General features: G+C 66.5%; 49 protein-coding genes (2 of these 49 running past the window's edge). 26 read left to right on the forward strand and 23 right to left on the reverse strand.

Annotated elements, in window-relative coordinates; translation table 11 throughout:
• From murC to ligA, 10 genes are all read left to right on the forward strand, one after another.
• Positions 1–472, forward strand: the final stretch of a protein-coding gene (gene murC / locus QX070_RS10270; protein WP_315736782.1) for a UDP-N-acetylmuramate--L-alanine ligase. The gene continues 935 nt to the left of window position 1, outside the view; the window shows 472 of its 1,407 coding nt (coding positions 936–1,407); its start codon lies off the left edge, out of view; its stop codon occupies positions 470–472.
• A 202-nt stretch (positions 473–674) separates the two neighbouring features.
• Entirely contained in the window at positions 675–1,598 is a 924-nt protein-coding gene (gene murB, locus QX070_RS10275; protein WP_315736783.1) for a UDP-N-acetylmuramate dehydrogenase, read from the forward strand.
• A gap of 70 nt (positions 1,599–1,668) precedes the next feature.
• Complete coding sequence (locus QX070_RS10280; protein WP_315736785.1) at positions 1,669–2,670, forward strand: D-alanine--D-alanine ligase; 1,002 nt, start codon at positions 1,669–1,671, stop codon at positions 2,668–2,670.
• 274 nt (positions 2,671–2,944) lie between these two features.
• Positions 2,945–4,000 (forward strand): cell division protein FtsQ/DivIB, encoded by a 1,056-nt coding sequence (locus QX070_RS10285; RefSeq protein WP_315736786.1) that lies wholly within the window; start codon positions 2,945–2,947, stop codon positions 3,998–4,000.
• Positions 3,997–5,316: a cell division protein FtsA gene (gene ftsA / locus QX070_RS10290; RefSeq protein WP_315736788.1), complete on the forward strand. Its 1,320-nt coding sequence runs from the start codon at positions 3,997–3,999 to the stop codon at positions 5,314–5,316. The genes QX070_RS10285 and ftsA overlap by 4 nt, the downstream gene beginning before the upstream one ends.
• A 90-nt stretch (positions 5,317–5,406) precedes the next feature.
• Entirely contained in the window at positions 5,407–7,245 is a 1,839-nt protein-coding gene (gene ftsZ / locus QX070_RS10295; protein ID WP_315736790.1) for a cell division protein FtsZ, read from the forward strand.
• Positions 7,246–7,590: 345 nt separating this feature from the next.
• The gene (gene lpxC / locus QX070_RS10300; RefSeq protein ID WP_315736791.1) at positions 7,591–8,550 is read left to right on the forward strand and encodes a UDP-3-O-acyl-N-acetylglucosamine deacetylase; all 960 of its coding nucleotides are present in this window, start codon (positions 7,591–7,593) and stop codon (positions 8,548–8,550) included.
• A gap of 401 nt (positions 8,551–8,951) precedes the next feature.
• Positions 8,952–9,842, forward strand: a complete 891-nt coding sequence (locus tag QX070_RS10305) for an outer membrane protein assembly factor BamD (protein ID WP_315736792.1) — start codon at positions 8,952–8,954, stop codon at positions 9,840–9,842.
• A 125-nt stretch (positions 9,843–9,967) separates the two neighbouring features.
• Complete coding sequence (gene recN / locus QX070_RS10310; RefSeq protein ID WP_315736793.1) at positions 9,968–11,641, forward strand: DNA repair protein RecN; 1,674 nt, start codon at positions 9,968–9,970, stop codon at positions 11,639–11,641.
• A gap of 109 nt (positions 11,642–11,750) precedes the next feature.
• Complete coding sequence (gene ligA / locus QX070_RS10315) at positions 11,751–13,898, forward strand: NAD-dependent DNA ligase LigA (RefSeq protein ID WP_315736794.1); 2,148 nt, start codon at positions 11,751–11,753, stop codon at positions 13,896–13,898.
• Between the two features lie 192 nt (positions 13,899–14,090).
• Here ligA and QX070_RS10320 read toward each other — a convergent pair whose 3' ends face one another.
• The 3 genes from QX070_RS10320 to QX070_RS10330 form a co-directional block, all read right to left on the reverse strand.
• Complete coding sequence (locus QX070_RS10320; protein WP_315736796.1) at positions 14,091–15,368, reverse strand: multidrug effflux MFS transporter; 1,278 nt, start codon at positions 15,366–15,368, stop codon at positions 14,091–14,093.
• Positions 15,369–15,487: 119 nt separating this feature from the next.
• Positions 15,488–17,311 (reverse strand): aminopeptidase P family protein, encoded by a 1,824-nt coding sequence (locus tag QX070_RS10325; protein WP_315736797.1) that lies wholly within the window; start codon positions 17,309–17,311, stop codon positions 15,488–15,490.
• Between the two features lie 479 nt (positions 17,312–17,790).
• Positions 17,791–18,687, reverse strand: coding sequence for a 50S ribosomal protein L11 methyltransferase (locus tag QX070_RS10330; protein ID WP_315736799.1), 897 nt, complete (start codon positions 18,685–18,687; stop codon positions 17,791–17,793).
• A 268-nt stretch (positions 18,688–18,955) separates the two neighbouring features.
• Here QX070_RS10330 and QX070_RS10335 point away from each other — a divergent pair, with 268 nt between their 5' ends.
• Positions 18,956–19,120: a Flp family type IVb pilin gene (locus QX070_RS10335; RefSeq protein ID WP_315736801.1), complete on the forward strand. Its 165-nt coding sequence runs from the start codon at positions 18,956–18,958 to the stop codon at positions 19,118–19,120.
• A 189-nt stretch (positions 19,121–19,309) separates the two neighbouring features.
• Here the strand turns inward: QX070_RS10335 and QX070_RS10340 are convergent, their stop codons facing one another.
• A complete protein-coding gene (locus tag QX070_RS10340) occupies positions 19,310–20,911 on the reverse strand; it encodes an NAD(P)/FAD-dependent oxidoreductase (protein WP_315736802.1) in 1,602 nt (533 codons plus the stop codon).
• Between the two features lie 200 nt (positions 20,912–21,111).
• Here QX070_RS10340 and QX070_RS10345 point away from each other — a divergent pair, with 200 nt between their 5' ends.
• The 4 genes from QX070_RS10345 (at position 21,112) to QX070_RS10360 (ending at position 27,396) form a co-directional block, all read left to right on the forward strand.
• A complete protein-coding gene (locus tag QX070_RS10345) occupies positions 21,112–23,391 on the forward strand; it encodes a fused MFS/spermidine synthase (protein WP_315736804.1) in 2,280 nt (759 codons plus the stop codon).
• Positions 23,392–23,888: 497 nt separating this feature from the next.
• Positions 23,889–24,842 carry a sugar-binding protein gene (locus tag QX070_RS10350; RefSeq protein ID WP_316178606.1) on the forward strand — a complete coding sequence of 318 codons (954 nt, stop codon included), beginning with the start codon at positions 23,889–23,891 and terminating at the stop codon, positions 24,840–24,842.
• A 13-nt stretch (positions 24,843–24,855) separates the two neighbouring features.
• Complete coding sequence (locus tag QX070_RS10355; protein ID WP_315736805.1) at positions 24,856–26,358, forward strand: sugar ABC transporter ATP-binding protein; 1,503 nt, start codon at positions 24,856–24,858, stop codon at positions 26,356–26,358.
• Positions 26,359–26,370: 12 nt separating this feature from the next.
• Positions 26,371–27,396 (forward strand): ABC transporter permease, encoded by a 1,026-nt coding sequence (locus QX070_RS10360; protein WP_315736806.1) that lies wholly within the window; start codon positions 26,371–26,373, stop codon positions 27,394–27,396.
• Positions 27,397–27,449: 53 nt separating this feature from the next.
• On the opposite strand, the gene QX070_RS10365 is transcribed toward QX070_RS10360, so the two are convergent.
• Entirely contained in the window at positions 27,450–28,235 is a 786-nt protein-coding gene (locus tag QX070_RS10365; protein WP_315736807.1) for a L,D-transpeptidase, read from the reverse strand.
• 319 nt (positions 28,236–28,554) lie between these two features.
• Here QX070_RS10365 and QX070_RS10370 point away from each other — a divergent pair, with 319 nt between their 5' ends.
• Positions 28,555–28,905, forward strand: coding sequence for a hypothetical protein (locus QX070_RS10370; RefSeq protein ID WP_315736808.1), 351 nt, complete (start codon positions 28,555–28,557; stop codon positions 28,903–28,905).
• 26 nt (positions 28,906–28,931) lie between these two features.
• Here QX070_RS10370 and QX070_RS10375 read toward each other — a convergent pair whose 3' ends face one another.
• Both QX070_RS10375 and QX070_RS10380 read right to left on the reverse strand, forming a co-directional pair.
• A complete protein-coding gene (locus QX070_RS10375; protein ID WP_315736810.1) occupies positions 28,932–29,693 on the reverse strand; it encodes an ABC transporter permease in 762 nt (253 codons plus the stop codon).
• Positions 29,690–30,610: an ABC transporter ATP-binding protein gene (locus QX070_RS10380; RefSeq protein WP_315736812.1), complete on the reverse strand. Its 921-nt coding sequence runs from the start codon at positions 30,608–30,610 to the stop codon at positions 29,690–29,692. The genes QX070_RS10375 and QX070_RS10380 overlap by 4 nt, the downstream gene beginning before the upstream one ends.
• Positions 30,611–30,900: 290 nt before the next feature.
• Between QX070_RS10380 and QX070_RS10385 the strand changes: the two genes are divergently transcribed.
• The gene (locus tag QX070_RS10385) at positions 30,901–31,635 is read left to right on the forward strand and encodes a hypothetical protein (protein ID WP_315736813.1); all 735 of its coding nucleotides are present in this window, start codon (positions 30,901–30,903) and stop codon (positions 31,633–31,635) included.
• Positions 31,636–31,755: 120 nt separating this feature from the next.
• Entirely contained in the window at positions 31,756–32,802 is a 1,047-nt protein-coding gene (locus QX070_RS10390) for an alpha/beta fold hydrolase (protein WP_315736815.1), read from the forward strand.
• A gap of 5 nt (positions 32,803–32,807) precedes the next feature.
• On the opposite strand, the gene QX070_RS10395 is transcribed toward QX070_RS10390, so the two are convergent.
• The 6 genes from QX070_RS10395 to QX070_RS10420 all read right to left on the reverse strand — a co-directional run bounded on the left by QX070_RS10395 (position 32,808) and on the right by QX070_RS10420 (position 39,067).
• Positions 32,808–33,431, reverse strand: coding sequence for an isoprenylcysteine carboxylmethyltransferase family protein (locus QX070_RS10395; protein ID WP_315736816.1), 624 nt, complete (start codon positions 33,429–33,431; stop codon positions 32,808–32,810).
• A 41-nt stretch (positions 33,432–33,472) separates the two neighbouring features.
• Complete coding sequence (locus tag QX070_RS10400) at positions 33,473–34,498, reverse strand: NAD-dependent epimerase/dehydratase family protein (protein WP_315736817.1); 1,026 nt, start codon at positions 34,496–34,498, stop codon at positions 33,473–33,475.
• Positions 34,499–35,050: an Mpo1-like protein gene (locus QX070_RS10405; protein WP_315736818.1), complete on the reverse strand. Its 552-nt coding sequence runs from the start codon at positions 35,048–35,050 to the stop codon at positions 34,499–34,501. It lies immediately after the preceding gene.
• Positions 35,051–35,294: 244 nt separating this feature from the next.
• Entirely contained in the window at positions 35,295–35,966 is a 672-nt protein-coding gene (locus QX070_RS10410) for an OmpA family protein (RefSeq protein ID WP_315736819.1), read from the reverse strand.
• Positions 35,966–36,382 carry a hypothetical protein gene (locus QX070_RS10415; RefSeq protein ID WP_315736821.1) on the reverse strand — a complete coding sequence of 139 codons (417 nt, stop codon included), beginning with the start codon at positions 36,380–36,382 and terminating at the stop codon, positions 35,966–35,968. Before QX070_RS10415 ends, QX070_RS10410 begins: the two co-directional genes overlap by 1 nt.
• A 114-nt stretch (positions 36,383–36,496) precedes the next feature.
• Positions 36,497–39,067 (reverse strand): ATP-dependent helicase, encoded by a 2,571-nt coding sequence (locus QX070_RS10420; RefSeq protein WP_315736823.1) that lies wholly within the window; start codon positions 39,065–39,067, stop codon positions 36,497–36,499.
• Between the two features lie 291 nt (positions 39,068–39,358).
• Here QX070_RS10420 and QX070_RS10425 point away from each other — a divergent pair, with 291 nt between their 5' ends.
• Positions 39,359–39,532: a DUF1328 domain-containing protein gene (locus QX070_RS10425; RefSeq protein WP_006614063.1), complete on the forward strand. Its 174-nt coding sequence runs from the start codon at positions 39,359–39,361 to the stop codon at positions 39,530–39,532.
• 83 nt (positions 39,533–39,615) lie between these two features.
• Here QX070_RS10425 and QX070_RS10430 read toward each other — a convergent pair whose 3' ends face one another.
• Genes QX070_RS10430 through QX070_RS10445 form a run of 4 tightly spaced genes read right to left on the reverse strand, consistent with a single transcriptional unit; the run spans position 39,616 to position 42,684 of the window.
• On the reverse strand, positions 39,616–40,260 hold the full coding sequence (locus QX070_RS10430) for a hypothetical protein (protein WP_315736825.1): 645 nt from the start codon (positions 40,258–40,260) through the stop codon (positions 39,616–39,618).
• Positions 40,257–41,021, reverse strand: a complete 765-nt coding sequence (locus QX070_RS10435) for an OmpA family protein (RefSeq protein ID WP_315736826.1) — start codon at positions 41,019–41,021, stop codon at positions 40,257–40,259. The genes QX070_RS10430 and QX070_RS10435 overlap by 4 nt, the downstream gene beginning before the upstream one ends.
• A gap of 1 nt (position 41,022) precedes the next feature.
• Positions 41,023–41,784, reverse strand: a complete 762-nt coding sequence (locus QX070_RS10440) for an MBL fold metallo-hydrolase (protein ID WP_315736828.1) — start codon at positions 41,782–41,784, stop codon at positions 41,023–41,025.
• A 60-nt stretch (positions 41,785–41,844) separates the two neighbouring features.
• Positions 41,845–42,684 (reverse strand): roadblock/LC7 domain-containing protein, encoded by an 840-nt coding sequence (locus tag QX070_RS10445; protein ID WP_315736830.1) that lies wholly within the window; start codon positions 42,682–42,684, stop codon positions 41,845–41,847.
• Positions 42,685–42,945: 261 nt separating this feature from the next.
• Here QX070_RS10445 and QX070_RS10450 point away from each other — a divergent pair, with 261 nt between their 5' ends.
• Positions 42,946–44,445 (forward strand): amidase, encoded by a 1,500-nt coding sequence (locus QX070_RS10450; RefSeq protein WP_315736832.1) that lies wholly within the window; start codon positions 42,946–42,948, stop codon positions 44,443–44,445.
• Between the two features lie 5 nt (positions 44,446–44,450).
• Here the strand turns inward: QX070_RS10450 and QX070_RS10455 are convergent, their stop codons facing one another.
• Positions 44,451–45,290, reverse strand: coding sequence for a class I SAM-dependent methyltransferase (locus QX070_RS10455; RefSeq protein WP_315736834.1), 840 nt, complete (start codon positions 45,288–45,290; stop codon positions 44,451–44,453).
• Between the two features lie 159 nt (positions 45,291–45,449).
• Between QX070_RS10455 and QX070_RS10460 the strand changes: the two genes are divergently transcribed.
• Positions 45,450–46,988 carry a helix-turn-helix domain-containing protein gene (locus QX070_RS10460; protein WP_315736835.1) on the forward strand — a complete coding sequence of 513 codons (1,539 nt, stop codon included), beginning with the start codon at positions 45,450–45,452 and terminating at the stop codon, positions 46,986–46,988.
• Between the two features lie 16 nt (positions 46,989–47,004).
• On the opposite strand, the gene QX070_RS10465 is transcribed toward QX070_RS10460, so the two are convergent.
• Positions 47,005–47,511: a thioesterase family protein gene (locus QX070_RS10465; protein WP_315736836.1), complete on the reverse strand. Its 507-nt coding sequence runs from the start codon at positions 47,509–47,511 to the stop codon at positions 47,005–47,007.
• A gap of 72 nt (positions 47,512–47,583) precedes the next feature.
• Between QX070_RS10465 and QX070_RS10470 the strand changes: the two genes are divergently transcribed.
• Positions 47,584–49,005: an FAD-binding oxidoreductase gene (locus tag QX070_RS10470; RefSeq protein ID WP_315736837.1), complete on the forward strand. Its 1,422-nt coding sequence runs from the start codon at positions 47,584–47,586 to the stop codon at positions 49,003–49,005.
• Positions 49,006–49,165: 160 nt separating this feature from the next.
• Here the strand turns inward: QX070_RS10470 and QX070_RS10475 are convergent, their stop codons facing one another.
• The 4 genes from QX070_RS10475 to QX070_RS10490 form a co-directional block, all read right to left on the reverse strand.
• Positions 49,166–49,438: a GCG_CRPN prefix-to-repeats domain-containing protein gene (locus QX070_RS10475; protein WP_315736838.1), complete on the reverse strand. Its 273-nt coding sequence runs from the start codon at positions 49,436–49,438 to the stop codon at positions 49,166–49,168.
• A gap of 267 nt (positions 49,439–49,705) precedes the next feature.
• Positions 49,706–49,936: a hypothetical protein gene (locus tag QX070_RS10480; RefSeq protein WP_315736839.1), complete on the reverse strand. Its 231-nt coding sequence runs from the start codon at positions 49,934–49,936 to the stop codon at positions 49,706–49,708.
• Positions 49,937–50,135: 199 nt separating this feature from the next.
• Positions 50,136–51,839: a SulP family inorganic anion transporter gene (locus QX070_RS10485; RefSeq protein ID WP_315736840.1), complete on the reverse strand. Its 1,704-nt coding sequence runs from the start codon at positions 51,837–51,839 to the stop codon at positions 50,136–50,138.
• A 42-nt stretch (positions 51,840–51,881) separates the two neighbouring features.
• A complete protein-coding gene (locus QX070_RS10490; protein ID WP_315736841.1) occupies positions 51,882–52,799 on the reverse strand; it encodes a LysR family transcriptional regulator in 918 nt (305 codons plus the stop codon).
• Positions 52,800–53,153: 354 nt separating this feature from the next.
• Here QX070_RS10490 and QX070_RS10495 point away from each other — a divergent pair, with 354 nt between their 5' ends.
• From QX070_RS10495 to QX070_RS10510, 4 genes are all read left to right on the forward strand, one after another.
• Entirely contained in the window at positions 53,154–53,852 is a 699-nt protein-coding gene (locus tag QX070_RS10495; RefSeq protein WP_315736843.1) for an outer membrane protein, read from the forward strand.
• Between the two features lie 232 nt (positions 53,853–54,084).
• Positions 54,085–54,519, forward strand: coding sequence for a DoxX family protein (locus QX070_RS10500; protein ID WP_315736844.1), 435 nt, complete (start codon positions 54,085–54,087; stop codon positions 54,517–54,519).
• Positions 54,520–54,758: 239 nt separating this feature from the next.
• Positions 54,759–55,571: a class III extradiol ring-cleavage dioxygenase gene (locus QX070_RS10505; RefSeq protein WP_315736845.1), complete on the forward strand. Its 813-nt coding sequence runs from the start codon at positions 54,759–54,761 to the stop codon at positions 55,569–55,571.
• Positions 55,572–56,455: 884 nt separating this feature from the next.
• Positions 56,456–57,026, forward strand: the 5' portion of a protein-coding gene (locus QX070_RS10510) for an MFS transporter (RefSeq protein ID WP_315736847.1). The gene runs 731 nt beyond the window's last position; the window shows 571 of its 1,302 coding nt (coding positions 1–571); it begins with the start codon at positions 56,456–56,458; the stop codon falls past the right edge of the window.

Consider the following 57,026-nt stretch of genomic DNA (forward strand, 5'->3'; position numbering starts at 1 on the left):
TGCCGGCTTCGGCGGCGTCAAGCGCCGCTTCACCCGCACCGGCGAATGGAATGGCGTGACCGTGATCGACGATTACGGCCATCACCCGGTCGAGATCGCGGCCGTGCTGAAGGCGGCGCGCGAATCCACCAACGGCAAGATCATCGCCGTGGTGCAGCCGCATCGCTACACAAGGCTGCAGTCCCTGTTCGAGGAGTTCTGCACCTGCTTCAACGACGCCGACGCCGTCGTCGTCGCCGACGTCTATGCGGCAGGCGAAGCCCCGATCGAAGGCGTCGATCGCGACCATTTCGTGCTCGGCCTGCGCGCCCACGGCCATCGCGACGTGGTGCCGCTGCCGAAGGCCGCGGACCTCGCCGGCATCGTCAAGGGCCTCGCCAAGCCGGGTGATCTCGTCGTCTGCCTCGGTGCCGGCAACAACATCACGCAATGGGCCTACGCGCTGCCCGGCGAGTTGAAGGCGCTGGGATGAGGGCGGTATTGTTGGGCGAGCTGGTAGCTCCACGGCATACTCTGCTCTCTCCTCCCTTGTGGGGGAGAGGTGGAGAGGGGGGTACCACGAGCGCCGGCGCCTGGGGCTCACCCCCCTCCCTGACCCTCCTCCACAAGGGGGGAGGGAACGGAGAGTGCGTGCCGACCCTGACGATGTCGGGGCACGATGCGAGAGCGGCCGCATGACCTTCCTCGACATCACCCCCGACCTCAAAGCCGCAATGCCGGAGCTGCGCGGGCGGCTGCTGGCCAATGAGAGCCTGGCGCCGCTCACATGGTTTCGCGTCGGCGGTCCGGCGCAGGTGTTGTTCACGCCGGCCGATGCCAACGACCTCGCTTATTTCCTGGGGCGGCTTCCAGCCGATCTGCCGGTCACCGTCATTGGCGTCGGTTCCAACCTCATCGTGCGCGACGGCGGGGTGCCCGGCATCGTCATCCGCTTGGCGCCGCGCGCGTTCGGTGAGGTCAAGGCGGAAGGCGACATCGTCACGGCCGGGACGGCTGCGCTCGATAAGCGCGTGGCCGAGGTCGCAGCATCCGCCAATCTCGCCGGCCTCGAATTCCTGTTCGGCATCCCCGGCACGATCGGCGGCGCGTTGCGGATGAATGCCGGCGCCAATGGCGGCGAGACCAAGGACATCCTGGTCGAGGCGATTGCGATCGACCGCAGCGGGGAGACCCGTCTCTTCAACAATGCCGAGATGAAGTTCACCTATCGCGCGAGCGGCGCCGATCCGTCGCTGATCTTCACGGCAGCGCGCTTCCGCGGCACGCCGTCGGCGCCGGAGGCGATCCGGGCGCGCATGGCCGAGGTGCAGGCGCATCGTGAGACGGCGCAGCCGATCCGCGAGAAGACCGGCGGCTCGACCTTCAAGAACCCGTCCGGACATTCCGCCTGGAAGCTGGTCGATTCCGCGGGCTGCCGCGGCCTCAAGGTCGGCGGCGCCCAGGTTTCCGAAATGCACTGCAACTTCCTGATCAACACCGGCGATGCCACGGCCGAGGACATCGAGACGCTCGGCGAGACCGTGCGTGCGCGGGTCAAGGCGAGTTCGGGCATCGAGCTGCAGTGGGAGATCAAGCGGATCGGAGTCAAGGCGAGCTGATCGCCCCGCTTGCTCAAGTGACGTCAGCGCAATCGCGACTGCGGTTGTGAGATCAACCGAGAAGACATTGATGCGCACCACGATTTTGTTCGGCGGCTCCAACAAGGAGCGCCTCGTCTCGGTCGCCAGCACCAAGGCGCTGCATGCCGCGCTGCCCGAGGCTGACCTCTGGTTCTGGGAGGCCGACGACACGGTGCATCAGGCGAGTGGCACGGCGCTGGTCGCGCATGCGAAGCCGTTCGAGGAGCCGTTCACCGCCGATGGCCCCCGGATCGGGACGCTCGTCGAGGCTCTCGATCGCGCCAGGGCCGAGGATCGGGTTCTGGTGCTCGGTCTCCACGGTGGCCGGGCGGAGAATGGCGAGCTTCAACTGATGTGCGAGCTTCGCGGCGTGCCGTTCACCGGCTCGAGCTCGGCCGCCTCGCACCTCGCCTTCGACAAGGTCGCGGCGAAGCGCTTCGCCGTGCTCGGCGGGGTGACGGCGGCCGAGGGCGTCGCGCTCGATGACGCCGAAGCGGCGCTGGCGCGCTACGGCAGGCTGATCGCCAAGCCGGTGAAGGATGGATCGAGCTTCGGGCTGATCTTCGTCAACGCCAGCCAGGACCTCGTTGCCGTCAAAGCGGCAGCCGCGACCGAGGAGTATCTGATCGAGCCCTTCGTCACCGGGACGGAGGCGACCTGCGGCGTGCTCGAACAGGCCGATGGATCGCTGATCGCGCTGCCGCCGATCGAGATCCTCCCCGCAGACGGCGCCTTCGACTATTTCGCGAAGTACCTCGCCGCGGCGACGAAGGAGATCTGTCCCGGCCGCTTCAGTCCGGAGGTGACGGCCGCGCTGCAGACGGAGGCGATCAAGGCGCATCGCGCGCTGTCCTGCGGCGGCTATTCGCGGACCGACTTCATCGTCTCGGCCAATGGCCCCGTCTATCTCGAGACCAACACGCTGCCCGGGCTGACCGCGGCCTCGCTCTATCCCAAGGCGCTCGCGGCACAGGGCATCGCCTTCGTCGATTTCCTCAATCAGCAGATCGCCTTGGCCGAGGGGCGCAGTCGCCGATCAAACGTGCGGTAGACGCACCGGAGGTCCCCCGGCCCGGCGTCCCCCGATGGTTCCTGTAACCTGTAAAATGCTTAAGAATTCCAGGCAAGGTCCTCATAAATCGGAGAAAAAATTCGTCTCTCCGGACCGATTTTACTTTTTGTTTACCAGGACGTCCGAAGGTTAACGCTGGCGCCTCAGTGGTGCTCGGCTGCCGGGTCGTGACGTCACCAGTGTCCGGCCGGCCGGGAGCGCAGGCGCGGGTCCGCGAGTATCTGCGGGCGCAACAGTTTGATGAGCTCGTGCAATGGATGGTGCAGGACGCCTCGCTCGATCGCAGAGGCCTCAAGCGAACCTGAAAGCCGCTGCCCTTGGCGCGGCAATCCTGCTGCGCGAGTATGTCTCGGCCCGCCTTCCGCGTGTCCGCTTCGCGCGGGGATACACGAAGCAACCTCTGGGCCGGCGGTCGACCCGAAGAGATCTTGCGCCGATGCAGGCCGCGCTCGCGCCGATGGTCGAGCGTGAGGCGCCGCCGCGCGTGGTCGAGCTCGTCGAGCGCTATTTGCCGCGCCGGCTCGGCACCGTGGCGACCGTGGTGCTCTTGTTCGGCAGCGTCTGGCTCGGCATCGTCAAGGGCGGCCACGCCCAGGACGTCAGCGCGGCGCTGTCCGACACCCGCAATGCGCTGGCCAATGCGGCCGGCTTCCGCATCACGGCCGTGGCGATCAATGGCCGCAAGCAGCTCACCCAGGACGAGATCCTCGCCGTCGGCGGCGTCACCGGCCGCTCCTCGCTGCTGTTCCTCGATGCCGCCGCCGTGCGCGACAGGCTCAAGGCCAACCCCTGGATCGCCGACGCCACGGTGCAGAAGTTCTTTCCGAACCAGCTGCAGATCGACGTCGTCGAGCGCAAGGCGTTCGCGCTCTGGCAGCAGGAGGGCCGCCTCTCGGTCATCGCCGATGACGGCGCCGTGCTCGAGCAATATGTCTCGCGCCGTTTCCTGACGCTGCCGTTGGTGGTCGGCAAGGGGGCCGAGAGCCGCGCGCGCGATTTCCTGGCGCTGCTCGCCCGCTACCCGCAGGTGCGCGCCGTCACCAAGGCCGCCGTGTTCGTCGGCGAGCGGCGCTGGAACCTGCGTACCAAGGACGGCCTCGACATTCGCCTGCCCGAGCACGATGTCGGCAACGCGCTCGCCACCCTGACCCAGCTCGATCAGGACGATCGGCTGTTCTCACGCGACATCGTCGCCATCGACTTGCGGCTGCCGGACCGCCTGACGGTGCAACTGTCCGAGGACGCAGCGAAGGCGCACGACGAGCTGTTCAAGGACAAGAAGTCCAAGAAGAAGGCCGGTGACGCATGACCGGCTTCGATCGCCAGACTCCGAAGACGCGCCCGATGGGCCAGAAGCGCACCGCGCTTGTGGCCTCTCTCGATGTCGGCACCAGCAAGATCGCCTGCATGATCGCGCGGCTGAAGCCGGCGCCGCCGAGCGACGCGCTGCGCGGCCGCACCCACACGGTCGAGCTGATCGGCTACAGCCAGATCCAGTCGCGCGGCGTCAAGGCCGGCGCCGTCGTCGATCCCGTCGAATGCGAGCAGGCCGTGCGGCAGGCGGTCGCGCTGGCCGAGCGCATGGCCAGGGTGCGGGTCGAGTCCGTGCTGCTGCCGGTCGCCGGCGGCCGCGTCATGGGCCATCTGATCGAGGCCACCTCGGACATTCGCGGCGGCGCCGTGACCCAGGCCGATGTCAGCCGCGTGACCTCAACCGGCATGCATCACGCCACCGGCGACGGGCGCGCGGTGCTGCATGCCTTGCCCGTCGGCTACACGCTCGATGGCGTGAAGGGCATCCGCGACCCCCGCGGCATGCTGGCGCGGCAGTTCGGCGTCGACATGAACGTGGTCACGACCGACGCCACCGTGGCCAAGAACCTGATGCTCGTGGTGGAGCGTTGCCATCTCAACGTCGAGGCCATGGCGGCAAGCCCGTATGTTGCCGGGTTGTCGGTGCTGACCGACGACGAGGCCGATCTCGGCGCTGCCGTGGTCGAGATGGGGGCGGGCACCACGACGATCGCGATCTATTCCGGCGGCCGCTTCGTCCATGCCTCCGGTTTTGCGCTCGGCGGGCATCACGTGACCATGGATCTTGCGCGCGGACTATCAGCGTGCATTGCAGATGCCGAGCGAATCAAGACGTTATATGGCACGGTGCTGACTGGCGGGTCCGACGCGCGTGAGTTGATGTCTGTTCCGACGGCCGGTGACAACGAGCGGGATGTTCCGCAGATCGTGTCCCGCGCCACCATCGCGAACATCGTCAGGCACCGCGCAGAGGAGATTTTTGAAATGGTCCGCGACCGGCTGAAGGATTCGCCCTTTGCGGCAGAACCCAAGGCGCGCGTCGTCCTCAGCGGAGGCGCCTCCCAGCTGACGGGGCTGGTCGAGCTTGCGACCCGGATCCTCGACCGCCCGGTGCGTGTCGGCCGCCCGCTTGGCTTCGGCCGTCTTCCCAACGAGGCCAAGAACGCCGCCTTCGCGGTGCCGACGGGGCTGCTGGTCTATCCGCAATACGCGCACCTCGAACATGTCGAACCGCGGCATACGCGGCAGGTCGGGACAGGAACCGACGGCTACTTCGGAAAGGTCGGACGATGGCTACGCGAGGGCTTCTGATGACCGGTTTCCATCCCATGCGATTTCCAACAACACCAACCGCGGCCGGCGGCCGGGGCGAACCCACCCGCGCGTGATCGAGAGGCAATCATGGCACTCACTATTACCCCTCCTGATATCCACGAGCTGAAGCCCCGGATCACCGTGTTCGGGGTCGGCGGCGCGGGCGGCAACGCCGTCAACAACATGATCACGGCTGGCCTTCAGGGCGTCGACTTCGTCGTCGCCAATACTGACGCGCAGGCGCTGACCATGTCCAAGGCGCAGCGCATCATCCAGATGGGCACGCAGGTGACCCAGGGCCTCGGCGCCGGCTCGCAGCCGGATGTCGGCGCCGCCGCCGCACAGGAGGTGATCGACGAGATCCGCGATCACCTCTCGGGCGCCAACATGGTGTTCGTGACCGCCGGCATGGGCGGCGGAACCGGCACCGGTGCAGCTCCGGTCATCGCCAAGACCGCGCGCGAGATGAACATCCTCACCGTGGGCGTCGTCACCAAGCCGTTCCACTTCGAAGGCGCGCGCCGCATGCGCACCGCAGAATCGGGCATCTCGGAGCTGCACAAGGTCGTCGACACGCTGCTGATCATCCCGAACCAGAACCTGTTCCGGGTCGCCAACGAGAAGACCACCTTCGCGGACGCCTTCGCGATGGCCGACCAGGTGCTCTATTCCGGCGTCGCCTGCATCACCGACCTGATGGTCAAGGAAGGCCTGATCAACCTCGACTTCGCCGACGTCCGCGCCGTCATGCGTGAGATGGGTAAGGCGATGATGGGCACCGGCGAGGCCTCCGGGGACAAGCGCGCGCTGACCGCGGCCGAGGCCGCGATCGCGAACCCGCTGATCGACGATTCCTCGATGAAGGGCGCCCGTGGTCTCCTGATCTCGATCACCGGCGGCAAGGACCTCACGCTGTTCGAGGTCGACGAAGCCGCGACCCGCATCCGCGAGGAGGTCGACCAGGACGCCAACATCATCGTCGGCGCCACCTTCGACGAATCGCTGGACGGCCTGATCCGGGTGTCGGTGGTTGCCACCGGCATCGAGCAGGCGCAGTTCAACCGGAACGTTACGACCTCACAGCCGGCGGCGGCTGTCGCTCCGATTGCCGCCGCCCCGACCGCTGTTGCGGGTCTTCCTGAAAGCCGCCTCGCCGATCTGACCGCGCGCCTGCGCGCCGACAATCAGCGCCTGGCTGAACGCGCCGCCAAGCTCGAGCAGCAGGCGTCGCAGGCTCCGGCCGTCGCCGCTCCGGCACCCGCGCCGATGGCGCCTGCGCCGCGTCCGGCGCCGAATCTCGAGCGCGATACGCTGGCCGCCGTCGCGGCCGCGATGGCAAGCGAGCCCGGTCCGTCGGCTGCCCCGGCGCAGGCAGCGTCCTATGGCGATGTGACGGTGCGCCCGATTGCACAGAAGCCGTCGCTGTTCCCGGAGCCCGAGGCGCAGCGCGCGGCTCCGATCGAGCCGGCGGCCTTGCCCGAGACCTTCATTCCGCAGGCCGCCGAGCGGGTTCCGGTTCGCGCGCCGCGCATGCCGAAGTTCGAGGACCTGCCGATGCCGGCCCAGGCCGAGATTCGTCAGGCGAGGGGCGACGAGGGCGACGAGCATCCGCAGAAGACCCGGATGTCGCTGCTGCAGCGTCTCGCAAATGTCGGTCTCGGCCGCCGGGACGAGGACGCCGAACCTCTGCTGCCGGTGCGGACCGCGGGTCCTGCCATGCCGCAGATGCCGCCCCTGCCGGAACGGAAGCCGCAGCGGAACGTTGCTCAGCAGGTTGCGAGCCACGAATCGCCCGTCTCGGAGTATGCCCGCCGTCCCGCACCGCAGGGGCTGGATGTCCATGGCCGTCCCGCGCCTGTGTCCCCGGCGCCACAGGGAGACGACCATTTGGATATCCCGGCTTTCCTCCGCCGGCAGGCAACCTGAGAATTGTTACAGCCCTGACGGTGCTGAACAGGCCCGGCTCGCGAGAGCCGGGCCCTTTTTTTGGTCTCGCGGCGCGCGCTGATCTCCCTTCAACTAACTGATTTTAAATGATTAATTATTCTTTCGGTGTTTGGATCGGGAACCAGGAGGGTTAAGGCCACGTTCCAGTTTGGTTAAGGGTTGGCGCGAATACGGCAGAGATGGGGTAACAATCCGTAAAGAAGCGTGAGTTGGCGCTCTTTGGGGCTCTCGTTAAGTTCTGCCGTGACTTGGGGATGCCTGAAAGTGAGTCGGCTCGCGAGGGGCGACCGATGAAGGGTCAGGCGGGGTCTTGGGCGATCGTCGATGAAATTCAGCCGGCAAACAACGCTTCGTTCGCAAGCCACCGTCACCGGTGTAGGCGTCCACTCCGGTGCGCCTGTCAGCCTGACGATTGGCCCGGCGCCGATCGATGCGGGGATCGTGTTCCTCCGCACCGGCCTCGATGGGGCCGACCGCGAGGTCCAGGCCTCCTTCGGTTCGGTGATCGCGACCGAGCTCGCGACGGTGCTCGGTGACCGCACCGGCCCGTTGGTCTCGACCGCCGAGCATGTTCTCGCCGCGCTGCGCGGCATGGGTGTCGACAACGCCCTGGTCGAGGTCGACGGCCCCGAGGTACCGATCATGGACGGTAGCGCTGCGCCGTTCGTCGCTGCCATCGACCAGGCCGGGATCGTCAATCAGTCGGCTCCACGGCGTTACATTCAGGTGCTCAAGCCGGTCCAGGTGACCATGGGTGCCTCGACGGGCGAGCTGCGTCCCAACAACTCCGGCTTCCGGGTCGAAGCCGAGATCGATTTCACCAATCCCGTGATCGGCCGCCAAGCCTATCATTTCGAACTCAATCCCGAGCGCTTCCGCCGCGAGATCGCCCGCGCCCGTACCTTCGGCTGCATGAGCGACGTGTCGCGGCTGTGGAGCGCCGGTTTCGCGCTCGGCTCCTCCTTCGACAACACGCTGGTGTTCGACGAGGACCGTCTGCTCAATCCCGAAGGTCTGCGCTACGCGGACGAATGCGTCCGCCACAAGGTGCTGGACGCGATCGGTGATCTGGCGCTGGCCGGCCTGCCGATGCTCGGAACCTATCGTTCGGTCCGTGGCGGTCACAAGCTCAACCACGCGGTCCTGACCGCTCTGATGGCCGATCGCACCGCCTGGCGGATCGTCGAAGGCGAGACCGTGCGGCGTCCCCGCGTGGCCGCGGACGCCGTCGGTGGCATGGTCGGTGGCATGGTCGCCCCGGCCTACGGTCCGGACGTGTCCTGAGCGCCTGCTGCGAGGCTCGAGCGAACGGATAGCGTCCCTCGTGGGGCGCGATGGGGCAACACGATTCTGCTGTCGGTATTTGCTCGGTTGCAGATCTTGTACGCTGAATTTTTTGTCATTGATTGTTGCCGACCGCATCCTTCCTCATGGACGGGCTGTCGGCATTTCCAGGTTTTCCCGCGGCTTCTTCAGCGATAACCATGATGCACGGCGGCAGCCTCGATCTTGCCTTAATCTGGGCGGATTGGCTTCCTATGCGGTTGGTTGATGAAGTGTTTTCGGCTAGAGAGGCCGGGGCCGCGTGATGCGTGCCACTGGCGGGGCTCTTCCTTCGCGGTCATGAAGCGACCTTCATGGTGCGCGGCGTAGATCAGATCACAGGCATCGGGTTCCAAAGAAGCATGTCGATACAGCGTCTCACGCGCGACCTCCGTCATCCCGCAGCAAGCATCGGCCGGCTCCGCCTCGCCGCGTCGCTGATCCTGCTGGCGCCGTTGTTGAGCGGCTGCGGCACCGGCGGACTCTGGGACAAATTCCTGGCCAAGGACGACACCTTCGTCGATGAGCCCGCGGACAAGCTCTACAATGAGGGCTTGTTCCTGATGAACGAGAAGAAGGACGTCAAAGGCGCGACCAAGAAGTTCGAGGAGGTCGATCGCCAGCATCCTTATTCCGACTGGGCCCGCAAATCGCTGCTGATGTCGGCCTACGCGTCCTATCAGGCCGGCGACTACGACGGCTGCATCGGCGCTGCCACCCGTTACGTGACGTTGCATCCGGGCAGCCCGGACGCGGCCTATGCGCAATACCTGATCGCCGCGTCGCATTACGACCAGATCCCGGACATCAGCCGCGATCAGGGCCGCACCGAGAAGGCCATTGCCTCACTCGAAGAGGTGGTACGCAAATATCCGACCTCCGAATACGCCACCAATGCCAAGGCCAAGATGGAGGGCGCCCGCGACCAGCTCGCCGGCAAGGAGATGGATGTCGGCCGCTATTACATGCAGAAGCGCGACTACACGGCCGCCATCAACCGCTTCAAGGCGGTGGTGACGCAGTATCAGACCACGCGGCACGTCGAGGAAGCGCTGTATCGCCTGACCGAGGCCTACATGACGATCGGCATCGTCGGCGAAGCCCAGACGGCGGCGGCTGTGCTCGGGCACAATTTCCCCGACAGCAAGTGGTATAAGGACGCCTACAATCTCGTGAAGTCGGGCGGCGTCGAGCCCGAGGAGAACAAGGGCTCCTACATCTCTCGGGCCTTCAAGAAGCTGGGCCTGGGCTGAGCGGTCGGCCAGATCGGCTGGTCGGTCTGGCTTTGTTCTGTATTCTTGTTTTGTTCTCTATTTGCTGCTAGCATCGAGTCGTTCGCTCAGGGGCGTTCCGCCCCGTTACGAAGGACTTCGGTTCCATGCTGGCGCGACTGTCGATCCGTGACATCGTCCTGATCGAACGACTCGATCTCGAATTTTCCCATGGACTTGCGGTGCTGACCGGCGAGACCGGTGCCGGCAAGTCGATCCTGCTCGACGCCTTTGCTCTCGCTCTCGGCGGCCGCGGCGACGCCAGCCTGGTGCGCCACGGCGCCGACCAGGGGCAGGTCACGGCCGTGTTCGAGATCGGCAAGGATCATCCCGCCGCCAGGATCCTCGCCGCCAACGGCCTGGATGCCGATGGCGAGATGATCCTGCGCCGCGTTCAATACGGCGACGGCCGCACCCGCGCCTTCATCAACGACCAGTCGGTCAGCGTGCAGACGCTGAAAGCGATCGGCGCCACCCTGGTCGAGATCCACGGCCAGCATGACGAACGTGCGCTGGTCGATGCCGCCACCCACCGCCGGCTGCTGGATGCCTTTGCGGGCCTGGAGAAGGATGTCGCCGCGGTCGAGGCGCTCTGGGCGGCCCGCCGGACCGCGGTCACGGCGCTCGATGAGCATCGTGCGAGCATGGAGCGCGCGGCCCGCGAGGCCGATTATCTGCGGCATGCCTCGGACGAGCTGAAGAAGCTGGCGCCAAAGGAGGGCGAGGAGACGCAGCTCGCCGCCCGCCGCACCGCCATGATGCAGGGCGAGAAGATCGCAGGCGATCTGCGTGACGCGCAGGATGCCGTCAGCGGCAACCAGTCGCCGATTGCCGCGCTGGCTGCGGCGGTCCGCCGGCTGGAGCGACGCGCGGTCAGCTCGCCCGCGCTGGTCGATCCAGCGGTGAGGGCTATCGATTCGGCGATCAACGCCCTGGAGGAGGCCGATCAGCATCTGACGGTGGCGCTCGCGGCCACCGATTTCGATCCGCTGGAGCTGGAGCGCATCGAGGAGCGGCTGTTCGCGCTGCGCGCGGCCGCGCGCAAATATTCGACGCCGGTGGACGGTCTGGCTGCTTTGGCTGCCAAATATGCCGCCGATGTGATCCTGATCGATGCCGGCGCCGAGCAGTTGAAGAAGCTGGAAGCGGCGGCGGCGGCGGCCGATGCGCGCTATGCCGCGGCGGCGGCCAAGCTGTCGGCGGCGCGGACCAAGTCGGCGGAGAAGCTGAACCGGGCCGTCCATGCCGAACTCGCCCCGCTCAAGCTCGAACGCGCCAAGTTCATGACCCAGGTCGACAGCGACGCCGAGGCGCCGGGGCCGGAGGGCATCGACCGGGTCGAGTTCTGGGTCCAGACCAACCCGGGCACGCGGCCGGGTCCGATGATGAAGGTCGCCTCGGGCGGCGAGCTGTCGCGGTTCCTGCTGGCGCTCAAGGTCGTGCTGTCCGACCGCGGCTCGGCGCCGACCTTGGTGTTCGACGAGATCGACACGGGCGTTGGCGGCGCGGTCGCCGATGCCATCGGCGCCCGGCTGGCGCGGCTCGCGCACGGGGTTCAGGTGATGGCCGTGACCCATGCGCCGCAGGTCGCGGCCAGGGCGGACCAGCATCTCCTGATTTCCAAGGATGCGCTGGATCGCGGCAAGCGTGTCGTCACCCGGGTCAACACGCTCGCCACCCTGCACCGCCGCGAGGAGATCGCCCGCATGCTGGCCGGCGCCGAGGTCACCGCCGAAGCCCGCGCCGCCGCCGACCGGCTGCTGGAGGCTGCGGCGGCATAAGCCGAGGGATCGGGCCGAACGCTTTTGGCTCCGGCGTGCGCATTGTGTAAACCGTCGTTTCGGGGCGGCCTTCGGGCCGTCCCGCCATGACGAGCAGACAGTACGCAGCATGCCCAAGACAGCAAAACCGAAGCAGCCCGTCGACGTTGCCGATCTCACCAAGGCCCAGGCCAAGGTGGAATGGAAGCGGCTGGCGCTGGAGCTCGAGACCCACGACAGGCTCTATTATCAGGATGACGCGCCGAAGATCTCGGACGCCGCCTATGACGAGCTGCGTCGCCGCTTCAATGCGATCGAGAAGCGTTTCCCTGAGCTCGTCAGCAGCGAGTCTCCGTCACAGAAGGTCGGCGCTGCGCCCTCCGGCCGGTTCAAGAAAGTGCGGCATGCGGTGCCGATGCTGTCGCTCGACAACGCCTTCGCCGAGGAGGACGTGCGCGACTTCGTCGGCCGCATCGCGCGCTTCCTCAAGCTTGCCGACGATCGCATCGATTTCTCGGCCGAGCCGAAGATCGACGGGCTGTCGATGTCGCTACGCTATGAAGGCGGCGAGCTGGTCACCGCCGCGACCCGCGGTGACGGCGCCGAGGGCGAGGATGTCACCGCCAACATCCGCACCCTGAAGGACGTGCCGCACAAGCTGCACGGCCGCAACCTGCCCGACATCTGCGAAGTGCGCGGCGAGGTCTACATGACCAAGCAGGCCTTCCTCGCGCTCAACGAGCGCCAGAAGGAAGCGGGCGACACCATCTTCGCCAACCCGCGCAACTCCGCCGCAGGTTCGCTGCGGCAGAAGGATCCGGCCATCACCGCCTCGCGTCCCCTCGGCTTCTTCGCCTATGCCTGGGGCGAAATGAGCGCGATGCCGGCGGAGACGCAGAGCGGCATGATCAAATGGTTCGAGCGCTGCGGCTTCACCACCAATCCGCTCACCAGGCTCTGCCACTCGGTGGAGGAGCTGATCGCGTTCCATCATCACATCGAGGAGCAGCGCGCCGAGCTCGACTACGATATCGACGGCGTCGTCTACAAGGTCGACCGCATCGACTGGCAGGAGCGGCTCGGATTCGTGTCGCGCACGCCGCGCTGGGGCATCGCGCATAAGTTTCCGGCCGAGCGCGCCATGACCGTGCTCAAGGACATCGAGATCCAGGTCGGCCGCACCGGCTCGTTCACGCCGGTCGGCAAGCTTGAGCCGGTCGGTGTCGGCGGCGTCATCGTGCAGAACGTGACGCTGCACAACGAGGACTACATCAAGGGGATCGGCAACAAGGGCGAGGTTCTGCGCGAGGGCCGTGACATCCGGATCGGCGACACCGTCGTGATCCAGCGCGCCGGCGACGTCATCCCACAGGTGGTCGACGTCCTCATCGACAAACGGCCGGAGCACGCCAAGGAATTCCACTTCCCGAAGACGTGCCCTTGTCCGCTGCATACCGACGTCGTGCGTGAGGAGATTGCGACCGGCGAGGAGGGCTCGCGCGCCCGCTGTACCGGTGAGTTCGCCTGTCCATTCCAGAAGATCGAGCACCTCAAGCTGTTCGCCTCGCGCCGCGCTTTCGACATCGATGGTCTCGGCGAGAAGCAGATCCAATTCTTCTTCGACCAGGGCTGGGTCAAGGAGCCCGCCGACATCTTCACGCTGGCCGCACGCAACAGCAAGCTGAAGCTCGAGGAGATCGAGGGCTATGGCGAGACCTCGGTGCGCAATCTCTTCAATGCCATCGACGCGCGGCGCGAGATCGCGCTGGAGCGCTTCATCTTTGCGCTCGGTATGCGCCATGTCGGCGAGACCACGGCGCTGGCGCTGGCGCGGGGCTATGGCTCATGGGAGGCGTTCCATGAGGCCTGTCTCAAGGTCGCCAATGGCGACGAGGAGGCGATCGCGGAGATGGATGCGCTCGACCAGATCGGCGACACCGTGATCAAGAGCGTCGCCGCCTATTTCGGCGAGGACCACAACCGCGGCATCGTCGAGCGGCTGACGAAAGAGGTCAAGATCCTCGACGCGGAGAGGCCGAAGCGCAATTCGCCGATCGCCGCCAAGACTGTCGTGTTCACGGGCACGCTGGAAAAGATGACGCGCGATGAGGCCAAGGCGACTGCCGAGCGGCTCGGTGCGAAAGTGTCGGGATCGGTGTCGAAGAAGACGGACTACGTCGTCGCCGGTCCGGGGGCAGGCTCAAAGCTGAAGGACGCGCAAAAGCACGGCGTGCAGGTGCTCACCGAGGACGAGTGGCTGCAGCTGATCGGGGAGTAGCTGCTCCGCAGTGTTGGTTGCGACAGACGCTGGATGCGACACCAACAGTTGTCATCATCCGCGAAAGCGGATGATCCAGTATTCCAGAGGCATTTGTCATAGGGCCGAGACGCCTTGGCCTGCTGGATACCCGCCTGCGCGGGTATGACGCCGAGAGTGACGCGCGGTCGTGCAGTCGCTCTCGCACCTCCCTCACATTACCCCGGCTTCGTCCTCTTCCGCCGTCTCGATCAGCTCCTTCGTCACCTTCATCTGCGTGCGCGGGACCAGGAAGATCATGCTGCAGGCGCAGGCGAGGGACAGGGTGAGCATCGCTGATGTCAGCGGCAGCGTGCTGCTGAAATGGCCGCCGAGCCAGGCGCCGAGCTGCGACGTCAGCGCGCCCACGCCCATTTGCAGGAATCCCATCGCGCCGGAAGCGGTGCCCGCTGCGCCCGGCCGGACGCTGATGGCACCGGCTGCGGAATTCGCCATCACGGCGGCATTGGCGAACATCAGCAGCATCTGCGTGCCGAACAGCACTGATGGCACCTGGTTGAAACCGAACAGGCTCCAGGTGAAGTTCAGCGCGGCACTGGTGAGCTGCAGTCCCAATCCGAACCAGATCAGTCGATCGAGCGAATGGCGCGGCGCGTAGCGCACGCAGAACAGGTTGCCGACGAAATAGGCGAAGCCCGTGGTCGCAAACCACGCGCCATACTCCGCCGAGGAGCGGCCCATCTGCACCTCGACGATATACGGCCCGCCGCCGGCGAAGGCGAAGATGATCTGCGACGCCAGCACCTGGCACAGCATGTAGCCGAGGAAGGCGCGGCTCCTGACGAGCATGGCGACGTCGCGGCGGAAGCTCGCGCCTTCGATGCGGGCAGGGCGCGTTTCCGGCAGGGTCAAGGTCACGGCGATCGCGATCACGATCGACAGCGCGGCGACGACGTAGAAGATGGCGTGCCAGCCGAACGCGATCTCGATCAGGCCGCCGGTCAGCGGCGACAGCATCTGCGCGATCATCATGACCGCGACGACGAGGCTGATCATCGCGCCGATGCGCTCGCGCGGATAGAGATCGCGGATGATGGCGCGGCTGATCACCATGCCGCTGGCGCCGCCGAGCGCCTGGAAGAAGCGCGCCGCGATCAGCTGGGGCAGGGTGTCGGCGAAGATGCAACTGACGCTCGCGACGATCGACAGCGCGAGCCCTGCAAGCATCACGGGGCGGCGGCCGAAGCGGTCGGAGAGCGGCCCGAGCAGCAGCTGCGAGATCGCGATGCCGGCCATGTAGAACGACACCGTCATCTGCACGACGGAGGCGTCGCGCCCGAACGTGGTCGCGAGCAGCGGCAGGGCCGGCACCAGCAGGTAAAGCGAGATCGGCGCCAGCCCGGTCATGACGACCAGGAGGACCAGCACGGTGCGCGAGGGGACGGCGCGCGGTGGCGCCGCCCCGGGCGGTCTGCTGATCATTCCATGCATGGTGCCGCTCAAATCAGGTGAACGCCCTGACTGTAGCGGCCTTCCGCTTCGCGGAAACGCCTGTTTCGGCATGCGCCCATGCGGGCAGCGGGACAGCTGGTAGCAGGGCGCGCGGATCGCTACAGTGGCGCAGTCGCCTGATCGAGCCAGCGCTGGTCGTTCTCGTCGAGTGCTGCACGGACCGTTTCCCTGACCCGGGCATGATAGGCGTCGAGCCATGCCCGTTCCTCGGCGGTCAGCATGGCGACGTCGATCAGGCGGCGGTCGATCGGCGCCAGGGTCAGCGCCTCGAAGCCGTTCATCGGCTTCTCCGCGCCCGCGACGTCCTTCGCCACCACGAGCTCGAGGTTCTCGATGCGGATGCCGAACGCGTCGGTCTTGTAGTAGCCGGGTTCGTTGGACAGGATCATGCCGCGCTTCAGCGGTGTCGTGCCGAGCTTCGAGATGCGCGCGGGTCCCTCGTGCACCGACAGATAGCTGCCGACGCCGTGACCGGTGCCGTGCTCGAAATCGATGCCGGCCTGCCACAGGAACTGTCGCGCCAGGGTGTCGAGCTGGGCGCCGGTGGTGCCATCGGGGAAGATCGCACGTGCGATCGCGAGGTGGCCGCGCAGCACGCGGGTGAAGCGGTCGCGCATCTCCTCAGTCGGCACGCCCACGGCGATCGTGCGGGTGACGTCGGTGGTGCCGTCCTGATATTGCGCGCCGGAATCGATCAGCAGCAGATCGCCCGGCATGATGCGGCGGTTGCTCTTGCGGGTGACGCGATAATGCACGATCGCGCCGTTGGGACCGGTACCCGAGATGGTCGGGAACGACACGTCCTTGAGCGCGCCGGTGTCGCGGCGAAAGCTCTCCAGCGCCTCGACCGCATCGATCTCCGTCAACGTGCCCTTCGGCGCCTCGCGATCGATGAAGGCCAGAAAGCGCACCAGCGCGACCGCATCGCGCTGATGGGCGCGCCGCGTACCGTCGATCTCCACCGCGTTCTTGGCGGCCTTGAGCAGGCTGACCGGATCGGCGCCGCGCACCGCCTTGCCGCCGGCGCCCTGGATCAGGCGCGTCAGGGCATCGGCTGCCGTGGCGCTGTCGAGCGCGATGGCTGCGCCGGATTCCGCGAGCTCGGTCAGGCGCGGTGTCAGCACGTCCGGCTCCGCCACCTCGGCGCTCTGCTCGAGATGATCGCGTGTCAGGTTCGAGAGCTTGCGGGAATCGATGAAGATGGTCGGACGTCCGGTCTTCGGCACCAGCGCATAGGACAGCGGCAGCGGCGTGTGCGAGACGTCGGCGCCGCGGATGTTGAAGGTCCAGGCGACGTTGTGGGAATCGGACAGCACCAGCGCCTCGACGCCGAGCCGCTCGATCTCCTGGCGGATCCGGCCGAGCTTGTCCGCCTCGCTCTCGCCGGATAATTCGGCGCCGTGGATGGATACGGCGCCGAGCGGCGGCAGCGGGCGTTCGGTCCAGATGCTGTCGACCGGGTTGCTCTCGACCGGCACCAGCTCCGCGCCGGCCTTGGCACAGGCGGCGGCCAGTCGTTCGGCCGCGGCCGTCGTATGCAGCCACGGATCGAAGCCGACGCGGTCACCGCTCTGCAGGTGTCGCGTCAACCAACTCTCGGGCGGCGGCTCGATCAGCGATTCCACGGTCCAGGCCTTGCCGTCGACCTGCTTGCCGGCCTGCAGCGTATAGCGGCCGTCGACGAAGATCGCGGCGGCCTGCGGCAGCACGATCGCAAGGCCGGCCGATCCGGTGAAGCCGGTGAGCCACGCCAGCCTTTCCTCCGACGGTGGCACATACTCGTTCTGCTGCTGGTCGGCCCGCGGCACGATGAAGCCGGTCAGCTTGCGCCGTGCCAGCTCCTCGCGGAGAGCGGCCAGCCGCGCGGTCAGCGCCACGCCGGTTTCGGGTTCTTCGAACGTCTGGAACAGAGCTTCGAACATCGGTCTCATACTTTAGAAGTGGATCTTGCCGCGTCGGCGACGAATACTCCTCCAGCAGACAGTGCAGTGCACGAAGAATCTCCTTGCATTCGCCTGTGCAAAAAGATTTGCTGTCGCATGCCGGTCATCCGAAAGAGATGCGGCGAGGAAACGTATGGACGTGACGACCACGATCGTAAAGATCATCCACGGTCGCATGATCCGGGGAGTGCCTCAACTCAACGGCGAGGGGATGCACGATGCCTGCTTTTACCTTCGAAAAACTATCGGCGCCCGCGCCAAGTGGACCGGCGCCCGCACCGGTCGAGAAGCCGCGCAGCGCGCTGGCGGACCTCGTCAATCGTCTCGTCGCGCCGCGCGTTCGACGTGCCTCTCGTAGTCAGTCCGACTCCACCTCCCAGCAGAGCCAGCCGAAGACGTAATCGCGAGCTTGCCGCACCCAGCGTGCAGGTTCGATCCATGCCATGAGCTGATCCGCCTCACTGCTGCTTTTGCAGCAACAGGCTGCTCCACCCCTCGATTCTCAAATGCCGGACCGGAACCAGGCCGCGGGCACGATAGGCGGCGCAGACGGCGCGTGCCTGCGGGGTCAACAGGCCCGAGAGGATCACGAAGGCTCCGGGCGCGAGGTGGCGCTGCATCGGCGCAGCCAGCTGGCGCAGCGGGTTGGCCAGGATATTCGCCAGCACCAGATCGAACGGGCCGCACCGGGCGAAGTCAGCGGCGGCGAAGCCGGTAGCTCGGATGACCCGGACCAGGGGGCCTGCGCCGTTGAGCCGGGCGTTCTCCCGCGCCACCATGACCGAGGGCGCATCGATGTCGCTCGCCAGCACGGACCGGTGCGTCGCCTTGGCGGCGGCAATCGCGAGCACGCCGGTGCCGGTGCCGAGGTCGAGCACCCGTCGCGGCGCGCGGGTCTTGAGCACGTGATCGAGCAGCAGCAGGCAGCCGCGCGTGGTGCCGTGGTGACCGGTGCCGAAGGCGAGCGCCGCCTCGATCTCGATCCCGAGTTTGTTGCCGGGCACCCGCTGCCGGTCATGGCTGCCATGGACCATGAAGCGGCCAGCCGGCACCGGGACGAGGTCGTCCAGGCTGGCCTTGACCCAGTCCTTGGCCTCGACGACTTCGAATGCCAGGGTCTGGGCTACGTCGGAGCCCGCCGCCCCGCCGACGAGCTCCCGCACCAGCGTCTGATCCGGCGGATCGGCGAAATGAACCGTCACGTCCCAGCGGCCGTCCGGCCGCTCGAAGGCAGCGACCGCGGCATCACCTTCGAAGAACACCTCGGTCAGGACGTCGACGGCCGGGCGCGCGGTCGCTTCATCGGCAACGGTGAAGCTGGCCTTGTGGGTGGCGGGCGTGGTCGTTGAGGTCATCAAGGTGGATCCTGGCGAGATTTGACGGCGTGGTTAAGGGATTTGTCTGCCAACGCAAGCGATAGGACCGGAAATCTGCCAGGTTGGAACATTCAACGGTTGTATCTTGCCGCTGGCGGGGCGGCGTAAAAGTTGTGATTCAATTCCTGCAAAGAATCTCTGCAACTTGAACAGAGCGCCTTATCTCAACTTTAGGTTCTGGCCGCCTAATTTTCTCGTCATGGGAACCGGATGATCCTCGGTTCCTGGGTTGGGAAACGAGGTTCAGATGAAGACCACTCTGCTGAAGTTCTTGCGTGATGAATCTGGCGCCACCGCCATCGAATACGGCCTGATCGCAGCCGGCATCTCGCTGGCCATTATTGCCGCAGTCAACGGCCTGGGCAGCTCGCTCAGCAGCAAGTTCGAGTCGATCAACACGTCGCTGAAGTAATCCGCCTGACACGGCGTTCTCGAAGAACCGGGCCTCAGCGCCCGGTTTTTCTGCTTTTGGGGTGGGGGAATCTCGAAAGCAGGTCCACAGCATACCCACACGGCCGTGCACTGCTTATTGGATCGTTCATCCACTGCGCGTCCACAGCTTGTCCACACGGACGCCCACCCGCCTTTCCACCCCTTATCCTCAGCCGAACAGGGCGCGATGGTCGGCCAGGATCGCCTGGGCCGCATTGTGGCCGGGGGCGCCGGTGACGCCGCCGCCGGGGTGGCTGCCCGAGCCGCAATGGTAGAGCCCTTTCAGCGGCGAGCGATAATCGGCGTGACCGAGCATGGGGCGGGCCGAGAACAACTGGTTCAGGGTCAGCGCGCCGTGGAAGATGTCGCCCCCGATCAGCCCGAACTGGCGCTCGAGGTCGAGCGGTGACAGCACCTGCCGACCGAGCACGCTGGCCGCAAAGCCCGGTGCATAACGGTCCACGGTCGCGATCATGAGGTCAGCGACCTCGTCGCGATGATTGTCCCAGGAACGGCCGTCCGGCAGCTCGGGCGCGACATGCTGGCAGAACAGGCTGGCGACGTGCTGCCCTGCGGGCGCCAGCGTCGGGTCGAGGGTGGAGGGGATCAGCAGCTCGACCACGGGATCGCGGCTCCAGCCATGCGCCCGCGCGTCGAGATAGGCCTGGTCCATGTAGCCGAGGCTCGGGCCGAGGATGATCCCGGCGGACAGATGGTCGCCGTCGCCCGGCAGCGCGCTGAACGAGGGCAGCCGGCCGAGCGCCACGTTCATGCGGAACGTGCCCGAACCGCAGCGCCAGTTCCTGATGCGGCTCAGGAACGGCGCGGGCACGGCGCCGGCCGGCACCAGGCGCGTATAGAGCAGCTTCGGGTTCACGTTGGCGACGACATGGCGGGCGCGGATGGTGCGGCCATCCTCGAGCACGACGCCGACCGCGCGGTCGCGCTCGACGATCACCTCGCGCACGCCGGCCTCGACCTCGATCAGCGTGCCCAGCTCCTTCAGGTACCCGGCCATCGCCTGCGTGATCGCCCCCATGCCGCCGATCGCATGGCCCCAGACGCCCTTCTTGCCGTTCACCTCGCCGAAGGCGTGATGCAGCATCACATAGGCCGAGCCGGCGGCGTAGGGGCTGGCATAGTTGCCGACGATGGCATCGAAGCCGAACAGCGCCTTCACCAGATCGGTTTCGAAGATCTCGTCGAGCATCTCGCCGGCCGAGCGTGTGAACAGGTCGAGCAGATCGCGCTGCTGCTCCAGCGACAGTGCGCGCAGGGTGTTGGCCGTGCCGAGCGCGTTGAAGGCCTCGCGGATCGCCGACAGCCCGAACTGGGCGACCAGGTTCGGTGGCGCCCGCAGCACGATGCTGCGCAGCACGTCCGCGATGGCCTCGAGACGTGCCGAGAACGGGCCGATCGCGTCGGCGTCCCGCTCGCTCAGCCGCGCAACTGAAGCCAGCGTGCGACCCTCGCCCGTCAGCAGATAGCGGCCGTCGGCCGAGGGCAGGAAGTTCTGCGCCCGGCGCTCGACGATCTCCAGCCCGTGCTCGTGCAGCTTCAGGTCGGAGATGACGCGCGAATTGAGCAGGCTCACGGTGTAGGACGCGACGGAGTTGCGGAAGCCCGGATGAAACTCCTCGGTGACCGCGGCGCCGCCGACCACCTTGCGGCGCTCGACCACATGCACGCGCAGGCCCGCCATCGCGAGGTAGGCCGCACAGGTCAGGCCATTATGGCCGGCACCGATGATGATGACCTCGGTTTCATTCATGTCAGCTTCAAAAAGCCCTGTTTAATGACCCGCACCGGGAACCTCGGCTGGTGCTGTCGCGCCGGACGGCTGCGACGTCAAGGGAAACTCCATTCTGCCTCAGCTCCTCGCCATACCGCCCTGCGATCCGCTATGTCTCGTCTGCTCATCGCGGTCCGGTCTTGGCATCTGATGCCGGCCGCGCCGCTGCCGGAGTTGTCATGACCTCAATCGCCTCGCCCGCCGCCGTCGCTCAGCCCTCTGCCGCACGCAACCGGCTGGTGCTCGTCGTCTATACCGCCGCAATTTTCGTCAGCGCGCTGCTGCTGTTCTCGGTGCAGCCACTGTTCACCAAGATGGTGCTGCCGCGGCTCGGCGGCTCGCCGGCGGTGTGGTCGGTGGCAATGGTGTTCTTCCAGACCTTGCTGCTCGCGGGTTATGCCTATGCGCATTTTCTCACCCAGCTGCCCAGCCGGGTGCTCCCGATCGCGATTCATCTGCTGCTGCTCGGTTTCGCCATCCTGACGTTGCCGCTGTCGATCGCGAGCAGCTGGGGCGACCCGCCCAGCTCCGGTTACGGGCTTTGGCTGCTCGGCCTGTTCACCGTGTCGATCGGCCTGCCGTTCTTCGCGCTCGCTGCCAACAATCCGCTGCTGCAGGCGTGGTTCGTGCGCTCAGGTCATCCGGCCGCACCCGACCCGTATTTCCTCTATGCATCGTCGAACATCGGCAGCTTCCTGGCGCTGTTGTCCTATCCTCTGCTGATCGAGCCGATCTTCAGCCTGCGCGTGCAGAACCTGATCTGGACCGGCGGCTATGGCCTCCTGATCGCGCTGATCGCCGGCTGCGGCGTCCTGCTGCTGCGGTCGCCGGTGATCGTCACGAGCCTGCTGCACACCGGGGACAGCAATGCCCCGGCGCCACGCTGGCTGCTGCGTCTGCGCTGGATCTTCCTGGCCGCGGTGCCCTCCGGCCTGCTGATTGCGGTGACGGCGCATATCTCCACCGATGTCGCGGCCGCGCCCTTGCTATGGGTGCTGCCGCTGTCGCTCTATCTGTTGACCTGGGTGCTGGTGTTCCAGTCGCGGCCGCTGCTGCCGCACAAATGGATGCTGGCGCTGCAGCCGCTTGCGATCGCCGGCGTCGTCGTCCTGCTCGCTTTTGGCGGCGAGCAGAATCTCGCGCTCACGCTCGGCGGCCATCAGCTCTGCTTCTTCATCATCGCCATGGCCTGCCATGGCGAGCTCGCGCGCACGCGCCCGCCGGCCAAGTATCTCACCGGCTTCTATGTCGCGCTGTCGTTCGGCGGCATGGTCGGCGGCCTGTTCGCCGGCCTGATCGCCCCCTTCACCTTCTCATGGGTTGCCGAATATCCGATCCTGCTGGCGCTCGCGGCGCTGTGCCGGCCGGCGGCCAATGAGCGCTTGCCACGGATCACGCGCTGGTACTGGCTCCTGCTCGCGGTCATTGCCCTCGCGCTGCTGGTGCCCGCCGGAATGACCGGCAAGCTCACGACCTATCTCGAGGACCACCGCGTCTATGTCGCGGGCGCCGTGGGCGTGCTCGCCGTGCTGCTCGCTCTGCTGCTGAACGGTGGCCGCTGGAAGGTGTTCGCGACGGCCGCGCTCGCGCTCGTCCTGATCCGCGCCTATCCGGCCGATGACGGCCGCGTCGAGACGGTGCGCAGCTTCTTCGGCGTGCACAAGATCGTGGTGACCTCCGACGGGCACTATCACGTGCTGATGCATGGCACGACCATCCACGGCGCGCAGAAATATCTCAACGCCGACGGCTCCAAGGTGACGGGGCGGCCCGAGCCGATCACCTACTATCACAAGGACGGCGGCATCGGCCGCGCCATCACCGCGATCCGGGAGCGCAAGGGCGCGCCGCTCAAGGTCGCCGTGATCGGCGTTGGCGCCGGCACGCTCACTTGCGCAGCCGAGCCCGGCGAGATCTGGAAATTCTTCGAGATCGACCAGACCATGATCGATACCGCCAGCGATCCGAAATATTTCAGCTACATCAGGAACTGCGCGCCGGACTTCAAGCCTGTCATCGGCGATGCCAGGCTGACCTTCGCCAAGGAGCCGGACGGCGCCTACGATCTCATCATCGTCGATGCCTATTCCTCGGATGCGATTCCGATCCATCTGGCGACGGAGGAGGCGATGGCGATCTACAAGGCGAAGCTGGCGCCGCAGGGCGCCGTCGTGATGCATGTCTCCAATCGGCATCTGGAGCTGGAGAGCGTCGTCGTCGGCATCGCCGACGCCAACGACCTGAAGAGCTGGGTCTACAACGAGGACTCCGGGCGCGACGACGAGTACATCTTCTCCACCGACGTCGTCATCAGCGCGCGCGAGGACGCCGACGTCGGCACGCTGGCCTCCTCGGACAAGTGGACCGAAACCGAGCCGACCGACGGCGAGCGGGTCTGGACCGACGATTATTCGAACATTCTCGGCGCCGTGTATCGGCGGCTGCGCGACGGCGAGTAACAGGGCACTGCCGCCGTTCGACGTCGCCGGGCCCGGATCGCCGCGATGATGGCGTCTGCGCCCAAAGAGGTGCGCGCCTCGTCAGTGGCGGGCCTCGGTTGCATTGCCGCATTGATTTCTCGAGCGTCTGATCGCTGACTTTGCTGTACCGCATCGCAAAACGCAGTGGTTACGCGCTTTCTGCGTGGGCCTCTGTTGCGTGCCCGTCATGACCATGCTACCTTGAGGTGCGCCCCTCATTTGAAGTCGGTACTTTGCGCGTCTTCGAATGGGTGGGTTGGGGCACGCACGCGCAGTCGAGCTGGATCGCAAACTGAGCGGTGAGGGACCGGTCTGGTCGTCTCGCCCTGAGCGAACGATCGCGCGGACGCTGTCCAGATCGAGGTGCTGTTCGTCCGGGCGGAGCCAGCGGTTCGGACGAGTTCGCGACTAGATATCGTTCGACTACAAAATGCCGGCCGCATCAAAGCAGGCCGGCTTCACATGGGAGGGGTTCAATGAAGCGTCTTTGGATTGCCGGTGCGTCTGCCTTGTTGTCGATGGCGCTCGGTCTCGGCTCCGCGGGAGCCGCGGACAAGAAGGTCCTCGCCTTCGTCGTCAACGGCGCGTCCGACTTCTGGAAGATCGCCGAAGCTGGCGTCAAGAAGGCGCAAGGCGAGCTGCCCAACTACAACCTGCAGCTCAAATATCCCGAGCAGGCGGCAGCCGCCGTGCAGCAGCGGATGCTGGATGACCTCGTCGCGGCCGGGGCTGCCGGAATCATGGTGAGCGCCGTCGATCCGAAGAACCAGACTGAGCACCTCAACAAGATTGCCGCACAGACGGTGCTCTTCACCACCGACAGCGACGCTCCGCAATCGAAGCGCATCGCCTATATCGGCTCCTCCAATACCGAGCTCGGCAAGGATGCCGGCAAGCTGATGCTGAAGGCGCTGCCGAATGGCGGCAAGTGCGTCGGTTTCGTCGGCCTGCTCGGGGCTGACAACGCCCGCGAGCGCATCGAAGGCGTGAAGGCGACCATCAAGGGATCGAAGGTCGAACTGGTCGACGTACGCGGCGACGAGATCGACCAGACCCGGGCCAAGCGCAATGTCGAGGACATCCTGGCGGCGATGCCGGACGTCAGTTGTCTGGTCGGCTTCTATTCCTACAACACGCCGCGCATCTACGAGGTGCTGAAGGAGGCCGGCAAGCTCGGCAAGATCAAGGTCATCGGCTTCGACGAGGATCCGATCACGCTCGGCGGCGTGAAGGACGGCGCGATCGAGGGCACGGTGGTGCAGCAGCCGTTCGAGTGGGGCTATCAGGGCATGAAGCTGATGGCGAAGGTCGTGCAGGGCGACAAGTCCGGCGTTCCGGCCAACGGCATCATCATCGTGCCCGGCAAGGTGATCGAGAAGTCCAACGTCGACGACTTCATGGCGCAGATGAAGCAGATGCTGAAGAAGTGACGCGACGGCCGGCGTGCGCGAGCCCTTCCTTGAGCTGATCGACATCGGCAAGACCTATCCTGGCGTGGTCGCGCTCGACCACGCCAGCCTGTCGGTCGCGCCCGGCGAGGTGATCGCCCTGGTCGGCGAGAACGGCGCCGGCAAGTCGACCTTGATGCGCGTGCTCGGCGGCGTGGTGGAGCCGAGCAGCGGCACGATCCGGATCGATGGCGTGGCGCGGACCAGCTACACGGTGGCGGACGCGATCGCGTCCGGCATCGCCTTCGTCCACCAGGAGCTGAACCTGTTCGACAATCTCGATGTCGCAGGCAACGTCTTCATCGGCCGCGAGCCGGTCTATGGCGGCCCGCTGCGGCTGATCGACCGCAAGACGCTGCGGGCCAAGGTGCGTCCGCTGATCGCGCGCCTCGCCGCTGATTTCGAGCCGGATACGCCGCTCGCCGAGCTGTCCTTGGCGCAGCGCCAGCTGGTCGAGATCATCAAGGCTTTGTCGCTCGACGCGCGCTGCGTCATCATGGACGAGCCGACCTCCAGCCTGACGCTGTCGGAAACCGAGCGGCTGATGCAGGTCATCGCCGGCCTGAAGGCGGACGGGGTCAGCGTCATCTTCATCACGCATCGCCTGAACGAAGTCATGCAATGCGCCGATCGCGCCATCGTGCTGCGCGACGGCCGCATGGTCGGCGCGCTGACGCGAGACGAGCTCAGTCCTGCCGCGATGATCCGGCTGATGATCGGCCGGGACCTGCGGTCGCTCTACGTGCCGCCGGCCGCGCCGCCCGGCGAAGCCGTGCTCGACGTGGTGGAGGCCGTGACCGCGACCTATCCCAACCAGGCCGTCAGCCTGCAGCTCCGGCGCGGCGAGATCCTCGGGCTTGCAGGTCTCGTCGGCTCCGGCCGCACCGAGCTCGCGCGCGGCATCTTCGGCGTCGAGCCGCTGCTGGCCGGGGGCATCAGCCTGGAGGGCGAGCCGATCCGCATCTCGACGCCGCGCGCGGCGATCGATCGCGGCATCTATCTCATTCCGGAAGACCGCAAGGCTTGCGGCCTGCTGCTCGACCTGTCGATCGCCGAGAACATCTCGCTGCCGGATCTCGCCTCCTATCTCAGCTTTGGACTTGTCGACATCAGGCGTGAGACCGAGAATGCCGATCGGCAGCGCGAACGGCTCAAGATCCGGGCGTCCGACGTCAAGGTCTCGGTCGGCACCTTGTCCGGCGGCAACCAGCAGAAGGTCGTGCTCGCCAAATGGCTGTCGATGCGGCCAAAGGTCCTGATCTTCGACGAGCCGACCCGGGGCATCGATGTCGGCGCCAAGCAGGAGATCTACGACATGCTGCGGCGGCTGGCGGATTCCGGAGTCGCGATCCTGATGATCTCGAGCGACATGGAGGAGGTGATCGGGGTGAGCGACCGGATCGCCGTAATGCATGAAGGCATGATTTCGGGCTTCCTGGCCCGCAACGAGTTCAGCGAGCACAACGTGCTTCAGCTCGCCGTCGGCCATACCGTCTGAGCGAGGGCGCCCGTGCAGAAGAAAGATCTCAGCCTGCTGATCCTGATCCTGGTGGTCGGCGCCGTCGTGGCCTTCATCAACCCGCGCTTCCTGCTGGTCGGCAACCTCTCCAATACCGCCAACCAGGTCGGCATGTTCGGCATTTTCTCGATCGCGGAGGCCTTCGTCATCATCGTCGGCGGCATCGAGCTCGCCGTCGGCTCGGTGATCGCGTTGCTCGGCGTGCTGTTCATCGACCTCATCGTCAACCGGGACGTCGACTGGATCGCTGCCTTGTTCCTCATCCTCGCCGGCGGCATCGCCATCGGCTTGGTCCATGGCACGCTGGTCACCAAGATGCGCATCCAGCCCTTCGTGGTGACCTTGTGCGGGCTGCTGATCTATCGCGGCGCGGCGCGCTACTACACCGAGGATGCCACCGCCGGCTTCGGCTATGGCGCAAGCTTCCCGGCGCTGGAATGGCTGGCCGCCGGCCGCACCGATGTCCTCGGCTTTCCACTGCCGCATAGCGTCGTGGCGCTCGTCATCGTGGCCGGCATCGCCTGGCTGGTGCTGCACCGCTCGGTGTACGGCCGTTATTTCTACGCGGTCGGCAAGAACGAGGAGGCGGCGCGCTACTCCGGCATCCGGTCCGATCGGGTCACGATCGCGGCCTATGTGATCTGCGGCGGGCTGACAGCGCTGGCAGCGGTCCTGCTCGCGATGTACACCCGCTCGATCTCGCCGGCGGTGCACGGCTCGTTCTACGAGCTCTATGCGATCGCGGCGGCGGTGCTCGGGGGCTGTTCGCTGCGCGGCGGCGAGGGCTCGGTCATCGGCGTCGTGCTCGGCACGATCCTGCTGCAGATGCTGCAGAACCTGGTCAATCTGCTGGGCATCCCGAGCTCGCTCAATTTCGCCGTGATGGGCACGGTGATCCTGATCGGCGTGCTGGCCGATCAGTATTTCGTGCAGCGGCGCACGCGCATGCCGACGGCCCGCGGGCAGGCCAGCGCCGATCGCGCGTCCGCCTCGCTCGGGCGGGTCAACGCCGAGTGAGGAGGCGCCGATGCGCTGCGTAACAGCGCCCGGCCGCGAGGATCAATGCGCGATCAGTCCTGATAGGTGTAGTAGCCGCGCGGCTGATAATAAGAGCGCGGCTGGTAATAGCGCGGCTGCGCGTAGCTCGGATTGCCGTTTTGGTAATCGTACTGCTGCTGCGGATAGGCCTGCGCGTCGTAGACGCGCCGGGCCGTGCCGCGCGGCGCCGGATAGCGCACGCCGTTGTCGCTGCCGTCGGCGGGATAGATGTAGCCGTCATCGGGCCGCTGCTGCGGAACGACCTGGCGTCCCGGCAGCATCTGTGGCTGCGGCGTCAGCACGACCGGCTCGCCACTGTCGTCATACTGCTGCGGCACGTCGCGGCGGGCAACAGCGGTGCCGCGGCGTGGATTGCGCGCCAGCGCCACCTCGGCCGAGCCGGTCAGGGTCACCGTGGTGTTGAGCACGCCGTCCTTTTGCACCAGGTCGTAGAGCGTCGTGGCATTCGCCTTCGACAGCCGGACGCAGCCGTGAGACGCGGGGGTGCCGAGCCGGCCCTCCGAATCGGTGCCGTGAATGGCGTGGCCGACCTTGGTGAAGAAGATCGAGTGCGGCATCGGCGCGTCGTCGAACTCCTTGGAAAAATGATCAGCTTCCATGCGGAAGGCGCGGAACGAGCCATTGGGCGTTTCGCGCGAGGGAATGCCGGTCGAGACCGGCCACCGGTAGCGCTCGACGCCATCGACGGCGACCGTCATGATCTGGTTGTTCTTGTCGACGGTGATGTCGATCTTGGCCAGAGCTGGCGTGGCCGACAGAAAGGCGAAGCCGGCAACTGCAAAAAGGATGGTACGCATCTAACCTCTGGCCTCCAGGGCCCTCGACTGTGGAGAGACCTCAAACGGGACTTCGACAACGCCCAGGTCATCGCCTCGGTCTGCACTATGTCGGAATTGCGGGCTTTGTTCCAGCCGAGGGCACCCTCAACCTTAATGGCGGGCAGGGACCGGACAAAGGCTCCCCGCGTTCATCGGCGCTGACATTTTCGCGACCCGCGGATGGCCTTTCATTCCGGCGCTTAGGACCTCTCTAATCGGTCCAATTCGTCACGACCGCGCAACTTTTTGGCCGCATCCGCGTTTCAAGGATTCCTCCATGCGGTTTCCAGGATTCAAAATGCTGACGATGAAGGCCAAGACGGCGGTGCTCGACGATCGCGCGCCGCAGAAGCTGACATATCTGCTCGCCGCGCTCGCGCTGGTCATCCTGGCGCTGGCCTGGCTGGCGCTGCCGCAATTCGCCCATGCCCAGGGCATCATCCGTGGCGCCCATGAAGGGGCCCACGAAGGCAACCGCATCGCCGGCCCGGTCGGCGGCGTCGTCGGAGGCGCGGTCGGTGCGGGTGTCGGCGGAGCCGTGGGCGCCGTCGAGGGCGTGCTCGGCATTCCACACCGCTCCTATTACCACCGGCACTATCACTGCCGGGGATACCGCGATGGCTACGGCCGCTTCCACTGCTACCGCTGAGCTGGAACGCCGCCCCCGATGCCGGCTCAATGCTTGAGCCGGTATCCGGTCTTGAAGATCCACCAGATGATCGCCATGCAGATCGCCAGGAACAGCAGCGTCACGCCGACGCTGATTTCCACCCTGACGTCGGCGATCTCGTAGAAGCTCCAGCGAAAGCCAGAGATCAGGTAGACCACCGGGTTGAGCAGCGCGATCGAATGCCATGTCGGCGGCAGCATGTTCACCGAGTAGAAGCTGCCGCCGAGGAAGGTCAGCGGCGTCACCACCAGCATCGGGACCATCTGCAGCTTCTCGAAGCCGTCGGCCCAGATGCCGATGATGAACCCGAACAGGCTGAAGGTCACGGCCGTCAGCACCAGGAACGCCAGCATCCACACCGGGTGCTGGATGTGCAGCGGCACGAACAGGCCGGCGGTGGCGAGGATGATCAGCCCGAGAATGATGGATTTCGTCGCGGCCGCGCCGACATAGCCGAGCACGATCTCGAAATGCGAGATTGGCGCCGAAAGGATCTCGTAGATCGTGCCGATGAATTTCGGGAAGTAGATTCCGAACGAGGCGTTGGAGATGCTCTGGGTCAGCACCGACAGCATCACGAGGCCGGGCACGATGAAGGTGCCGTAGCTGACGCCCTCGACCTGGCTGATGCGCGAGCCGATCGCGGCGCCGAACACGACGAAGTAGAGCGAGGTCGACACGACGGGCGACACGATGCTCTGCAGCAGCGTGCGCCAGGTGCGTGCCATTTCGAACTTGTAGATTGCGGCGACCGCGCGAAAATTCATTGCCGCACCAGGCTCACGAAGATGTCTTCCAGGGATGATTGCTTGGTCTCGAGATCGACGAAGCGGATGCCGGCGGTCCTGAGATCGCCGAGCAGGCTGGTGATGCCGGTGCGCTCGCCCTTGGTATCGTAGTCATAGGCGAGCCGCCAGCCGTCGTCCGACAGCGCGAGATGATAGGGCGCGAGCGCCTCGGGGACGGCTTCGATCCGGTGCTGCAGATGCAGGCTCAGCCGCTTCCGGCCGAGCTTTGCCATCAGCTTGGCCTTGTCCTCGACCAGGACGATCTCGCCCTTGTTGATGACGCCGACGCGATCGGCCATTTCCTCGGCTTCCTCGATGTAGTGCGTGGTGAGAATGATGGTGACGCCGGCGGCCTTGAGCTCGCGCACGACGTCCCACATGCCCTTGCGCAGCTCGACGTCGACGCCGGCGGTCGGCTCGTCCAGGAACAGCACCTGCGGCTCATGCGACAGCGCTTTGGCGATCATCACGCGGCGCTTCATGCCGCCGGACAGCGTGATGATCTTGGCGTCCTTCTTGTCCCAGAGCGACAGGTCCTTGAGAATCTTCTCGATCAGGGCGGGGTTGTTGGGCTTGCCGAACAGTCCCCGGCTGAAGCTGACCGTGGCCCATACGGTCTCGAACGAATCGGTGTGCAGCTCCTGCGGCACCAGCCCGATCAGCGCCCGCGCGGCGCGATAGTCGCGGTTGATGTCGTGGCCGCCGACCGCGACCTTGCCCGTAGACGCATTGACGATGCCGCAGATGATGCTGATCAGCGTCGTCTTGCCGGCGCCGTTGGGCCCGAGCAGCGCGAAGATCTCGCCCCGCTCGATCGCGAGATCGACATTGTTGAGTGAGGTGAAGCCCGAGGAATAGGTCTTCGACAGGCCGGTAACGGAAATGACGGGAGGCATCACGAGGGAATTCGATCCGAGGGATTCGAAAAGGGCAGGGAGCTGCGCGAAGGAGGGGGCGCAGGCGCGGGCGAAGCGCTCAGATAGGAACGGCGGTGCGTTACCGCAATCGCGCGCGCCGCTCTCGATCGTGTCGCTTGTTGGGTTTTTCCGTGGCTGGCGCCGGTGAGTGTTGCTGCGCAGCCACGTCCGGGGGAGGAACGCGCCCCGCAATGTCCGACGATGTTGCGTCCGCGAGCATCTTGGGTACGGTCGCGCCGTCTCGACATTTCCGCCGCGGAGAAGGACCGATGACGCCACGCGCCAGCACCGTTCGACCCACCTGCAAGCGCAGCCTCTCGGCGCGCTGCTTTGGCATGGTGGCGCTGGCCGTTGCGCTGGCTCTGCCGCTCGGTACCGGATCGGTGCGGGCGGCGCCGAGCCCGGCGGCTGCGAGTGCCGCCAGCACCACGCATGTCTATCTGCTGCGCGGCGTGCTCAACATCTTCTCGCTCGGGCTGGACGACATCGCCGCCAAGCTGGATTCGCAGGGCATTCCGAACACGGTCGCCAATTTTGTGTCGTGGTCGTCGCTCGCCGACGAGGCGGCGGCCGCCTATCGCGCCGGCCGGATCAAGACCATCATCCTCGTGGGCCATTCCTCGGGCGCGACGGCGCTGCCTGACATGATCAACAAGCTCGGCCAACTCGGCGTGCCCGTGAAGCTCGCGATCGGGCTCGACTCGGTGTTCAAGACCAAGCTCGTCGGCGGCAACGCCGAGCGCTACATCAATTTCTACATCGCCAGCGGCGCCGGTGAGCCGGTCCGCCGCGACGACGGCTTCCGCGGCAAGCTCGAGAATGTCGACGTTCAGTCGGTTCCCGGTGTCGGCCACGTCACGATCGAAAAGAACCAGATCATGCAGCAGAAGGTGATCGGTGCCATCGACGGCGTGGTGTTCGGCGGTCGGGGCCGCCCGGCGGCGGCGCCGCCGACCCGCATGGCCGCCCCGCAGCGGGCTGCCAACGTCACCGGTTACCGGTAATAGGCGGCCGCGCCACCGGGCGCGCGCCCCAAAATGCTCCCATTCGGCGGCGACAAGCGGTATGGCAGGGGGGAGACGACCCTGCTTGATCTGAGCTTGAGAGCTTTCCCGGGAGCGCGAATGACCAGCGTGGCGCGAATCGCGAGGCGGTGGCTCGGCCCAGCCAAGGCGGCTGCCGGCAGGAGATTGCTCGCGATCCTCGTTACCGCACCTCTCCTCGCCGGACTTGCCGCCTCGAGCATCTCGCAGGCCGCCCAGCCCGGTGCTGCTTCCGCCCCCGCGCCGACCAGATCAGCCAAGGCATCCCCGGCAGCAACCCCCGCGGCGATCCGCGCGGTACCCCCCGCGCCGCCCGAGATCAGCCAGCCGCTGCCGCCGCCGCGGGTGTACCTGTTCCGCGGCGCGCTCGGGCCGCTGTTCTCGACCGGGATGGACCGTCTGGCCGAAAAGATCGAGCAGGCCGGCTACCGGGCCAGTGTCTATGAATTCACGCTGTGCGACCTGATCGCGCTCCAGGTGGCCAAGAACTACCGCCAGGAGCCGGGCCCGATCGTGCTGATCGGCCATTCGATGGGCGGGCTGTGCAGCGTCCGCATCGCGATCACACTGCAGGAGCAGAACATCCCGGTTGCCCTCGTCGTCACCGTCGATCCGGCGCATGCGACCAAGAGCGTGCCGCCCAACGTGCAGCGCTTCATCAACCTGTTCCTGTCCGACAACATTCTCGGCGGCGGCGACGTCAAGCCCGAGCCCGGCTTTCGCGGTCATTACGCGAGCTTCGACATGAAGGATCATGACGAGGTTACGCACATCAACATCGACAAGATGGAGGATGTGCACGCCCAATTGGTCACCATGATCAGCCAATTGTCGCAGACCTCGGCCACTGCCGAGGCCGACCCGGTGCCGCTGCGCTACTTGGTGCCGCCGAAAGCCTCCGTGGAGTTGTGGGACAGCGGCACTGCACTGGCAGTGCGGCCGGGCGAGACCCTGGACCAGATCGCCACCAATTATCGCGTTCCGCTCTGGGCTCTGCAGCAGTCCAATCGCGGCCTCGCCGCCCAGCCGCTGGTCCCCGGCCAGCGCATCATCCTGCCGCGCCATCTGCTGCCGCAGGTGGCAAGCCAGCCGCCGCAGCTGCCGTCGGAAGCCCAGGTCAGGCGCTGAGCGCTTCAGCCCGGCGGCAGGAACGGAATGATCATCGGCACGCGCTGCCGGTAGGTGACGTAATCCGGCCCGAGCTCCTGAGCGAGGAAGACCTCTTCCATCTTTGCCTTCCAGGCCATCCCGAGCGAGATCAGGACGGCGCCGAGCACGGCGGTCACCGTGCCCACCGCGATGCCGGTGGCGATCATGCCGAGGATCAGCCCGGTATAGATGGGGTGACGGACCATGCCGTAGGGGCCGGTATCGATCACCTTGTGGCCTTCCTTGTGGGTGATCGCGTTGGACCAGAAGCGGCCGAGATGGATGCGCGCCCACCAGGTGAAGGCGATGCCGGCCAGGGTCACGATGGTCAGCAGGTAGACGCCGGTCTCGCCGGGATTCCAGAACGGCTTCTCGCCGAGCAGGCGCGAGGTCCACGGCGTGAACAGGATGCCGCCGAGCACGATCAGCGCGTGATAGCGGCTGGTCTTGATCACCGTCACATGCTTTCGGGTCTGCCCCGACCAGAACGAGGCGCCGACCCAGCTCGCGAGCCAGATCAGCCAGATGATGGCAAGCAGCGAGGTGGGCCAAGTGGTGGTCCATCCGCTGAACGCAAACGACGAGATGGGGCTGGCATCGCCGGACATGTCTTGGAACCGTTGTGAGACCTGGGACCGGCTGCTCTTAGCTATTCGGCCGCGGTGCGAAAAGGGTGTTGTTTGTCGTCGGGCCGCCTTCGCGGCTCGGAATCGAGCAGAAAGGCGATCGTCTCGCGCAAGCTCGGCTCGATCGGGCGCGGGGCGTAGCCGAGCTCGCGCTTGGCCCTGTCGATCGACAGATCCGAGGCCGCGCGGGCGATCCGCACCCCCTCGGCGGTGCCGGACGGGCAGCGCTTGGTGAGGTGATCGGAAACGAACTCGAGCATGCCCGCCGACAGCTCGGCCAGCCGGCCGGGCACGGCGACCGCGACATGCTTGCGGCCGCTGATCGCCGCCATCAGATCGAGGATGCGGCTGAGGCGCAGGCTCTCGCCGCCGAACACGTAGCGGCCGCCGACCCTGCCGCGCTCCATCGCCAGGATCAGGCCCGCCGCGACGTCGCGGACGTCGACCAGGTTGACGATGAAGTCGAGGTAGAGCTGGAGCCGGCTGTCCAGGAAGAGGCGCAGCATCTGCGACGGCGGTGTCAGGTTGCTGTCATGCGGGCCGATCGGCATCGTCGGCGTGCCCACGACGACGGGGAAGCCGTCCGCGGCGGCTGCCATGGCGCGAGCCTCGGCGAGCGCCTTCGAGCGCGTATAGGCGCCCGGCATCGCGTCGGCCGGAGGTGCGGTCGGCGCCGAGGCGGCGCCGGTCGAGCCCGGATAGTCGAACAGGATCGATTCCGTCGAGCAGTGCAGGAACCGGCGCACCCGGCCGGCACGCGCCGCCGCCAGCACGGTCTCGGTGCCGACGCAGTTGACGCGAAAGAAGTCCTCGCGGTCCGGCATCCACATGCCGGGCAGTCCGGCCAGATGATAGACCTGATCCGCGCCGGCGACCGCCTGCTTCACCAGGCCCGCATCGAGCACCGAGCCTTCGATGTACTCGACGTCAGCGATCATGTGGCTGGGGCAGCGAATGTCGAGCACACGCACCTCGGCGCCCCGCGTCGTCAGCGCAGAGACGAGGTGATGGCCGATGAAACCGCTGCCGCCGGTGACGAGGACTTTCATTTAGGGACGCGAGTGCTGATCGCCTTGAAGCCGGTCCGATGCGAGCCGATCCGGCGACCAGTTCGGCGCGATGAGGTCGGCCACCGAAGGCCGCAGACCCAACGCCATGTACAATTTCGCCATCACGAACATCGGACCGAGAAAGAGATGCGCCGGATGATCCAGCAGAGATGGATTGTTGCGCTCGAACATCTTGTGGCCCACGGCCTGCGAGACGAAACCGAAGATGATGAGCGCGGCAAACAGCGCCCAGAAGGCGACACCATGGACGTGATCGGCGATCATCATGGCCGCAGCAAGGAACAGCACGGCGAAGGCGAGGATGCCGGCCCCGAGTGCGGCATCGAGCAGCAGCCAGTAGAGCAGGACGGGCAGCGCCAGCACGGCGCCGAGGCCGATCCGGATGCCGAGCGCGTCGAAATGCCACAAGCTCAGGGGCAGCACGGCGCCCAGGAACAACAGGATGATCCCGAACACATGCATTAGGCCGTTGCGCGGATCGCGATGATATTCGACGTAGTCGACCATCTGGCGTCGGAACATGGCGTTCATGGCTGGCTCGCTCGTCAATGAGATCGACCGCCGCTCAATCGACGGCCGCAAAGAGGGGGCTATACCATCAAGCGGCTGCATCGACAAACCCGGCAATCGCGGCCCGGCCGCATCGCCGGGCAGAGCGCCGACTTGAAAACGGGTTCCATTCGCGCCGGCCGGAGAGCGCACCGGCAACCTGCTGAAACAACAGTCGCACCGGCAGCGCTCCGGGTTCATGGCTTCCGCGCAGATCCCAATTGCATCAATTGCGATGCTTGCGGGGGCCCTGCTTGCTGGGCGTCGCCGGAGCAGTGGGCGGAGGCGGCGCTGCGGCCTCTTCGACGGTTTTTGCGATCGGAATGACCTGGATCTGCTGATTGACGGCGGCGGTCGGCTTGGACGGGTCAAGCAACTGCTCCTCGCCAAGTCCGATCGATTGCAGCCGTTTGACCGAGATCTTGAAGGTGTTCGCCAGGATGTCGCGGATCGCGTCGGCGCGGCGCTGGCTCAGGATGACATTCGACTCGCGCTTGCCGTTGGCTTCGACGTGGCCGACGATCAGGAACGTGTAGGGCAGGAGGTCGGAATACACCATCGCATCGGCGATCCGCCCGACGGCTTGGTATGATTCCGGACGCACGATCGGGGTGTCCACGTCGAATTGGATGTCGACGTTCAAGGCCGGCAGATTCATCAGCTCCGGCGCGATCGGCGGACGCTTCTGCGGCGGTGGCTCGTTGCGGCTGCGGATCCTGGAGCGCTCCTGGGTCTGCTGCTTCAGCGCCGGCAGATCGAGCGTGGGCGCAGTCTCGAAGCGGCTGAGCTGGCGCACGATGTCCTCGCGACTCACCTCCTGCGACCATACGGGCGCGCTCGCGGCCGCCAGCGAAGCCGCGATCAGCCCTGACAGCAGTGATCTCGCTGCCCGCCGCATCAGCGATACCCCGCTTCGCCCATCGCCTGCTGACACCGCGCGCTCACACCGTTGGTCGTCATCAGGCACGGGATCGATTTGCTGGTCTCCTTCGTGGAGCCGCCGCACAGCTTGACGATCTCGCGCTGGCAGGCATTGGCGACCGTGACCCGCGCGGCGATGCGCTTCTGGATCGCCTCGAACGCCTTGAAATAGGTTGCCTTGCACTGCGCGGAGACCACGTCCTGGTTGCGCGAGAGGCATTCCTTGAGGCGGTTGGAGTCGAGGTTGACGCCGCGGCAATTGGCGGTGATGTCAGCGCCGCAACTGGACGCGATCAGCCCCGCGGAGTCGCCAAAGCTCATCGTCTGCGCCGCCGCCAGCGAGGGCACACACAGCGCGACCGCAACACTCAACAGAATGTATCCTCGGACCATGATTGCATCTCATACGATGCACGCTGCCATGGTCAAGGCCAAACAACGGCGAAGTGTGAAGCTCGATTGCGACGCGCGGCAACGGCCGCCCGGCGGCGCGGCCGTCGCGCCAGATCACGCCCGCTGGACGAAGCTGTCGACGACGTGCTTCTCGCCGGCCTTGTCGAAGGCGATGGTCAGCTTGTTGCCGTCGATCTTGACGACGCGGCCATAGCCGAACTTCTGATGGAAGACGCGGTCGTCGAGCGTGAATTCCGACGTCGTGCCGGTGGATTTCGCCACCAGCTCGCCCTCGATGGTCATCGGTCCGCGCTTGCCACGGCCGAAATTACCGCCGAACGGATCACGGCCTGAGAACGGCGATGGTTCTTCCTTGAAGCCGCCCTCCGACGAACCGCGCGCTGCGCCCGGCCGACGTGCCTGCGCGCGCTGCCAGCCCGGCGTGGAATAGCTCGATCCGAACGATTCCACGTTGTCGAAGCGCGACGGGCCGTAGCCGCCCGCACCGCCCCAGCCCGAGCCCCCCTTCGATTCGGTGATCTCGACGCTCGCCGCGGGCAGCTCGTCGAGAAAGCGCGACGGGATCGTGGTGGTCCAGGTGCCGTGGATGCGGCGGTTGGTGGCGAAATAGATTTTTGCCCGACGCCGCGCGCGGGTCAGGCCGACATGGGCGAGGCGGCGCTCCTCTTCCAGCCCGGCGCGGCCCTGCTCGTCGAGCGTACGCTGGCTCGGGAACAGCCCTTCCTCCCAGCCCGGCAGGAACACGTTGTCGAATTCCAGCCCCTTTGCCGAGTGCAAGGTCATCAGCGACACCGCCTCCTCGTCGGCGGCGCCCTCGCGGTCCATCACCAGCGAGATGTGCTCGAGGAAACCGTGCAGGTTCTCGAACTCCTCCATCGAGCGGACGAGCTCCTTGAGGTTGTCCAGTCGCCCGGCCGCATCGGCCGAGCGGTCCTTCTGCCACATCTCGGTGTAGCCGCTCTCGTCGAGCACGATCTCGGCGAGCTCGGTGTGCGACGTGACCTCGCGCTGGGCGCGCCAGCGCTCGAACTGCAGGATCAGCCCGCGCAGCGAGCCGCGTGCCTTCGGCTTCAGCTCGTCGGTCTCGACCACCGCGCGCGCCGCCTCGAACAGCGGGATGCGGCGCTTGCGCGCGTGGTCGTGCAGCATCTGCACGGTGGCGTCGCCGAGCCCGCGCTTGGGCACGTTGACGATGCGCTCGAAGGCGAGATCGTCGGCCGGCGAGTTGATGACACGCAAGTAAGCCAGCGCATCGCGGATCTCGGCGCGCTCGTAGAAGCGCGGGCCGCCGATGACGCGATAGGGCAGGCCGAGCGTGACGAAGCGGTCCTCGAACTCGCGCATCTGGTAGGAGGCGCGCACCAGGATCGCGATATCGTTGAGATGCTCGCCCCGGCGCTGCAGCTCCTCGATCTCCTCGCCGATGCCGCGCGCTTCCTCCTCGGAATCCCAGGCGCCAGTGACGGTGACCTTCTCGCCCTCGACGTCCTCGGTGTGCAAGGTCTTGCCGAGCCGGCCTTCGTTGTGCGTGATCAGGTGCGAGGCGGCGGCGAGGATGTGCCCCGTGGAGCGGTAGTTGCGCTCCAGGCGAATGACCTTGGCGCCGGGGAAGTCGTGCTCGAAGCGCAGGATGTTGTCGACCTCGGCGCCGCGCCAGCCATAGATCGACTGATCGTCGTCGCCGACGCAGCAAATGTTTTTGGGAGGAGACGCGGGGCTGGGCGCAGCAACACCCGTCTCGTCATCACCGGGCCGACGCGCAGCGTCGTGACCCGGTGATCCATCTTCTTCCGAAGACGCGATGGATTGCCGGGTCGAGCCCGGCAATGACGAACCAGAGGACGACGGCGCCTGCGACAGCAGCCGCAGCCACAGATATTGCGCGACGTTGGTGTCCTGATACTCGTCGACCAAGATGAACTTGAACCGGCTCTGGTACTGCCGCAGCACGTCCGGGTTCTCGCGGAACAGCCGGATGCTCTCCAGCAGCAGGTCGCCGAAATCGGCGGCGTTGAGGATCTTCAGCCGTTCCTGATAGCTCGCATAGAGCTTGCCGCCCTTGCCATTGGCGAACACGGCGGCCTCGCCCGAGGGCACCTGGGATGGCGCCAGGCCGCGGTTCTTCCAGCCGTCGATCAGCCCGGCCAGCATGCGCGCCGGCCAGCGCTTGTCGTCGACGTTCTCGGCCTGCAGCAACTGCTTGAGCAGACGGATCTGGTCGTCGACGTCGAGCACGGTGAAATTGGACTTGAGCTGCACCAGCTCGGCATGGCTGCGCAGGATGCGGCCGGAGATCGAGTGGAAAGTGCCGAGCCACGGCATGCCCTCGACCGCCTGTCCCAGCATCTCGGCAAGCCGCGTCTTCATCTCGCGCGCCGCCTTGTTGGTGAAGGTCACCGACAAAATCTCACTCGGCCGTGCGCGCCCCTGGCTCAGGATATGCGCGATGCGCGTGGTCAGCACCCGGGTCTTGCCGGTGCCTGCGCCGGCGAGCACCAGCACCGGGCCATCGAGCGTCTCGACCGCCTGGCGCTGCTCCGGATTGAGGCCCGCCAGATAGCGCGCCCCACCGGTCGCGGCGGCGCGGGCGCGCGCGGCGATGCCGCCGGCGACGGGCTGGTGGTCGGGCGCAGGAAAAGGGCTCACGCGGTTGGGCTCGGTCATCAGCGAATCAGTCTCGTCCCTCTGATGGCATCATACGACGGCATCACGAGGTCTGCAGGAAGGAGCCCTCATAGCAGGGATTGACGGCTATATGGGGCCGGCGGGGGCGTTTTACAGCCCTAAATCGGGGCAGACGGACGCCGCTCCAGCTTCGATGGGCGTTTGTTCCGGCAAATCGCGAATTTTTAGCGGCCCGCGCGCCCGGAACCTTTGTTCCGAGCCACGATTGTCCTGGCAACGGCGCAAGCTCCGCGTCGCTTTGAACCGCAATCGAGAGACAGAGGTCGTGTCATGTTAGGCTGGGTTGTCACCTTCCTGGTTATCGCATTGATCGCCGGCATCCTCGGCTTCGGCGGCATCGCTGGTGCGTCGATCGAGATCGCCAAGATCATCTTCTTCATCGCCATCGTGCTGTTTCTGGTTTCGGCCGTCGTGGGCCTCGCCCGCGGCCGCAGCCGCGTGTAGTCGGCCTCATCCCTGACAATGAGGTCGGCGAAGGGCGCGGTGCCTCGCAAGAGGTGCTGCGCCCTTTGCGTTCTGGGGAGGTGTCAGGCCGGCGCAGTCAGCGCGACCTGCACCTTGGCGAGCGCGGGATCGAGCGCAACGGAGGCGAGGCGCGCATCGTTGGAGAGCGCGGTCAGAGTGAGCGTCTGGTCCTGCACGCGGAAGATCCGGCACAGCGTCGTCGCCTCGGAGGCGTCGCGCAGCATCACCGACAACGGCGCGATGTGGGTCTCGTCGGCGATCTTCTCCGCCACCAGCGCGAGCCGCGTCGCCGCTGCCGCAAGCTGCTCGGTGCGGTGGGCAGTCGTATTGGCCGCAAGCGGCAGGCCTTCCTCGTTGGTGAGCAGCACGGTCTGGAAGCGGCCGACTTCGGCGATGCGGTCGAGCAGCGGTACCAGCTCGCGGCGCCGGCCGGGCCGGCTCGCGAGCTGCGCCAGATCCAGCGAGATACGCTCACGCTCGACCAGCGGCGCCAGCACATCCTCGATCGCGCTGCGCAGGCTGGTCTCCCGCTCGATGGCGTCGTGGCTGCTCTGCTCTTGCAACTGGTCGAGGCTGGCCGCCTGTATTTGCACCTGCCGCCGCAACAGCTCGCGGGACAGCGCGCCCTGGCGGGCGCCGAACAAATAGCCCGAGGTGAGCAGCAGAATGGCGGCGCCGAGGCCGCTCACGATGGCATAGATCGTCATGGTCGCTTCGTCGCTGTGAGTTGACTGCAATCGTCGACGCCCGCAATGCGCAGCACGGCCTTGCGGTCGCCCGCGACCGCCTGGGCATCGCCGCGCGCCTCGCCGGCGCCGGCCGCGCGCACCGACATCCGCTGCGCGGAGAGCCCCTCGCGCTTCAACTGGGCCGCGATCTCCTTGGCGCGCGAATAGCTCAGCAGCACGTTCAGATCCTCGGTGCCGCTGGCGTCGGTATGGCCCTCGATGATGATGGTCGCCTCACCGTGGCGCGCGAGCGCGCGTTGCAGGATCGCCAGCGACCGCTTCATGTCGGCAGGGTTCGGTCGCGCGCTGCCGCGCTCGAAGCCGACCGCCAGCGGGGCGAAGCACTCGGCGGGGGGCTTCGTCGTGCCCTGGGGCTCCGGGGGCGCTGCCGGGGCGATCGGCGGAGTTGGTGGCGCGATCACGACGGGAGCGATTGCGGGCGGCGTCGGCGGCGCGATGATCGGCGCCGGTTCGACGATCCGCGCCTCCCGTCGCTTGGGAGCCGCGTCGGCAACGCGGTCGTCGCGCTGCGGCACGGCCGTCACCGGCATCGCGGCCGTCGCGACCGGCGGCGTGGCGGTGCCTTGCTGCCAGAGCGCTGCGGACATGACGGCGATCAGGGTGCCGGCGACGGCGAAGGCCGCGGCGAGCCAGACCGGTGCCTCCTCGCCGGCCACGGCGCACGCATCGACGCGCATTGCGGGCGACGGCGGAACGGAGTTCGGGGAAGGCGCCAGCATGTCAGCCCACGGGCACCTTGAATTTCGGCGTGATCAGGTCGATGCCGCATTCGAGCCCCGCGCACCACGCGATGAACTGGCGCGACATCGTCGCATCCGGAAACAGCGCGCCGTGCTGCGGGGCGATGATCTCGATGTCGAGCGTGCTGACCATCTGCGCCCACGCCTTCATGACGCGGTTGGAGACCATGTAGCGCCGGTGAAAGCCTTCCATGAAGCGCGTATGCGCCTTGAAGTCACGCACGACGGTGTAGTCGACGCCGATCGAGGCGCCGAGGTCGCCGCTGTAGAGGATCTTCGAGATCGGATCGTAGAGCTGGAAATTGCCCTCGCTGTGCAGGAAGTGCGCCGGCAGCGCGTAGAGCCTGCTGCCTGCGAGGTCGAACACCATGCCCTCGTCGGGAATCGGCTTCAGCCGGTGGGCGACGATGTGGTCGAAGCCGAAATGCGGCACGAAGCGGGTCCATAGCTCGGAGATGTAGGCGTCGGCATCGGTCGTCATCAGCCAGCCGTTGATCGCCGCGACGATGTCGGGGTCCTGGTGCGACAGAAACAGATATTTCAGCCGCCCGCCCGAGAGCTGGCTGAAGGTCTCGCTGAGCACCCTGGAATAGACCTTGTGGCCGCCAGGATCGAGCAGCATGCCGACGCGGTCGTGGATGATGAGATGCTGGTTCGCCTGCACCGCGAGATCGCCGGCGCCGAAATCCTCCAGCAGGATGTTCTTGTGAACGCCGTCGTCATAGAGGACGGTATTGGCCATGAAACTACTCCCGCCGACGCCGCGTCGTCGCCGCGCGCCGGCTCATTGGACGACGGTGCGCTACAGCACCTTCTGCAGCGACCGGACGGCTTCGCGCATGTCGAAGAAGGTGAGCCCGAGCTTGCTGTTCTCGTTGGTGAGCGCGAGCAGCAGCGCGCCGCGGCCGGCGCTGACCAGCACGGCATAGCCGGACTCGCCGCGGATGATGACCTCCTGCAGATGGCTGCGGCCGAGCTCCATGGCGGCGCGGCCGCCGAGCGACAGCAAGGTCGCGGTCATGCCGGCGACCCGCGTCTCCTCCATGTCGGCCGCGAGCACGCTCGCGATCATCAGCCCGTCCTCCGAGATCAGCGCGCAGGCCTCGACCCCGAACGAGTCGCTCTGCAGCTTGCGCAGCACCCGGTTGATTTCATCGAGTCGTGACATCGGCTTCTCCTCGACGGCGCGCGGGGCAAACTTGGAATGAAACTGACTTTGAGCCATGGCGGGATCCTGGGTGTCATCTTGAGCTGTTGAAACGGAAGCGGTCGGAATGTCGGGGTGTGCAGTAATGGAGGAGGGATGCAGCGGGTCGTCCGGGACCAGCGTCGTCGTTTGTTCCGGACTGCCGTCCGGCGCCGTCAGCGCGCGCGTTTCGATCGTATCAACCGCATCGTCGAGCGCGCGCTGCTCGGCCTTGATGCGTGAGCGCGAGACCGGCGGATCCATCGCCTGCAACTGGGTCACCAGCGCCTGGCGTGCCGACTGGTAGACTTCGGCGCGGCGCTCGGGGGAGGAATCCGGCAGATTCTCCATCGCGCGCGACAGCAGGATGAAGTAGTCGGCGGTGGTCACAGGAACGGCTGCCGCATCCTCATGCGGACCGTGCGCTCGGCTCAGCAGGCTTGCGAGGCGTCCCATCGCTCTCTCGTCAACTCTACGCAACTAACGATGCGTAAGGTTAGGTCGGCACAAGAGACGCGACGAATGATCTGAATCAAATTAACTAGATTCGGGACCAAGCTGCGCAATCCGGCCGTCAGGTCGACCGGGGTCGACCATCGTGCCGCCACGATTGCCTCCGTTGCGCCCGATTGATGCCGCGTTCGGCGCAACTGCGCCTCTGTTGCAACCAGAATCAGCTACGATGACGGCGGCGAATTGCAGTACGGGGAGGGCAATGTGAACGTCCGGGACTATGTGCGGCGCGATGCGACGGCGCTTGCCGCCGCGGTGAAGGGCGGCGAGACCAATGCGGCGGAGCTGTTGCAGCTCGCACTGGCGCAGCACGAGCGGACCCAGCCGAGGACCAACGCCGTCTGCAGGCTGATGGAGCGCGAGGCCCGTGCGCAGCTCGCCAAGCCTGCCAACGGCCCGCTCACGGGCGTGCCGTTCCTGATCAAGGACTGCGCCCAGGACTATGCGGGCCTTCCGACGGCCTATGGCAGCAAGGCGCTGTCCGGTTTCGTCGCCGGAGAGCATGCCTCGGTCGTCAGACGGTATCTCGAAGCCGGCCTCGTGATCTTCGGCAAGACCAACCTGCCGGAGCTCGCGCTGAAGGGCGTCAGCGACTCCCGCGCCTTCGGCCGCGTCAGCAACCCCTGGAATCCCGCACACACGCCGGGCGGCTCCAGCGGCGGCGCCGCCGCGGCCGTCGCTTCGGGCGTCGTGCCGATGGCCGCCGGCAATGATGGCGGCGGTTCGATCCGCATTCCCGCCGCCTGCTGTGGTCTGTTCGGGCTGAAGCCGTCGCGCGGCCTGGTCTCGTCGGGCCCGGGCTTCGGCGAGTACTGGTTCGGGGCCTCCTGTGAGGGCGTGCTCTCGCGCAGCGTGCGCGACACCGCGCTCGCGCTCGACGTCATCGCGGGCAGTGAGCCGGGCGATCCTTTTCTCACCGCCGAGCCCGGCGTGGTCTACGCCAATGCGGTTGCCCACGATCCCGGCCGCCTGCGCATCGGCTACACGACGGCGTCGCCGATCGGGACGGAGGTGCATGCCGAAGCGAAGCTCGCGGTCGACAACGCGGTGAAGCTGCTGCAGGGCCTCGGTCACGAGGTCGAGGAGGCCACCCCCGACATCGACGGCGCCGCGCTCGCGACCTCGTTCCTGCACATCTATTTCGGCCAGGTCGCGGCGCTGGTGGCCGATGCGCGCGGCAAGGGCGCGAAGCGCGAGGAGTTCGAGCTGCTGACGCGGGTGCTGTCGACGCTGGGCGGCGCGATCTCGGCGGGCGCGCTGACCGCGCAGCTGCTGAAATGGAACGGCTTCGCGCGCGCGCTTGCCCGCTTCCATCTGCGCTACGATCTGCTGCTGACGCCGACGCTCGCGCATCCGCCGATCCGGCACGGCCAGGGCGATCCCTCGACCGCCGAGCAGACCCTGCTCGACATGCTCGACCGCATCGGCCTGCTCGGGCTGTTGACGCGCTCGGGCGTGCTCGACGGCATGATCGACAAGATCGCCCGCGACAGCCTGCAATACGTCCCGTTCACGCAGCTCGCCAATCTCACGGGCACGCCGGCGATGAGCGTGCCGCTGCACTGGACCGCCGACGGCCTGCCGCTCGGCGTGCAGTTCACGGGCCGGCTCGGCGACGAGACACGGCTGTTGCAGCTCGCCCGCCAGCTCGAGCAGGTGCAGCCCTGGTTCGACCGCTTGCCCGACTGGGTGGTGCAGAGCTGACGATCTCAGCGCTTGATGATGACCACTTCGAGATACTCCGACGGCACCACCATCGTGCCGTCCTCGGCGCGATTGAGCGTCCCGATCAGCGCCAGCATGTCGCGCTTGAGATCGGCCTGGCGGTCGCCATCAAGCGCAGCGAAGGCCTTGAGCACCGGACCATAGTAGGTCTTGAACACGTCGACGAAATGCTCAGGCGAGCGGTAGCGCATCGCGAAATGACGCCGATGGCAGCGAATGTCGGCGGCATCGGCGAACATCTCTCGGATGCGTGCCTCGGTGCCCCACAGCGCCGGCGATTTGGCGCCGGCGGGCGGTGGCAGATATTTGCCGAGCGTCTTGAACAACTGGCCGATGAAGCCGTCGGGGGTCCAATTGGCCAGGCCGATCTTGCCGCCGCTGCGGCATACCCGGGTGAGCTCGGCGGCGGCGCGCTCCTGCCGGGGCGTGAACATCACGCCGAATGTCGAGACCACCACGTCGAACGTGCCATCGCCGAACGGAAGCGCCTCGGCATCGGCCTCCTGGAACTGCACGGACAGGCCGTCGGCGGCGGCACGCTGGCGACCGCGGTCGAGCAGGGCAGGCACGTAGTCGGTCGAGACGACGTTGCACCAGCGCCGCGCCGCAGCCAATGTGACGTTGCCGTTGCCGGCGGCCACGTCGAGCACCTTCTGGCCGGCGCGGATGTCAAGCGCCTCGCAGAGTTCCTCGCCGACGATCTGCAGCGTGTTGCCGACGATGGCGTAGTCGCCGGACGACCACGCGCTGTGCTGGCGTGCCTTGAGCGCGGTGAAATCCGGCTCTGCGGTCACGCCGGCCTGAATTGCAGCTGATGCGGTCATGATGGTCTCCTCCGGAGAATGCAGCGCTGTTGCGCGCGCTGATGTGTGGAGACGTACGCGGCAGGCCTCGGGCAGCGCTATCCAGATCGCGACACGGCCATCCGGATCGTGAACTTTTCGAGCGCCGCCGATGACCCATAGGCAATTGGACGTCGTCGCATGATGGACGGAGATCAGGTTCCCCTGGCGGCGCGGCAGCCTTTGCCACGCAGCGTACGCCGCGCGCTCGAAGCGATGCATGACGACCTCGGGCGGCGCTGGACGCTGGCCGATCTGGCGAAGATTGCCGGCGTTTCCGGACGGACCTTGCAGCGCCAGTTCGTCAGGTCGATCGGCCGGTCGCCGCAAATGGTCCGGCAGGAGCTCGGCTACGCGCGCGCCCGTGTCGAGTTTCTGCAGGGGCGCGCCGGCGAGAAGGTGATGGACGTCGCTCTGCGCTGCGGCTTCCCGCATTACGGCCGCTTCGCCGCCGGCTATCGTCGCTGCCACGGCGAGACGCCGTCGGAAACCCTGAGGCGGCAGGCGGTCTTGATGGCGCAGCTCGCCGCGTCGCGCACCACCATTGCGCCGGTACGCGACCGGCCGACCATCGCCTTCGCCATGATCGCCACCGATCCGAGCGTGCGCGAGCTGGCGGACGACCTCGCGGCCGAGCTCACGCTGGCGCTGACCCGCGCCGGATTTGCCGTGACGACCCAGCCGCGCGCGGCGCGCTACCGCATGAACGCGTCGCTCCACGGTCGGGATGGCGCGTCCCGGCTGCTGCTGCAGCTGATCGACCAGGACAGCGGCGGGCTGATATGGGCGCATCGCGGCGAGGTCATGCTGCGGTGGGAGGCCGACAGTCACGAACGGTTGGCCGCCCGCGTGGCGGCATCGCTGCTGCAAAGCCTGCGCCGCGCCGAGATCGATCGGGCGCTGCGCAAACCGGATGAGGATCTGACCGCGCAGGATCTCGCGCTGCGCGCCATGCCCGGCGTGCTGTCGCTCGACGCCGACGGCAACCGCAGTGCGCTCGAGCTGCTGCATCAGGCCATCGCCCGCGATCCCCGTCATGCCCTGGCCACGGCGCTCGCGGCCTGGGCCTACGGCCAGCGCGCGGTCTATCATTTCGGCACCGCGCCCGGGCAGGATCGGCAGCTTGGTCGCGCCCTGGCGCAGCGCGTGCCGACCGAGCTTGCGGATGCGACCGTGCTGTGCGTGCTCGGCAATGCGCTCACCTTGCTGGATGAGCTCGCCGAGGCCGAGCAGGTGGTGGGCCGGGCGCTCGCGCTGGATGGCGGTGCCGCCTGGGCCTGGAGCCGCAGCGGCTGGCTCGATGTCTATCGCGGCGATGCCGCGTCGGCGATCGAGCGCTTTCGGATTGCGCTGGATCTCGCGCCGCAGGACCCGCTCGCCTTCAACGCCCTCATTGGAATCGGCTGCGCGCATTTCGCCGCCGGGACCTACGCGGAGGCGGCGCGCTGGCAGCAGCGCGGCCTGCGCGAGCACCCGTCGTCGCTGTGGGTGCACCGGACCATGTGCCCGTCCCACGTGCTGGCGGGTGAGCGGCCGGAAGCCCTGCGCAGTCTGCAGGCGCTGCGTGCCGGCTATCCGGACCTGACCCTGGCCGAGGTCCAGCGCGGCATGCCGCCGCTGCCGGACGCCTATTCGGCCCGGGTATTCGAGGGATTGTCCGACGCCGGCCTGCCGGCGTAGCGGCGGCCGGTCACCGTCATCTCTTCGGCATGCCGATGGCGCGGCCGAGCCCGTCGGGCCGCGGCAGCGTGGCATGCGCCTGCAGCACGCGGGCGATGTTGGCCTGGATGTCCGGCGGAAACGGCGCGACCTTGCGCTTGGTCATGTCGATGTGCACCGACATGTTCTCCGAGGTGGCGGAGACCCAGCCTTCCTCGGCATGGCGCAGCTCCTCGAACGTGTGCAGCCGCTTCTCGTCGGCGGCGATCAGCCAGACCGCGACCACAACGGGATCGCCGAGATGAATCTCGCGCAAATAGCGCACGTGGCATTCGGCGGTGAAGGTCGAGCCCTGGCGCTCCGTCATGTAGGCAGGTCCAATGCCGAGCTCGGCCCAGATCTGGTCGATCGCGCGGTCGAACATCACGTTGTAATAGGCCATGTTGAGGTGGCCGTTGTAGTCGATCCATTGCGGCTCGATCTGCATGACCTGTGACAGAAACGGTCCGGCGCCTTGCGCTGCGGGCACTGCATTATCGCTCATCGGCTCTTCCGTTTGCTCCCTTGACCCCTTGATCGTCCTTTGTCACGGTCCGCCCAACTTTCGGAGGAAGCAGTGGCGACGACGATCCCCCATCACGATTTGAAGCGGCCCGCGCCGGAGGCGCTGAAAAGTGCGCTCGACGCGCTCGCGGCCCGCTTCGGCAACAGGCTTATCACCTCGCAGGCCGTGCGCGAGCAGCATGGCCATACCACGACCTGGCTGCCGACGCAGCCGCCGGATGGCGTGGTGCTGGCGCAGGAGACGGCCGACATCCAGGACGTCGTCCGGATCTGCGCGCCATTGGGCGTGCCGATCATTCCGTTCGGCACCGGCACCTCGCTGGAGGGCCAGGTCAATGCGCCGGCGGGTGGCATCTGCATCGACATGCGCGACATGAACAAGGTGCTGGAGGTGCATGCCGAGGACCTCGACTGCGTGATCCAGCCCGGCATCACCCGCAAGACCTTGAACGAATATCTTCGCGATCAGGGCCTGTTCTTTCCGATCGATCCCGGCGCCGACGCGTCCCTCGGCGGCATGGCGTCGACGCGGGCCTCCGGCACCAATGCCGTGCGCTACGGCACCATCCGCGAGAACGTGCTGGCGCTGAAGGTCGTGCGCGGCGATGGCGAGATCATCAAGACCGGCACCCGTGCCAAGAAGTCCGCCGCCGGCTACGATTTGACGCACCTGTTCATCGGCGCCGAGGGCACGCTCGGCATCATCTGCGAGATGACCATCCGCCTGCGCGGCATTCCCGAGACCATCGCCGCGGCGTCGTGCTCGTTCGAGACCGTGCGCGGCGCCTGCCAGGCGACGATCCTCGCGATCCAGACCGGCATTCCGATGGCGCGCATCGAGCTGCTCAATGCCGCGCAGGTCAGGGCGTGCAACGCCTATTCCAAGCTGACCTTGCCGGAGACGCCGCTGCTGCTGCTCGAATTCCACGGCAGCGCGGCCGAGGTCGCCGAGCAGTCGAAGAACTTCGCCGAGATCGCGCGCGAGTGCGGCGGCGGCGACTTCGCCTGGACTACCAAGCCCGAGGACCGCACCAAGCTCTGGCAGGCGCGTCACGACGCCTATTGGTCGGTGAAGGCGATCCGGCCCGGCGTCGGCGTGGTCGCGACCGATGTCTGCGTGCCGATCTCGCGGCTCGCCGATTGCGTCACCGAGACCGAGGAGGATCTTGCGCGTCTCAAGCTGACCTCGCCGATCGTCGGCCATGTCGGCGACGGCAATTTCCACTGCTCCTTGATGTGCGATGTCGACGATGCCGATGAGATGGCGCGCGGCGACGAGTTCATGCATCGCCTCGTCGAGCGCGCGCAGGCCATGGACGGCACCTGCACCGGCGAGCATGGCATCGGCCAGGGCAAGCAGAAATATCTCGAGTCCGAGCTCGGCCCGGAAGCGCTCGATGCGATGCGCGCGGTGAAGCAGGCGCTCGATCCGCAGAACATCTTCAATCCCGGCAAGATCATCCCGGCGCGCTGACTGGCAATCCGAGCCGAGCTGAGTTTCGGATTTTGGTTCGGCGTGCAGGGCCGCTGCTCACATCTCCCTCCTTGCGGGGAGATGTCGGATCGCGTGACGATTCGCCAAATAGAAAATGCCGCCGCGTTTGACACGCGGCGGCATTTTGTTTCCGTTCAGATCAACGGCAGACGCGGCGCGGTCCCCACGGGGTCGGCCGCACCCAGCAGGTGCGCGGGCCGAAGCCGCCGTAGCCATAGGGGCGGTAGACGCGCGGGGCGGGCCGGCAACGGCCCCAGCGGTCCGGGAACCAGCCGGGACCGCAGCCGCCGGCGACGCGCTCGACATTGCTGTCCGGAGCAGCCGGCTGAGCCGGCAGCGTGAAGGCCTGCGCGGCCGACGCGCCCAACATGACGGTCGCGGCGAGCAGGGCGGAGGTGAACAGATTGCGCATTGCAGTGCGGTCCTCTCGTTGGTTTCGAAGCAGTGTAGTCCTTAGACGTCGTCGGACAGGTTTTGGTTTCGCAATTTTCTCGACGCCGCGAAACCTCTTCCTGGTACCACAGAGATCTCCATGACACCGATCGCGCGATGCAGCTCTGCTGATCATGTGGCGCATCGCTGCAGTTTGGTCGCCGTCGTGCGGTGTTCTAGCAGACATTCGCTGCAAGGAACATGAACGATCAGCGACGCGTCCTGCTGGCTTTCGTCGCAGGCGGCATCATTTGCCGCCTTGCTGCGCCTTTGCGTCCTTCAGCGCCGTCCTGCAGCCGTCGGAGAGCTTGTCGAACTTCTCGATCATGCATTGCTTGATGCGGCCGCCGCCCGGCATGATTCCAGTACAGAGCGTACGCACATCGTCGCCGCAGGCCTGGCGCATGGCGCTCCTGTCCTGAGCCTGGGCGGCGGTGCTGGAGATGACTATCAACAGCAGCGGAAGCAGCTTGTGCATGATCGGTGATCCCTTGCTTTTGCCGCGGCCGACGGGCCGGGCATCGTGAGGCGGATGTCTCGCCGATGAGTTTAGCGCGGGTATGTCGACCGTCGCCGCGACGTGTAACCGTTTGTATCACGAGGTCACCGCTTGGAACGCAAGCGTCGACCTGCCGCCGAGGTCGTCGTTGACCACGGCGCTCTCGGACACCCTTCCCTCAAACGTGCACATCCGACGCAACGGCCCGCAGCTTCTGCAGCGCGTGATCGACGCTGTGGAACACGCGATCCCGCGGCAGCACGTCGTACAGGCCGAATCGTTCGAAGGCCTCCTGGGCCCGCAGCGATTCCAGCCGCGCCACCGCGAACACGACGCCGGTCTCGCTGCAGGTGTGGATCACGTCGCGCAGGGTCTGCGCGGCGGTGAAATCGATCTCGACGATGGCGCTGGCCTCGAACACCACCAGCCGCGGCTTGCGGCTGCGCAGCATGCGCCGCATGTCGGCGCGGAATGTCGCCGCATTGAGGAAGCTGAGCGGTGCCTGGAAGCCGACCACGGCGATGTCGGACAGCTCCTCGCCCTTGATCTGCGGATGCGCCGGCCACCAGATCGTCGTGTCCGGCACGCGCTCGAAGGCGATGAGGTGGGCGCGTGTCGTGCTCCAGATGCCGTGCAGCAGCGACAGCGCAATGCCGAGCGCGACGCCCTGCTCGATCGGCAGCGCGACGATCGCCACCGCGGTCGCCAGGATGAGCAGGAACTCGCCCTTGGACGCGCGATAGACGCTTGTGATCTGCGCGACGCGGATGATGCGTAGCGCGACGAACAGCAGCACGCCGCCGAGCGCCGCTTCCGGCACATTCGCAAGCAGCCGGGCTCCGAACAGCACGAGCAGCAGCACGATCGCGGCGGCGAGCAGGCCCGCGACGTGGGACCGGCCGCCGGTCTCGACCACGATGCCGGTGCGCGGCGGACTGGCATTGACCGGAAACGCGCCGAACAATCCGGCGAGCAGGCTGCCGGCACCGGCGCCGAGGAAGTCGCGGTCGACATCGGCCGACCGATCGGGATCGGAAGGGAACGAGCGCGTCGTCGCCGACGTCTGCACCATCACCACGACCGCGATCAGGAAGGCGAGCGGGATCAGCTTCGCCCATTGTTCCGGTCCGATCAGCGGCACGGACGGCATCGGCACCGTGCCGGCGATCTCGCCGATGACGGGCACGCCGCCCCCCTTCAGCCCGGCCGACACCACGAACAAGGTCGAGGCCGCGAGCGCGATCAGCGCGCCGGGTATGCGGGCGCTGATCCGCTCGCAGACCGTGATGGTCGCGAGCACGCCGAAGCCGATGAGCATCGTGTACGCGTTGGCCTTGCCGAGTTCGCCCGCCAAGGTGGCGATCCGCGCCAGCGTTGGCCCGCTCGGTGACGGCAGGCCGAGCACGCCCGGCAATTGCGAGACGATGATGTGCACGGCAATGCCGGCCAGGAAGCCTACGGTGACCGGCACCGACAGCACGTTGGCGATGCCGCCGAGCCTGAAGCCGCCGGCCAGCACCAGCATGACCCCGACCAGCAGCGCCAGCGCCGCGGCCAGGCTGCCGTATTCGGGCGTGCCGCTGGTCGCGAGCAGCGCCAGGCCGCCGGCGAAGATCGGCGTGATCGTGGAATCGGCGCCGCAGGACAGGAAGCGGTTGGCGCCGAACAGCGCGAACCCCAGGGATCCCGCCATGAAGGCGAAGAAGCCGGTCTCGGGCGTGAAGCCGCCGAGCTTGGCGGTCGCCATCTGCTCGGGAATCGCGATCGCCGCCAGCGTCAGCCCGGCGGCGAGATCGGCGGGCAGGGCGCTGATCCGCCAGCCTCGCAGGGAGCGGAGCATCGGCCAATGATGATTGCCGTCGTGGCGTGGTTGCTCGCTCATGTCGATGTCTCCGAGTGCATCGCGGCCGAGCTGTTCGTCCGCTCACGCAAGATCGCGATCCCAAGGTGGCTCGGGCGCGAACGCCGCGGCGAGGTGGTCGATGAAGGCGCGCACCTTGGCCGATGGCGTGCGATCCGGCAGGTAGACGGCATGCACCGCCAGCAGGTCCGATGGCGGCACGTCGAGCGTCAGCGGCACCAGCCGTCCTGCGCGGATCTCGTCGCCGACGATGAAGGTCGGCTGGTAGATCACGCCTTGCCCGGCCAGGGCGGCGGCGAGCAGCGCATCGCCATTGTTGGCGCGCAGATTGCCGCTCACGGTGACGTCGATGGCCGCCTTGCCGCCCATGCGCCAGCGCGACGGGCCGGACGCCGCCAACGTATAGCCGAGGCAGTTGTGGCCGGCGAGATCGGCCGTGGTGCGCGGCGTCCCGTGGGCGGCGAGATAGGACGGCGCCGCGCAGACCATCATCCGGCACGGCGCCAGCCGCCGCGCCACCAGGCTGGAGTCCTTGAGCGTGCCGATGCGGATCGCGAGATCCCAGCCTTCCTCGATCAGGTCGACGAGCCGGTCGTTGAGGCCAAGCTCGACGCTGACGCCGGGATAGAGCGCGGCGAAGCTTGCAAGCAGCGGCGCGATCTGGCGCGTGCCGAAGGCGAGCGGGACATTGAGCCGCAACAGGCCGCGCGGCTCGACCCGGTCGGCCGCGATCGCGCTCTCGGCCGCCTCGAAATCGCCGAGCACCCGCTCGGCGAGATCGAGATATCGCCGACCGGCCTCGGTGATGGTCAGCCGGCGCGTGGTGCGGTGAAACAGCTTCGTGCCGAGTCGCGCCTCCAGCGCTGCCAGATGTTTCGTGACCATCGTTGGCGACATGCCAAGCGCACGCGCGGCCGCCGACAGGCTGCCAGAACTGGCGATCCGCGACATCACTTCCAGTCCAGTCAGACGGTCCAGCATTCAGCCTCACTCGCCGGGTGTGAGGTGTCTCGCTAGCAGACTCGTGAGGTGCGGGGAATCGTCACTCTTGCGGACGGGGGCGGGGGTGGGCGTCCGTCATAACGATGGCGCGAATCAGTCGCGCTGCCTTCGCGTCATCGCACTGCAAGTGAAAAGATGTCGCAACAAATTCGGGTTCTCGCCGGTATCAGTTGCCGCGCCACAGTGCAGTCCCGAACAATGCCGCATTTGATCACTTCCTGACCCAAAGCGGGTCAACTTGGTGCCCGACTTCGTTTTCAGTTTCCGCCCCGCGCGAGCGCCTTCTGGGGATGCACTCGCTTGCACATGTATTGAGTTTGTGAGGATGGGTTGATGAAAGCAGTGTACACTCTTGCTGTTGCCGCCTGTGGCGTCCTGCTTGCCGGCACGGTCGCGCAGGCAGGAGATTTCAGGGTCCAGCGGCCCGTAGCAGTCTACGATGCCCCGTACTACAATTGGACCGGCTTCTATGCCGGCGCATTCGCCGGGGGCGCGCACGGGCTGTGGACCATCGACTTCTATCGCAACAACAATCACGGCCATGCCGAGGAGGGCGCTGATGGCGTGGCCTTCGGCCTCTATGGCGGCTACAATTATCAGTTCGCCAATCGCTTCGTGGTCGGCGCCGAGGTCGATCTCGGCCGGTCCACCGCGTCGCAGAGCAACGACATCTTCGACAACGATTCGTCCTACGCCAAATACGGCATGTTCGGCTCGGTCCGCGCGCGCGCCGGCTATGCGTTCGACCGCTTGCTGGTCTTCGGCACGCTCGGTGTCGGCATCGCCAACTTGACCAACAATATCCAAAAGGGCCGCAACGCCGGCGAGCAGGTGGTGTGGGAGGATCAGGTGAAGGCCGGCCTCACGACAGGCGTCGGTGTCGAATACGCCTTCACCAGCAACTGGGTCGGACGCGGTGAATATGTCTACACCGACTACGGCAACGTGACGCTGTTCAATCGCGACGGCAACCGTGCCGACTTCAAGAACGAACTCCACCTGATCCGCGTTGGCGCGAGCTACCGGTTCTGATCGGGAGCGGCGGCATGTGCCCCCGGTTTCCGGAGGCATGTCGGCGTCATGCAACGGTGGACGAACGGGGCGTCGGCATTCGAGGCGCCGTGGCGTCGGTGCGTAAGGCGGTACGTCCACGACGAACCGCCTGCCACCTCACCTCAATGGTTTGAGCTGTCTTTCCTGGCGGCCAGATTATCGTCTCCCAGGGAATGATCTATGTCTCGGCACTATCCATTGGGAGCCCGAGATGATCGATTCGCGCACTGCACCCTACGCCGCCCTGCTGCTTCGCCTGACGCTGGGTGGCTTGTTCCTGGCCCATGCCAGCCTCAAGCTGTTCGTGTTCAGCCCGGCCGGCACTGCAAAATTCTTCGGCAGCATCGGCCTGCCGCCCGAGCTCGCCTACCTCGTCATCACGGCCGAGATCCTCGCCGGCATCGCGCTGATCCTCGGCGTCTACACCCGCTGGGTGGCGCTCGCCGCCGTGCCGATCCTGCTCGGCGCCATCTTCACCGTCCATGGCTCCGCGGGGTTCTTCTTCAACAATCCGAAGGGCGGCTGGGAGTATCCGGCGTTCTGGGCGGTGACCCTGGTGGTCCAGGCCCTGCTCGGCGACGGCGCCTACGCCCTCGGCGGCCTTCGCAGTAGCCTTGCCGGCGGCCAGCTCCGCAGCGCGCATTGATGGTGAGGGGCGGTTGCCCATCGCCCCAATCTCGATGTCATCCCCGCGAACGCGGGGATCCATAACCGCAGGGCGCTATTTGGGGCAGGTGAGACGACCAGTCTGTTCCAGCCGCGACATCGCGCGGTATGGGTCCGGGTCGGCGCCCGAACGTCGCGATGCGACGCTCGGGCTTGCCCGGGACGACAGTTGTAGTTTGGGGCGCCACCTGAGATACCAATTGAACCAGGAGCCATGACATGACCCTGCCCAGCATCTTCCTGTCGCACGGTTCGCCGATGCTGCCGCTCACGGACTCGGCGGCCCGTGACTTCCTCGTCGGTCTCGGCCACAGCCTGCCGCGGCCGAAGGCGATCCTGGTGATCTCGGCGCATTGGGAGACCGACATCCCCACCGTCAATGCGGTCGCTGCCAACGAGACGATCCACGATTTCTATGGCTTTCCGCGTGAGCTCTATCAGTTGCGCTATCCCGCGCCGGGCGCGCCCGATCTCGCGCACGCCGTGGCGGCGCGGTTGCAGGCGGCCGGCCTGCCGGTCGGCATCGACCGCGCGCGCGGCCTCGATCACGGCGCCTGGGTGCCGCTGCTGCTGATGTATCCGCAAGCCGACATTCCGGTGCTGCAACTCTCGATCCAGACCGAGCGCGGTCCAAGGCATCATCTCGAACTCGGCCGCGCGCTGGCGCCTTTGCGCGAGGAAGGCGTGCTGATCATCGGCAGCGGCAGCTTCACCCACAATCTCGGCGAATTCCGCAAGCGCCGGCTCGACATCGACGACCCCGCGCCGTCCTGGGTGGTCGACTTCGCCGACTGGGTGCACAACGCCGCGATCGAAGGCCGCGTCGACGATCTCGTCGACTACCGCCGTCTCGCTCCGCATGCGCGCGACAACCATCCGACCGACGAGCACTTCCTGCCGCTGTTCGCAGCGATGGGCGCGGCCGGCGAGGGCGGGCGCGTCGAGCGCCTGCACAACAGCGCCAATTACGGCGTGCTGCGCATGGATGTCTATGCGTTCCATGGCGTCGACGAGGCGAGGGCAGCGGCGTGAGCCGCTGAACTCATTAGTTCTGCAATGTCCAAGCCGCCGTCATTCCGGGGGGATGGCCGCTCGCCTTGAACCCGAAATCTCGATATTGGCTGACGTCTTCTACTAATCACGAGCGATGGCGGAGCGTTGCCTGCCCGTCGGGTTACTATGTCGCAGGTGATTTCGCTTGTGTCGTCGGGCAAATCACCGCGATCCTTCCGCGCATCCCGCCTCACTTGCGGAGGGGCGTTGCGCGCGATCGTCACGACACGCGAGGCGGGGAGCGGTGGCCGCGAGAACTCGCAGCATGTCCTTTTCGATGTGCGGACGAACGATGCTCTTGCGGACGTGAAGTTGCAGGGTTCTGATACCTCGACGCTGGTATCACCGCGCAACGCGTGAAACGCGTTGTCGCGCATGGCGGCCAACAAGCCGAGCGCCAGGAAGCCTGCATATAAGCGTGAAGACCATCGCGCAGGGAGGGCCGGGTGATCTCGGCTGAACCTGTGGTACCTGCCGCCTGCATTTTTTTGAGCAGGCGGGCCACGGGCGCGGCCAGCGCCCGGCCTTCCCTGCGCCCTCCTGATTGAGGGTGAACGGACGTTGCACAGCCCGGGCATGTCATGCCGCGGAATTATAGATGCGCGTTCGATCGACGGATTCAAGCTATCGCCACAATCGTCATTGCGAGCGCAGCGAAGCAATCCAGAATCTCTCCGCGGCACGAGTCTGGATTGCTTCGTTGCGCCGCTGCGCTCGCAATGACGGCGGAGAGGAGCTGCCTCCAATCTGTGCGCCGCACACATGACCTCGGAGGTAACTGACACGGGATGGCGCGGCGTAGAAAATCCTTGACCCCTCCGCATGCAGATGATGCGAAGGATGCACCAGGGAGTGAAACAACAATGCGCCTGCCGTTCTATTATGGCTGGGTCATCGTCGCCGTGACCTTCGTGACGATGGCCGTCGGCGTCAATGCACGCACGGCGTTCTCGCTGTTCTATCCGCCGATCCTCGCCGAATTCGGCTGGGACCGCGGCGTCACCGCCGGCGCGTTCTCGTTCGGCTTCGTTGCCTCCGGAATCGTCAGTCCGCTGATCGGACGGCTGATGGATCGCACCGGCCCGCGGGCCGTAATGGAACTCGGCGTCGCGCTGATGGCCGGCGGTCTCCTGCTCGCGCCGCTGACCTCGCAGCCCTGGCATCTCTACATCACGATCGGCGTGATGGTCGGCGCCGGCAGCGTCTGCCTTGGCTATTCCGGCCAGTCCTTGTTCCTGCCGAACTGGTTCATTCGCCGCCGCGGGCTGGCGATCGGCATCGCCTTCGCCGGCGTCGGCGTCGGCTCGATGACGCTGTTGCCGTGGGTGCAGCACATGATCGCGCAGACCAACTGGCGCACGGCCTGCACCGCGATGGGCATCGTCGTGCTGGTCGTGCTGGCGCCGATCAATCTGCTGCTGCGCAAGAAGCCGG

This window comes from Bradyrhizobium sp. SZCCHNR1093, from assembly GCF_032381175.1.
Taxonomy (GTDB): domain Bacteria; phylum Pseudomonadota; class Alphaproteobacteria; order Rhizobiales; family Xanthobacteraceae; genus Bradyrhizobium.

What these genes read in the sequence shown, in the direction of transcription:
- murB (WP_315736783.1), top strand. Translation starts at nt 675, where the DNA reads ATGACCTTCCTCGACATCACCCCCGACCTCAAAGCCGCAATGCCGGAG.
- QX070_RS10280 (WP_315736785.1), top strand. Translation starts at nt 1,669, where the DNA reads ATGCGCACCACGATTTTGTTCGGCGGCTCCAACAAGGAGCGCCTCGTC.
- QX070_RS10285 (WP_315736786.1), top strand. Translation starts at nt 2,945, where the DNA reads ATGGATGGTGCAGGACGCCTCGCTCGATCGCAGAGGCCTCAAGCGAAC.
- ftsA (WP_315736788.1), top strand. Translation starts at nt 3,997, where the DNA reads ATGACCGGCTTCGATCGCCAGACTCCGAAGACGCGCCCGATGGGCCAG.
- ftsZ (WP_315736790.1), top strand. Translation starts at nt 5,407, where the DNA reads ATGGCACTCACTATTACCCCTCCTGATATCCACGAGCTGAAGCCCCGG.
- lpxC (WP_315736791.1), top strand. Translation starts at nt 7,591, where the DNA reads ATGAAATTCAGCCGGCAAACAACGCTTCGTTCGCAAGCCACCGTCACC.
- QX070_RS10305 (WP_315736792.1), top strand. Translation starts at nt 8,952, where the DNA reads ATGTCGATACAGCGTCTCACGCGCGACCTCCGTCATCCCGCAGCAAGC.
- recN (WP_315736793.1), top strand. Translation starts at nt 9,968, where the DNA reads ATGCTGGCGCGACTGTCGATCCGTGACATCGTCCTGATCGAACGACTC.
- ligA (WP_315736794.1), top strand. Translation starts at nt 11,751, where the DNA reads ATGCCCAAGACAGCAAAACCGAAGCAGCCCGTCGACGTTGCCGATCTC.
- QX070_RS10320 (WP_315736796.1), bottom strand. Translation starts at nt 15,368, where the DNA reads ATGCATGGAATGATCAGCAGACCGCCCGGGGCGGCGCCACCGCGCGCC.
- QX070_RS10325 (WP_315736797.1), bottom strand. Translation starts at nt 17,311, where the DNA reads ATGTTCGAAGCTCTGTTCCAGACGTTCGAAGAACCCGAAACCGGCGTG.
- QX070_RS10330 (WP_315736799.1), bottom strand. Translation starts at nt 18,687, where the DNA reads ATGACCTCAACGACCACGCCCGCCACCCACAAGGCCAGCTTCACCGTT.
- QX070_RS10335 (WP_315736801.1), top strand. Translation starts at nt 18,956, where the DNA reads ATGAAGACCACTCTGCTGAAGTTCTTGCGTGATGAATCTGGCGCCACC.
- QX070_RS10340 (WP_315736802.1), bottom strand. Translation starts at nt 20,911, where the DNA reads ATGAATGAAACCGAGGTCATCATCATCGGTGCCGGCCATAATGGCCTG.
- QX070_RS10345 (WP_315736804.1), top strand. Translation starts at nt 21,112, where the DNA reads ATGACCTCAATCGCCTCGCCCGCCGCCGTCGCTCAGCCCTCTGCCGCA.
- QX070_RS10350 (WP_316178606.1), top strand. Translation starts at nt 23,889, where the DNA reads ATGAAGCGTCTTTGGATTGCCGGTGCGTCTGCCTTGTTGTCGATGGCG.
- QX070_RS10365 (WP_315736807.1), bottom strand. Translation starts at nt 28,235, where the DNA reads ATGCGTACCATCCTTTTTGCAGTTGCCGGCTTCGCCTTTCTGTCGGCC.
- QX070_RS10370 (WP_315736808.1), top strand. Translation starts at nt 28,555, where the DNA reads ATGCTGACGATGAAGGCCAAGACGGCGGTGCTCGACGATCGCGCGCCG.
- QX070_RS10375 (WP_315736810.1), bottom strand. Translation starts at nt 29,693, where the DNA reads ATGAATTTTCGCGCGGTCGCCGCAATCTACAAGTTCGAAATGGCACGC.
- QX070_RS10380 (WP_315736812.1), bottom strand. Translation starts at nt 30,610, where the DNA reads ATGCCTCCCGTCATTTCCGTTACCGGCCTGTCGAAGACCTATTCCTCG.
- QX070_RS10385 (WP_315736813.1), top strand. Translation starts at nt 30,901, where the DNA reads ATGACGCCACGCGCCAGCACCGTTCGACCCACCTGCAAGCGCAGCCTC.
- QX070_RS10390 (WP_315736815.1), top strand. Translation starts at nt 31,756, where the DNA reads ATGACCAGCGTGGCGCGAATCGCGAGGCGGTGGCTCGGCCCAGCCAAG.
- QX070_RS10395 (WP_315736816.1), bottom strand. Translation starts at nt 33,431, where the DNA reads ATGTCCGGCGATGCCAGCCCCATCTCGTCGTTTGCGTTCAGCGGATGG.
- QX070_RS10400 (WP_315736817.1), bottom strand. Translation starts at nt 34,498, where the DNA reads ATGAAAGTCCTCGTCACCGGCGGCAGCGGTTTCATCGGCCATCACCTC.
- QX070_RS10405 (WP_315736818.1), bottom strand. Translation starts at nt 35,050, where the DNA reads ATGAACGCCATGTTCCGACGCCAGATGGTCGACTACGTCGAATATCAT.
- QX070_RS10410 (WP_315736819.1), bottom strand. Translation starts at nt 35,966, where the DNA reads ATGCGGCGGGCAGCGAGATCACTGCTGTCAGGGCTGATCGCGGCTTCG.
- QX070_RS10415 (WP_315736821.1), bottom strand. Translation starts at nt 36,382, where the DNA reads ATGGTCCGAGGATACATTCTGTTGAGTGTTGCGGTCGCGCTGTGTGTG.
- QX070_RS10420 (WP_315736823.1), bottom strand. Translation starts at nt 39,067, where the DNA reads ATGACCGAGCCCAACCGCGTGAGCCCTTTTCCTGCGCCCGACCACCAG.
- QX070_RS10425 (WP_006614063.1), top strand. Translation starts at nt 39,359, where the DNA reads ATGTTAGGCTGGGTTGTCACCTTCCTGGTTATCGCATTGATCGCCGGC.
- QX070_RS10430 (WP_315736825.1), bottom strand. Translation starts at nt 40,260, where the DNA reads ATGACGATCTATGCCATCGTGAGCGGCCTCGGCGCCGCCATTCTGCTG.
- QX070_RS10435 (WP_315736826.1), bottom strand. Translation starts at nt 41,021, where the DNA reads ATGCTGGCGCCTTCCCCGAACTCCGTTCCGCCGTCGCCCGCAATGCGC.
- QX070_RS10440 (WP_315736828.1), bottom strand. Translation starts at nt 41,784, where the DNA reads ATGGCCAATACCGTCCTCTATGACGACGGCGTTCACAAGAACATCCTG.
- QX070_RS10445 (WP_315736830.1), bottom strand. Translation starts at nt 42,684, where the DNA reads ATGGGACGCCTCGCAAGCCTGCTGAGCCGAGCGCACGGTCCGCATGAG.
- QX070_RS10455 (WP_315736834.1), bottom strand. Translation starts at nt 45,290, where the DNA reads ATGACCGCATCAGCTGCAATTCAGGCCGGCGTGACCGCAGAGCCGGAT.
- QX070_RS10460 (WP_315736835.1), top strand. Translation starts at nt 45,450, where the DNA reads ATGATGGACGGAGATCAGGTTCCCCTGGCGGCGCGGCAGCCTTTGCCA.
- QX070_RS10465 (WP_315736836.1), bottom strand. Translation starts at nt 47,511, where the DNA reads ATGAGCGATAATGCAGTGCCCGCAGCGCAAGGCGCCGGACCGTTTCTG.
- QX070_RS10475 (WP_315736838.1), bottom strand. Translation starts at nt 49,438, where the DNA reads ATGCGCAATCTGTTCACCTCCGCCCTGCTCGCCGCGACCGTCATGTTG.
- QX070_RS10480 (WP_315736839.1), bottom strand. Translation starts at nt 49,936, where the DNA reads ATGCACAAGCTGCTTCCGCTGCTGTTGATAGTCATCTCCAGCACCGCC.
- QX070_RS10485 (WP_315736840.1), bottom strand. Translation starts at nt 51,839, where the DNA reads ATGAGCGAGCAACCACGCCACGACGGCAATCATCATTGGCCGATGCTC.
- QX070_RS10490 (WP_315736841.1), bottom strand. Translation starts at nt 52,799, where the DNA reads ATGCTGGACCGTCTGACTGGACTGGAAGTGATGTCGCGGATCGCCAGT.
- QX070_RS10495 (WP_315736843.1), top strand. Translation starts at nt 53,154, where the DNA reads ATGAAAGCAGTGTACACTCTTGCTGTTGCCGCCTGTGGCGTCCTGCTT.
- QX070_RS10500 (WP_315736844.1), top strand. Translation starts at nt 54,085, where the DNA reads ATGATCGATTCGCGCACTGCACCCTACGCCGCCCTGCTGCTTCGCCTG.
- QX070_RS10505 (WP_315736845.1), top strand. Translation starts at nt 54,759, where the DNA reads ATGACCCTGCCCAGCATCTTCCTGTCGCACGGTTCGCCGATGCTGCCG.